Origin of the sequence: Paraburkholderia rhizosphaerae (assembly GCF_004366595.1) — a bacterium.
Lineage (GTDB): Bacteria > Pseudomonadota > Gammaproteobacteria > Burkholderiales > Burkholderiaceae > Paraburkholderia > Paraburkholderia rhizosphaerae.
Map to the genome: position 1 here is coordinate 1 of NZ_SORE01000039.1, position 47224 is coordinate 47224.

The 47224-nt window shown below is 62.1% G+C and carries 46 protein-coding genes, 1 tRNA gene and 1 pseudogene; 12 read left to right on the forward strand and 36 right to left on the reverse strand.

Features of this window, described 5'->3' with window-relative positions; translation table 11 throughout:
• Nucleotides 1-306 precede the first annotated feature (306 nt).
• Complete coding sequence (locus BX592_RS31235) at nt 307-1449, reverse strand: AI-2E family transporter (protein WP_134197156.1); 1143 nt, start codon at nt 1447-1449, stop codon at nt 307-309.
• Between the two features lie 232 nt (nt 1450-1681).
• On the opposite strand from BX592_RS31235, the gene BX592_RS31240 reads away from it, so the two are divergent.
• From BX592_RS31240 to BX592_RS31255, 4 genes are all read left to right on the forward strand, one after another.
• Nucleotides 1682-2896: a DUF2863 family protein gene (locus BX592_RS31240; protein WP_134197196.1), complete on the forward strand. Its 1215-nt coding sequence runs from the start codon at nt 1682-1684 to the stop codon at nt 2894-2896.
• 225 nt (nt 2897-3121) lie between these two features.
• A complete protein-coding gene (locus BX592_RS31245; protein ID WP_134197157.1) occupies nt 3122-4228 on the forward strand; it encodes a response regulator transcription factor in 1107 nt (368 codons plus the stop codon).
• A gap of 10 nt (nt 4229-4238) precedes the next feature.
• Nucleotides 4239-4913, forward strand: a complete 675-nt coding sequence (locus BX592_RS31250; protein WP_134197197.1) for an energy-coupling factor ABC transporter permease — start codon at nt 4239-4241, stop codon at nt 4911-4913.
• A 184-nt stretch (nt 4914-5097) separates the two neighbouring features.
• Nucleotides 5098-5802, forward strand: coding sequence for a BspC domain-containing protein (locus BX592_RS31255; protein WP_134197158.1), 705 nt, complete (start codon nt 5098-5100; stop codon nt 5800-5802).
• A gap of 65 nt (nt 5803-5867) precedes the next feature.
• Here the strand turns inward: BX592_RS31255 and BX592_RS31260 are convergent, their stop codons facing one another.
• Together BX592_RS31260 and yaaA are read right to left on the reverse strand one after the other, a co-directional pair.
• Nucleotides 5868-7049 carry a M14 family metallopeptidase gene (locus tag BX592_RS31260; protein ID WP_134197159.1) on the reverse strand — a complete coding sequence of 394 codons (1182 nt, stop codon included), beginning with the start codon at nt 7047-7049 and terminating at the stop codon, nt 5868-5870.
• Nucleotides 7050-7094: 45 nt separating this feature from the next.
• Nucleotides 7095-7877, reverse strand: coding sequence for a peroxide stress protein YaaA (yaaA, locus tag BX592_RS31265; protein WP_134197160.1), 783 nt, complete (start codon nt 7875-7877; stop codon nt 7095-7097).
• Nucleotides 7878-7944: 67 nt separating this feature from the next.
• Between yaaA and BX592_RS31270 the strand changes: the two genes are divergently transcribed.
• Both BX592_RS31270 and BX592_RS31275 read left to right on the forward strand, forming a co-directional pair.
• Nucleotides 7945-8508: a putative toxin-antitoxin system toxin component, PIN family gene (locus BX592_RS31270; protein ID WP_134197161.1), complete on the forward strand. Its 564-nt coding sequence runs from the start codon at nt 7945-7947 to the stop codon at nt 8506-8508.
• A 68-nt stretch (nt 8509-8576) separates the two neighbouring features.
• Nucleotides 8577-9749: a pyridoxal phosphate-dependent aminotransferase gene (locus BX592_RS31275; protein WP_134197162.1), complete on the forward strand. Its 1173-nt coding sequence runs from the start codon at nt 8577-8579 to the stop codon at nt 9747-9749.
• Between the two features lie 115 nt (nt 9750-9864).
• On the opposite strand, the gene BX592_RS31280 is transcribed toward BX592_RS31275, so the two are convergent.
• A complete protein-coding gene (locus tag BX592_RS31280; RefSeq protein ID WP_134197163.1) occupies nt 9865-10512 on the reverse strand; it encodes a glutathione S-transferase family protein in 648 nt (215 codons plus the stop codon).
• A gap of 113 nt (nt 10513-10625) precedes the next feature.
• On the opposite strand from BX592_RS31280, the gene BX592_RS31285 reads away from it, so the two are divergent.
• From BX592_RS31285 to BX592_RS31305, 5 genes are all read left to right on the forward strand, one after another.
• On the forward strand, nt 10626-12230 hold the full coding sequence (locus BX592_RS31285; protein ID WP_134197164.1) for a 3-hydroxyacyl-CoA dehydrogenase: 1605 nt from the start codon (nt 10626-10628) through the stop codon (nt 12228-12230).
• Nucleotides 12227-13015: an oxepin-CoA hydrolase, alternative type gene (locus BX592_RS31290; protein ID WP_134197165.1), complete on the forward strand. Its 789-nt coding sequence runs from the start codon at nt 12227-12229 to the stop codon at nt 13013-13015. The genes BX592_RS31285 and BX592_RS31290 overlap by 4 nt, the downstream gene beginning before the upstream one ends.
• Before the next feature lie 11 nt (nt 13016-13026).
• Nucleotides 13027-13743, forward strand: coding sequence for a histidine phosphatase family protein (locus BX592_RS31295; RefSeq protein WP_134197166.1), 717 nt, complete (start codon nt 13027-13029; stop codon nt 13741-13743).
• 32 nt (nt 13744-13775) lie between these two features.
• Nucleotides 13776-14903, forward strand: a complete 1128-nt coding sequence (locus tag BX592_RS31300; RefSeq protein ID WP_134197167.1) for a phosphotransferase — start codon at nt 13776-13778, stop codon at nt 14901-14903.
• Between the two features lie 82 nt (nt 14904-14985).
• A complete protein-coding gene (locus tag BX592_RS31305; protein WP_134197168.1) occupies nt 14986-16254 on the forward strand; it encodes an acyl-CoA dehydrogenase family protein in 1269 nt (422 codons plus the stop codon).
• Here BX592_RS31305 and BX592_RS31310 read toward each other — a convergent pair.
• From BX592_RS31310 to BX592_RS31445, 28 genes are all read right to left on the reverse strand, one after another.
• A complete protein-coding gene (locus BX592_RS31310) occupies nt 16251-16724 on the reverse strand; it encodes a MaoC family dehydratase (RefSeq protein WP_134197169.1) in 474 nt (157 codons plus the stop codon). The two genes, BX592_RS31305 and BX592_RS31310, sit on opposite strands and share 4 nt — an antisense overlap.
• Nucleotides 16721-17203 (reverse strand): MaoC family dehydratase, encoded by a 483-nt coding sequence (locus BX592_RS31315; RefSeq protein ID WP_134197170.1) that lies wholly within the window; start codon nt 17201-17203, stop codon nt 16721-16723. The genes BX592_RS31310 and BX592_RS31315 overlap by 4 nt, the downstream gene beginning before the upstream one ends.
• A 37-nt stretch (nt 17204-17240) precedes the next feature.
• Nucleotides 17241-18374: an acyl-CoA dehydrogenase family protein gene (locus BX592_RS31320; protein WP_134197171.1), complete on the reverse strand. Its 1134-nt coding sequence runs from the start codon at nt 18372-18374 to the stop codon at nt 17241-17243.
• Between the two features lie 10 nt (nt 18375-18384).
• Nucleotides 18385-19581 (reverse strand): acyl-CoA dehydrogenase family protein, encoded by a 1197-nt coding sequence (locus tag BX592_RS31325; protein ID WP_134197172.1) that lies wholly within the window; start codon nt 19579-19581, stop codon nt 18385-18387.
• A gap of 57 nt (nt 19582-19638) precedes the next feature.
• A complete protein-coding gene (locus BX592_RS31330) occupies nt 19639-20079 on the reverse strand; it encodes a DUF1178 family protein (protein WP_134197173.1) in 441 nt (146 codons plus the stop codon).
• Nucleotides 20080-20339: 260 nt separating this feature from the next.
• On the reverse strand, nt 20340-20942 hold the full coding sequence (locus BX592_RS31335) for an NUDIX domain-containing protein (RefSeq protein WP_134197174.1): 603 nt from the start codon (nt 20940-20942) through the stop codon (nt 20340-20342).
• A 42-nt stretch (nt 20943-20984) separates the two neighbouring features.
• Nucleotides 20985-21281 carry a DUF2818 family protein gene (locus BX592_RS31340; protein ID WP_134197175.1) on the reverse strand — a complete coding sequence of 99 codons (297 nt, stop codon included), beginning with the start codon at nt 21279-21281 and terminating at the stop codon, nt 20985-20987.
• 3 nt (nt 21282-21284) lie between these two features.
• Nucleotides 21285-22757, reverse strand: a complete 1473-nt coding sequence (gene nuoN, locus BX592_RS31345; protein ID WP_134197176.1) for an NADH-quinone oxidoreductase subunit NuoN — start codon at nt 22755-22757, stop codon at nt 21285-21287.
• Nucleotides 22758-22782: 25 nt separating this feature from the next.
• Nucleotides 22783-24273 (reverse strand): NADH-quinone oxidoreductase subunit M, encoded by a 1491-nt coding sequence (locus BX592_RS31350; protein WP_134197177.1) that lies wholly within the window; start codon nt 24271-24273, stop codon nt 22783-22785.
• A gap of 18 nt (nt 24274-24291) precedes the next feature.
• The gene (nuoL, locus tag BX592_RS31355) at nt 24292-26355 is read right to left on the reverse strand and encodes an NADH-quinone oxidoreductase subunit L (RefSeq protein WP_134197178.1); all 2064 of its coding nucleotides are present in this window, start codon (nt 26353-26355) and stop codon (nt 24292-24294) included.
• A 31-nt stretch (nt 26356-26386) separates the two neighbouring features.
• Nucleotides 26387-26692: an NADH-quinone oxidoreductase subunit NuoK gene (gene nuoK, locus BX592_RS31360; RefSeq protein WP_134197179.1), complete on the reverse strand. Its 306-nt coding sequence runs from the start codon at nt 26690-26692 to the stop codon at nt 26387-26389.
• A 20-nt stretch (nt 26693-26712) separates the two neighbouring features.
• Complete coding sequence (locus tag BX592_RS31365; protein ID WP_134197180.1) at nt 26713-27423, reverse strand: NADH-quinone oxidoreductase subunit J; 711 nt, start codon at nt 27421-27423, stop codon at nt 26713-26715.
• A 175-nt stretch (nt 27424-27598) separates the two neighbouring features.
• Nucleotides 27599-28087: an NADH-quinone oxidoreductase subunit NuoI gene (gene nuoI / locus BX592_RS31370; RefSeq protein ID WP_012401389.1), complete on the reverse strand. Its 489-nt coding sequence runs from the start codon at nt 28085-28087 to the stop codon at nt 27599-27601.
• Nucleotides 28088-28101: 14 nt separating this feature from the next.
• Nucleotides 28102-29166, reverse strand: a complete 1065-nt coding sequence (gene nuoH / locus BX592_RS31375) for an NADH-quinone oxidoreductase subunit NuoH (RefSeq protein WP_134197181.1) — start codon at nt 29164-29166, stop codon at nt 28102-28104.
• Nucleotides 29167-31506 (reverse strand): NADH-quinone oxidoreductase subunit NuoG, encoded by a 2340-nt coding sequence (nuoG, locus tag BX592_RS31380; RefSeq protein ID WP_134197182.1) that lies wholly within the window; start codon nt 31504-31506, stop codon nt 29167-29169. It abuts the gene before it with no gap.
• 105 nt (nt 31507-31611) lie between these two features.
• A complete protein-coding gene (gene nuoF, locus BX592_RS31385) occupies nt 31612-32940 on the reverse strand; it encodes an NADH-quinone oxidoreductase subunit NuoF (RefSeq protein WP_134197183.1) in 1329 nt (442 codons plus the stop codon).
• On the reverse strand, nt 32937-33422 hold the full coding sequence (gene nuoE, locus BX592_RS31390; protein ID WP_134197184.1) for an NADH-quinone oxidoreductase subunit NuoE: 486 nt from the start codon (nt 33420-33422) through the stop codon (nt 32937-32939). Before nuoE ends, nuoF begins: the two co-directional genes overlap by 4 nt.
• Before the next feature lie 142 nt (nt 33423-33564).
• Complete coding sequence (locus BX592_RS31395) at nt 33565-34818, reverse strand: NADH-quinone oxidoreductase subunit D (RefSeq protein ID WP_134197185.1); 1254 nt, start codon at nt 34816-34818, stop codon at nt 33565-33567.
• A 9-nt stretch (nt 34819-34827) separates the two neighbouring features.
• Complete coding sequence (locus BX592_RS31400; RefSeq protein ID WP_134197186.1) at nt 34828-35430, reverse strand: NADH-quinone oxidoreductase subunit C; 603 nt, start codon at nt 35428-35430, stop codon at nt 34828-34830.
• Nucleotides 35431-35451: 21 nt separating this feature from the next.
• The gene (locus tag BX592_RS31405; protein ID WP_006052903.1) at nt 35452-35931 is read right to left on the reverse strand and encodes a NuoB/complex I 20 kDa subunit family protein; all 480 of its coding nucleotides are present in this window, start codon (nt 35929-35931) and stop codon (nt 35452-35454) included.
• Between the two features lie 62 nt (nt 35932-35993).
• Nucleotides 35994-36353: an NADH-quinone oxidoreductase subunit A gene (locus tag BX592_RS31410; protein ID WP_134197187.1), complete on the reverse strand. Its 360-nt coding sequence runs from the start codon at nt 36351-36353 to the stop codon at nt 35994-35996.
• Between the two features lie 177 nt (nt 36354-36530).
• Nucleotides 36531-36615: transfer RNA gene (locus tag BX592_RS31415), tRNA-Leu, on the reverse strand.
• A 111-nt stretch (nt 36616-36726) separates the two neighbouring features.
• Entirely contained in the window at nt 36727-37146 is a 420-nt protein-coding gene (gene secG / locus BX592_RS31420; protein ID WP_134197188.1) for a preprotein translocase subunit SecG, read from the reverse strand.
• A 147-nt stretch (nt 37147-37293) separates the two neighbouring features.
• Complete coding sequence (tpiA, locus tag BX592_RS31425; protein ID WP_134197189.1) at nt 37294-38076, reverse strand: triose-phosphate isomerase; 783 nt, start codon at nt 38074-38076, stop codon at nt 37294-37296.
• 196 nt (nt 38077-38272) lie between these two features.
• Complete coding sequence (locus tag BX592_RS31430) at nt 38273-39289, reverse strand: NAD(P)H-quinone oxidoreductase (RefSeq protein WP_134197190.1); 1017 nt, start codon at nt 39287-39289, stop codon at nt 38273-38275.
• Between the two features lie 118 nt (nt 39290-39407).
• Entirely contained in the window at nt 39408-41552 is a 2145-nt protein-coding gene (gene pnp / locus BX592_RS31435) for a polyribonucleotide nucleotidyltransferase (protein WP_134197191.1), read from the reverse strand.
• A gap of 553 nt (nt 41553-42105) precedes the next feature.
• The gene (gene rpsO / locus BX592_RS31440; protein WP_075157608.1) at nt 42106-42375 is read right to left on the reverse strand and encodes a 30S ribosomal protein S15; all 270 of its coding nucleotides are present in this window, start codon (nt 42373-42375) and stop codon (nt 42106-42108) included.
• 52 nt (nt 42376-42427) lie between these two features.
• Nucleotides 42428-42652 (reverse strand): hypothetical protein, encoded by a 225-nt coding sequence (locus BX592_RS31445; protein ID WP_134197192.1) that lies wholly within the window; start codon nt 42650-42652, stop codon nt 42428-42430.
• Between BX592_RS31445 and BX592_RS31450 the strand changes: the two genes are divergently transcribed.
• Nucleotides 42651-43196: a hypothetical protein gene (locus tag BX592_RS31450; RefSeq protein WP_208328008.1), complete on the forward strand. Its 546-nt coding sequence runs from the start codon at nt 42651-42653 to the stop codon at nt 43194-43196. The two genes, BX592_RS31445 and BX592_RS31450, sit on opposite strands and share 2 nt — an antisense overlap.
• Nucleotides 43197-43278: 82 nt before the next feature.
• On the opposite strand, the gene BX592_RS31455 is transcribed toward BX592_RS31450, so the two are convergent.
• From BX592_RS31455 to BX592_RS31470, 4 genes and pseudogenes are all read right to left on the reverse strand, one after another.
• Nucleotides 43279-44823: a 2-isopropylmalate synthase gene (locus tag BX592_RS31455; protein WP_134197193.1), complete on the reverse strand. Its 1545-nt coding sequence runs from the start codon at nt 44821-44823 to the stop codon at nt 43279-43281.
• A gap of 494 nt (nt 44824-45317) precedes the next feature.
• Entirely contained in the window at nt 45318-46202 is an 885-nt protein-coding gene (gene pssA / locus BX592_RS31460; protein WP_134197194.1) for a CDP-diacylglycerol--serine O-phosphatidyltransferase, read from the reverse strand.
• Between the two features lie 20 nt (nt 46203-46222).
• A complete protein-coding gene (locus tag BX592_RS31465; RefSeq protein ID WP_134197195.1) occupies nt 46223-46861 on the reverse strand; it encodes a phosphatidylserine decarboxylase in 639 nt (212 codons plus the stop codon).
• A 179-nt stretch (nt 46862-47040) separates the two neighbouring features.
• A pseudogene (locus tag BX592_RS31470) lies at nt 47041-47224 on the reverse strand (ketol-acid reductoisomerase); the annotation flags it as partial.

Genomic DNA, 47224 nt, shown 5'->3' on the forward strand with positions numbered 1-47224 from the left:
AAGCGCCCACACTTATCGGCTGTGTATTGTTAAAGATCACTTCACGACCGAAAGACCCTGACCACCGTCTTCCTGCGTGTCCGCTGCGCGTTGCAGCAGAGAAGCGAGATTATGCAGACTTCCACTCACATCGTCAACAGGTTTTTAACTTCTTCCAACCTGCTGCGTGTCGCGCAAACCCGCGCCATTGCTGGCACTCCCGCCTTCCGCACTTCACTCCATCACCCCTCACATCCGGGCCGCTTGAAGCGCGAAAGACCGAGATTCTAGTCACTCGCCGAAGCCGGCGCAAGTGAAATCCGAGATTTATTTTCCAGGTGACTTTTCGACTTCACGGGACGCCGGGGAAGGTCCTTGCATCGCCGCGGCGGAAGACTCGCTCGCGACCGCTTCGCCTGAAGACGCTCGCGTGCCTACCGTCCAGTCGTGCAGCACCGTGTACGCAACGGCGAGCAGCGTCGGCCCGATAAATACGCCGAGGAAACCGAACGCAAACGCGCCGCCGAGAATCCCGAGCATCACGAGTATCAGCGGCATATCGCTGCTCTTGCCGATCAGGATCGGCTTGACGACGTTGTCGGACATGCCGACCACCACGACACCCCACACAATGAGGAAAATCGCCCACCCGGTCTCGCCGCCGTGATAAAGCCAGATTGCGGCCGGCAGCCAGACCACGACCGGGCCGCCTGGTATGACCGATAGAAAGAACGTCGCGAGCCCGAGCAGCGCAGGCGCGGGGACGCCGGAGATCCAGCAGCCGAACCCGGCCAGCACTCCTTGCACGAGCGCCGTGCCGAGAATGCCGTAGACCACGCCCTTTATCGTGCTACCCGCCAGCGCGAGCAGATAATCGGCGCGCTCGCCCGCGACGCGCCGCATGCCCGCATTGAGCCATGCGGCAGCCCCTTCGCCGCCGGTATAAAAGAAGAACGCGAGAATGATGCTGAGCGCAAGCAACCCCAGTCCGTGCGTCACCGCGAGCGCAGCCGAGAGAATCCACTTGCCGGCCGGCGCGGCCAACGTGCGCAACTGCGCGGCCATTTCGGAGCTGCTGCTCGTCACGCGCTCCCAGAACGATTCAATACTCGTCCCGACGAGCGGTATATGCCCGACCCATGACGGCAGATCAGGCAACCCTCCATCGAAGAGACGCTGCACGAACGCCGTGATATCGCGCGCATGCGCGCCGAATGCAAACCCTGCATAGACGAAGGGTCCGAGCACGACGACCAGAATGGTCAGCACCATCAGCGTCGCGGCCCATCTGCGGCGCCCGCCTAGCGCCGCAGTCAGCCTGCAATACAAGCCCCATGAACTGAAGCTGAGAATCGCGCCCCAAAGAAGCGCAGTCGTGAAAGGCGCGAGCACCAGCAGCGAACCGCCGACCAGAATGATCAGCGCAAACACGGCCGCGAGCCGCTCGATGAGTTGGTCCGATTTCACCATGAGGCTCTCCCTATGCCAAACCACGGCGACAGACGGCGATGCACGACAAAGCCCGCCCAGTCAGTATAGGAGAACGCGTTACAGCGCAATCCCGGACGCTGTTCAGTCCCCGCAGGAGACCGCGCGGCAGTCCTTCGCAAATGCAGACCTCTGATAGCCGCTGCGCGCCTGAACATACCGCGCGGGAGAAAGGACTAGAATGTATGGTTCTCTGCACACAACCTCCGGATTTATGCGCTCGCGAATAGCCAAACGCCTCCCCCCCGAAGCCGACAAGCTGGTCGGTCTGTCGCTTGCCCTATTCGCATCGGGCAGCCGCACTGAAGACCGTTTCTGGGAAGCGAAACTCGACGCCATGCTCGCGAAGATCGTTCGCAACGGCAATCAGACAACTCTGGACGCCGCGCTCGATCATCTGCAGCAGAACCACCCGGACGCCTACGGTGCGCTCGCCGATATGGCCGAAACGCATAGCGAGTCGCTCGTCGTCGAGCACGAAGGCGAGACCTACGAGGCGTTGCTGATCGCCGCGCCGGTGCTCGCATGGACGCGCTATGCCATTCCATCGGGCGCGCTGAAGGGCGAAGCATCCGATGCACTGCGCGCGCACCTGCAGGCGCACGTGCTGGCCGCCGGCACGCGCGTCGCGATGGCGCCGTTCATGTACAGCATCGACCAGTTGCCACGTCATCACGTCGAAACCTGGCGCCTCGCACAACAGTTGACTCAGGCTGCGATGAGCGGCGGCAACGCGAAGATCAACTTCGGCGAGTTGCCGGAAACTTCACCGATCCTCGCGGACCCGCGTTTTCTGCTAGCTGTCGTCGCGGCGCCGGTCGGCGCACCGGTGTTCCGCTGGCAGGAAGAGGAACATGGCACCCGCATCGAGCGCGGTCAGTGCCTCGAGCAATGGGCGGCGCAAGGCGGCGCGAACCTGTCGGTCGTGCTGCCGGGCTGCGAATTCGAATGCCTGCTGCCCGACGCGTACTACTCGGCGTGCCGCGACGCGGACGAACGGGTGCGCCCGCACACGGTTCGCACGGCAGTGCGTTATCTGTTCGACACAATCGGCGCGGCGCCGCAGGAGTTGCGCGCAGTCGTCGCCGGCTTCGGCGAGCGGCGTATCGACGAATATCGGATCGGGTTCACGCGGCGCGGCAGCAACGACGTGATCTATGGCGTTGTATGGCCGCTCTACGGCCGCGAGAACGGCGATCCAAGCATCGACGAGGAACCGCAGGAGCCGGGCACCGAAGACGGCCCGCTCGAAGACATCGTCGCGCTGCTCAAGGAAACCGGCATTACCGATATCCGGCGTCATGCGGGCCGCTTTGAACCGGAATACTGCGACGACTGCGGCGTGCCACTTTACGCGGATCCGCTCGGCGAGATCGTGCATGCAGAAATGCCTGAAGATGCGGAGCCCGCACAGCCGCATTTCCACTAAACATGTGCTGCTGTTCTTAAGAACAGCGTCGAACAACTCGATCAAGCCCCGCCCAACGCGGGGCTTTTTTCATTTTTGTGCACTGATCCTATGCCTATCGGACAGGCGGTCATCCGTTAAGGAATTTGTCATTATCGGATTGGTGGGTGACGCATCGCCGTGCAACAGTCTCTAACGTTTCGCGCGCATCGCGGCACCTCGATCGTCATATCAGGAGGCATGGCAATGCGTTTTTCGCTTCTCAATTCAGACGCCGAACGGCGCGAAGGGCTCAAGGCACTGCTGCGGCAGATCGACCGGAAAGCCCGCTTTAACGAAGCACAAGACTGGCGTCAGGCCGACCGCATCCTGCGGCGGCATCAGCCGGATCTGCTTGTAATCGACTGGCAGGACTGGATGACCGTCACAGACGCGCGCGCGCTCTTTACGGATCACCCGCATGTACCGGTCGCGGTGCTGGTCGACGATACCTCGCCGGACTGCGTGCGCGGGCTCGTCGAAACCGGCGCGCTCGGCGTGATTCCGCGCTCGACGGACCCACGTCTGATCGTGCGTGCGCTCGAGCTCGTGCTGCTGGGCGGGCACTACATCCCGGCCGGCGCGCTGGCCCTCGACGCGCCCGCCGCACCTGCGGCAGCGGCCGCCGCACCTGCGGCCGTCCCTACCGCCGCGCCGGAAACGCGCGCCGAGACAGCCGGCCCGGGCGCCGTCACGGCGACACCCTCCCCCGCCGAAGGCACGCCGCGGCGACTCGAGCTGGTCGTGCCGACGCCTGCGCGGCGCACGCGCTTCGCCGGCGGCCTGTCGCCGCGCCAGGAGCAGATCATGCGCTGCGTCCACATGGGCAGCACGAACAAGATGATCGCCCGCGCGCTCGGCATCAGCGAGGGCACCGTGAAGATCCATCTGGCCAGCATCTTCCAGCAGCTCGGCGCGCCGAATCGGGCAGCCGCGGTCGCGATCTACAACGGCTGGCTCAACGCGCAGCTCGAAGTGCTTCGCACGAGCCAGGAAAGTGCCGAGCGCCCGGTGCGGGGTCAGCCCGGCATCGTGCCACTGCGGCGGCGCACACGCCGCAAGTTCAAGTATCCGTTGCCAGCGAACGACACTGCGACGCCGCTGCCGATGGCGGCCGAACCCGAAGTGCCATTCGGCGACGCGGCGCCTGCCCCCACGCCACCCACGCCGGAAACCTGCAACGACGCGGCCACGGACGCGCACAGCAGCACGACCGGCCCGCAGCAGGAAAGCGCGCCGAACGACGAAGCCCCGGATGCCCCGTGCGACGACTGGCACGGAATCCGCTCACACGTTTCGCCGCCCAACGAGTAATATGAGACACATGGGTTTCTTCTATACTCCGCTTCCGCTATGGGTCGCTGCCGGTGGCTGGATTGCCGCTGCGGTGCTGCTCGCGCTCGCGTTATGGAAGAACCCTTTCAAACGTCTTCAAGACTCGGTGCTGCAGCACGTATGGCTCGCGATCATCGTCGCAGTGTCGGTGCTGTGGGCAAGCAACGCGTGGCTCGAAGACGGCACCGTGATTCATCTGCTCGGCGCAACCCTGGTCGTCACGCTGTTCGACTGGGCGCTCGCGCTGCTGGCAATGGGTGCGGTCGTCGGCCTTGCCGCGGTCGTCTTCGATGCACCGTGGCAAGGCATCGCGCTCACGTTCCTTATTTTCGGCGCGTTGCCGGTCGGCGTGTCGGCGCTGCTGCAGCGTATCGGCAAGGCATGGTTGCCGCGCAGCCTGTTCATGTTCATCTTCGGCCAGGGTTTCGTGTCACCCGCCATCGCGGTGACGGTCGCGTCCGTCGCCGCGTTGGCCACCCATGTCGGCCTCTCGGACGGCTCGCCAAAGGTGATTCCGGTCGGCTATGCGTTCAGCGTATTTCTGCTCGCGTCAGGCGAAGCGTGGTTCACCGGCATGGCCACCGCGCTGATCGCGGTCTATCGGCCGGCGTGGGTCACGACCTATGACGTGCGCCGTTACCGTCTGGGCGGTCCGCGCACCTGAAACGCACCGGGCGATGTTCTCCGCAGACCCATCACAAAGACGCAAAATAAATATGTCACGATTGAACTTCGTTCGGCGTCAGCGCATCTTATTGAGCTGATGTCTCAGTCTCGCTTCAGATTTGTGCTTCTACTGCGCCCAGATCGCGTTTCATCCGCGTGAAGAGCGCGTCACCAATTACAAGATGGATCGCACCAACGTACCGCGCCGGTTGCTGCGGTTGGTCGGCCGGATCGCGGTATGGGCGGCGAGCGTAGCGCTTGCATGTCCCATCGTTGCGTCGGCGGATCAGCTCGAGCAACACAATCAGCTCGTCAATCACTTCGTCAACGACATGCATGCGGATCCGCTCGTTGCGGATTGCGCCGCACATGGTAACTTCGTCGCGAGCACGTCCACTGCATTCGATCACGTCGAGTTCCCGCCCAGCGCGTTTGACAACGTGCATTCGTCAGTCACACCGTGGAACGACTCGTTCGACGAACGCAAACAGCGCGTCAAGGTCGACAGCATCGTGACGGTCGATGGCGAAGGCATTCGCACCGACGGTGGCAACCCGGATGAACTGCACTTCCGCTGCGGTTATGTCGGCACGCAGATGCTGGCATTCTCGTGGAACGACCCGGTGCCGCCGTTGCGGCCGGCGCCAGGTCATACGACAGCGAGCGCACATGCGCGGCACATGACGCACGGCAAGGCTTCGTCGACTAAAAAGGCGTCCGGCAACGGAGCGAAGAAAAGCAGCGCGAAGACCGCGAAATCGAGCGCGAAGACTACGGTCAAACCGGCTGGCAAGCAGACGACCGCCAAGGCAGCGACAGGCAAGACATCGGCAACAAAAACGACGACGCACAAAACAACGTCGTCGACACCGAAGAAGAAACACTGAAGTGAGCCACGCGCAGGCGGCACCCTCACGTTGCCGCGTGCGCGCATCCGCAACGGCACTACACGCTATGCGAACGCTTCGACGTGCCGCAAGATCGCGTGCAGCATCGCCGCGCCGAGCGCCGCACTGCGCTCGCCGTTCCAGCCGACGCGCTCGTCCGGAATGTTGGCGTTGTCCTTGAACGGCATCTCGAGCGTCAGCGACAGACAGCCGAACTCATTGCCGATAAATTTTGACGCGAGCCGCAGTGCATCCTGCCGGTATTTGCTCGCTTCGTAGCCGTATTTGTCCTGGAAATCCGGGCTTGCCTGCTTGAACGCTTCGATAAATGCGTTCTGCTCGCGCGCCTGGCGCTCCGTGAAACCCGGTAGCATTTCCGAGCCTGCGACGAACACATAGGGCAGCACTTCGTCGCCGTGAATATCGAAGAACAGATCGCAACCGGTCGCGCGAATCGCGTCGCGCACAACCAGCACTTCCGGGCTGCGCGCAGCATCGGGCTCCATCCACTCGCGGTTCAGATTCGCGCCGGCCGCGTTGGTTCGCAGATTGCCGCGCACGCTGCCGTCCGGATTCATATTCGGCACGATATGGAACACCGCGTGATCGTAGAGCTTGCGCGCGACCGGATCGCCCGCCCAATCGCCCCAACCCGCAAGTCGCTTGACGAGCCCTTCGACAAACCATTCCGCCATCGTCTCGCCCGGATGCTGGCGAGCGATGATCCAGATACGCTTCTTTTTCACGCCGCCTGAAGCAACCGCAGCCCCCGCAGCGAAGGCTTCCGGCATACCCAGCGTCAGCATCGAAACCGGCCGGCCTTCGACCGTCTTGCCGAGTTCGGTCAACGTCGCATGCGGCATCTGCTGCAACGCGCCGAGAAATTCCGCATGGCGCTCCTCGCTATACGGCTCGAAGTACGCGTAGTAAATGCGATCGAAGTCCGGCGTGTGATCGATCGTCAGCACGCGGCCATCGTATGTGGTCGGCACGCGGAACCAGTTCACGCGATCGTAGCTCGCCATCGCGTGATAGTTGCGCCAGCCTTCGGCGAACGCGCACTCACTGGCGTTCTCGAACTTCATCACGCAGCGCTCGCCACGCGCGCCCGACAGGCGGAAATAGAACCATTGCGCGAACTCCGCGTGACTGTCGCGGCGCACACGCAGACGAATATCGTCGGCCTGCTCGCATGACAGCACGTCGATTGCGCCAGCGTCGAAGTTGCTCGTGATCGAAAGCGTCATCGTGTGTTCCTGCCCGTATCCGTTGCTGCTGGTTACGGCGCGCCGTCAGCTCGCGACGCGCCGGCGAAAGACATAAGTGTCGTCGTTCGATGCATCGGCGTCGAATGCATAGCCCTCCGCATCGAACTGCTTGAGTTCCTCAGGCTTAGCGATCCGATGTTCGACCGCGAAGCGCGCCATCAAACCGCGCGCACGCTTTGCGTGAAAGCTGATGACCTTGTAGCGGCCGCCCTTCCAGTCTTCGAAAACAGGCGTAACGACCGGCGCATCGAGCAATTTCGGTTTCACCGACTTGAAGTACTCGCCCGACGCACAATTGATCAGCACGCGCGCCGCGCCCTTGTTGTGCTTCAACTGCGCGTTCAACGCCCGCGTGATGCGCTCGCCCCAGAACGCGTACAGGTCTTTACCGCGCGCGTTCGGAAAGCGCGTGCCCATTTCGAGCCGGTAAGGCTGTAGCAGATCGAGCGGCCGCAGCAGCCCGTAGAGGCCGGACAGCACGCGCACATGCTGCTGCGCATAGTCGAGATCGGTGGCCGACAGCGTGCGCGCATCGAGCCCTTCATAGACGTCGCCATTGAACGCAAGCACCGCCTGCTTCGCGTTGCCGGTATGAAAGCGTGGAGACCAGTCCGCATAGCGCTGGAAATTCAGTTGCGCGAGCGGATCGGAGATGCTCATCAGCGTGGCGATCTGCTGCGGTGACAAACGACGCAAGCCGCCGATCAGTTCGGCCGCATCGTCGACGAAATCGGGAATCGTATGCTTGCTGACGTGCGGCGGAGTTTCGTAGTCGAGCGATTTCGCCGGCGACAGAACGATTATCATAGGGGTTTTCAGGCACGCCGTGCCTGGCGGTCAAAAGACGAAAGCCCGATTGTAGCGAATGTAACGCATGCCCGGTTCCCTTGCCCCGCACCCCGCGCCCGTTGCGCCGACGCCTGTGTCGGCTGCTGTGCCGCCCGCTGCGTCAGCGAATGCGACACCCGATATCCCGCGCATCGTGCTCGATTCGAACGTATGGATCGACATCCTCGTGTTCGACGATTCACACACGCGCCCGATCCGCGCCGCGCTCGAACGCGGTGCGCTATGCGCGTTGATCGACACGCGGTGCCTTGCCGAGCTGACCTATGTGCTCGACTATCCGCAGTTCGCGAAGCGCGCGATCGACAAAGAGGCCGCGCTCGCCACCGTCGCGCGTTTAGCCCGGTTGATCGAACCCGCGGCGCGCGATGACGCGGGCGTTGCGCCGCCGCTGCCGCAATGCAAGGATCGCGACGACCAGAAATTCATCGAGCTCGCGCACGCGGGTCACGCGCACTGGCTCATATCGAAAGATCGCGCGGTGCTGAAGCTCGCGCGTCGCATCGCGCGGGATTTCGGCTTCCGGATCGGCCAGCCCACGCAGTTCGTCGACGCCTGTCTGTCGCCGCATCAGGCGTGCGCGCCTGCATAGCAGAACAAAGTCACGCAGCGTATCCATCCGATCACCCCTACTCTTTGCCCTCATTCCCGGACAGCGCCATGAATGCACCGAACGACACGCCCGTCACGCCCACGTTTCCGTCCCGCCTGCCGAACGTCGGCACGACGATCTTCACCGTGATGAGCGCGCTCGCGGTCGAAAAGAACGCGGTCAACCTGGGCCAGGGCTTTCCGGATTTCGAATGCGACCCGCGCATCATCGACGCGGTGACGGAAGCGATGCGCTCGGGCCATAACCAGTACCCGCCGATGGCCGGTATCGCGCCGCTGCGCGAAGCAATCGCGGAGAAAATCGCAAACCTGTACGGCCGCCGCTACGATGCGGCGAGCGAGATCACCGTGACCGCGGGCGCGACGCAGGCGCTGCTGACCGCGATCCTGTGCGCGGTGCATCCAGGCGACGAAGTGATCGTGATCGAGCCGACTTACGACAGCTATCTGCCGTCGATCGAACTCGCCGGCGGCAAGCCGGTATTCGTCACGCTCGATGCGCCTGACTATGCGATTCCGTTCGACAAGCTCGCGGCAGCAATTACGCCGAAGACACGGCTGATCGTGATCAACACGCCGCACAATCCCACCGGCACCGTGTGGCGCGCGGACGATATGCGCAAGCTCGAGGCGATCGTGCGCGGCACGAATGTGTTGATCCTGTCCGACGAGGTGTACGAGCACATGGTGTACGACGGCGCGCCGCACGAGAGCGTCGCGCGCTATCCGGACCTTGCGCAGCGCAGCTTCGTCGTGTCGAGTTTCGGCAAGACGTATCACGTGACGGGCTGGAAAGTCGGCTATGTCGCGGCCCCTGCGGCGTTGACCGCCGAGTTCCGCAAGGTGCATCAGTTCAACGTGTTCACCGTGAACACACCGATGCAACTGGGTCTTGCGCACTACATGCAGGACCCCGCGCCGTACCTGAAGCTGGCCGCGTTCTATCAGAAAAAGCGCGATTTTTTCCGCGCGGGCCTTGCGAACTCGCGCTTCCGGCTGCTGCCGTGTACCGGCACGTACTTCCAGTGCGTCGACTACTCGGCAATCAGCGATCTGCCGGAAGCCGAATTTGCGATGTGGCTCACGCGCGAGATCGGCGTCGCGGCCATTCCCGTGTCCGCGTTCTATCACGAGCCGCATGAATCGGGCGTCGTGCGCTTCTGCTTCGCGAAGAAAGAAGAGACACTCGCGACCGCGCTCGAGCGCCTCGCACGTCTCTGATCCGCGCCACCCTGCACGCAAGGCGTGCTGCGTGCTTGCCACGGAACTGGACTGCATCGGGACTGCGCCTGAACGGTTCCGTGCCGCAGCGAGCTGCGCGTAGCCCGCGGTCGAGTCACGTATTGCGCGTCGCGTCCATGTACGCTTTGCGGTCCGCCGTCACACGCTGTGCGGCGGGACGCGCATTGATCGTCTTCCAGTAGCTTTTCCAGTCGACGCCCGCATCGAGCAGAAAGTCGCGCCCGTACACCTGTTGCGTCGCGAGACCGACCAGCGGCAGATGCACGAAGCCGCTGAAATCGGCAACGCTAAACGTGTCTCCACGCAAATATGGGCCGAACTGCGCAAGCCGCTTGAAACCGCGTATATGGCGCGTCAGCAGCTTTTCGACCCGACCTTTCGTCGCATCGGTCACCGCGTTGCCGAAAAACGCCTGCTTATAAAGATTGCGCGCGGTCAACTCGAGTTGCACGTCGATAAACAGGATCAACTCCCGCTCCTTCGCCGCCTCCCACGGATCGCGCGAAAAAATCGCCTTCTCCGGATAGCACGCAGCGACGTACTCGAGTATGGCCTGCGACTCGCACAGGCTGCCGTGCTCCGTCTCCAGAAACGGCACCTTGCCGAGTGGTGAATGCACGAGTACCGCTTCATCCTGGCTCGCGAGTACCGTCTCTTCTTCAAATGGGATCGCGTGTTCGAGTAGCGCAAACTTGACTTTGTTGTAATAGTTCGAGAGCGCAAAGCCGCATAGCTTGATCATTCGGTGTCTCCCTCTACGTCAGGCATTGAATCTGCCTGCATTTGAAACCGACGCCCGCCGAATGGCACGGCACGGTCGTGCTATTTTAAGATAACCATGAGACAACCGACACCATGACACCTATCTCTCGCTCATCTCGCATCGAGACCATCGGCGTCGTCGGCACGGGCGCGATGGGCCGCGGCATCGCGCAGATCGCGGCGCTCGCCGGCCTCAAAGTGCGCCTGTTCGACACCAATCCGGCCGCCGCCGGCGCCGCGCGCGACTATCTCGCGGATACCTTTGCGAAACTGACCGCGAAAGGCAAGCTCGACGATATCGCCGCGCGCACCGCGCTCGCCGCGGTGTCCGGCGCGCAGACACTCGCGGAGTTCGCGGATTGCGATCTCGTTGTCGAGGCGATCGTCGAAAAGCTCGATGCAAAGCGTGCGCTGTTCCGCGAACTCGAGACCATCGTCAGCGGCCGCTGCGTGCTCGCGTCGAATACGTCGTCGCTATCGATTACCGCGATCGCCGCGGGCTGCACCGATCCGTCGCGCGTGGCCGGCTACCACTTTTTCAACCCGGTGCCGCTGATGAAAGTCGTCGAGGTGATCGACGGATTGCGCAGCGACCCGGCCGCCGGCGACGCGCTGATCGATCTCGCGCGTCGCATGGGCCACACACCGGTGCGCGCGAAAGATATGCCGGGCTTTATCGTCAACCACGCCGGACGCGGGATGAACACCGAGGGCCTGCGGATCGCGGATGAAGGCGTCGCGAGCTTCGTCGACATCGATCGGGTCATGCGCGAGCAGGCTGGCTTCCGGCTCGGACCGTTCGAACTGCTCGACCTCACCGCGCTCGACGTATCGCATCCGGTGATGGAGTCGATCTACCACCAGTTCTACGAAGAGCCGCGCTTCACGCCGTCGCCGATCACCGCGACGCGGCTCGCGGGCGGACTGATCGGACGCAAGGCAGGCGAAGGGTTTTATCGATATGTCGATGGCAAGCAGCAGGTGCCGCCGGAAGCGCCGGCGCCGACTGCGCTGCCGCCGCGCGTCTGGATCAGCAAACGGCATCCGCAAGCGCATGACGCGGTGCAAACGCTGGTTACGCAGGCCGGCGTGCCGCTCGACACCGGCGCGACGCCCGCTGCTGACGCGCTGATTGTCGTCACGCCGTTCGGTCTCGATGCAACTACCGCGGCGCTCGATGAACGACTCGATGCAACGCGCGTCGTCGCGCTCGACGCACTGTTTCCGGTGGTCGGCGCGCAACGCCGCACGCTGATGACGACACCCGCGACTACGCGCACCGCCCGCGACACCGCGCACGCACTATTCGCCACCGACGGCGTGCCGGTCACCGTGATTCGCGACTCGACCGGCTTCGTTACGCAACGCGTGGTTGCGACGATCGTGAATATCGGCTGCGATATCGCGCAGCGGCAGATCGCGACGCCGCAAGACATCGATCTCGCGGTCACGCTGGGTCTCGGCTATCCGCGCGGCCCGCTCGCACTCGGCGACGCGCTCGGCGCGCAGACCATCCTGACGATTCTGCGCAACCTGTACGCGGTGCTCGGCGATCCGCGCTACCGCCCGTCGCCATGGCTCGCACGCCGCGCGCAACTTGGGCTGTCGCTCACGCAATGCGATGCGGCCGATACCGACAGCGCCGACGATGCCCACCACCACCCGCACACGTCTCACCCCGAGGAGCCCTCGTTATGACCGCCGAACTGCTCGCCGCACGCCCTGCCGAAAGCGAAGCGACGCTCGTGCTCACGCTGTCCAACCCCGGCGCGCGCAACGCGCTGCATCCGGACATGTACGCAGCTGGCATCGAAGCACTCGAAACCGCCGAACGCGACCCATCCGTCCGCGCCATCGTGCTGACCGGCGCCGATCAGTTCTTCTGCGCAGGCGGCAACCTGAACCGGCTGCTGGAGAATCGCGCGAAAGATCCATCGGCGCAGGCGCAAAGCATCGATCTGCTCGGCGAATGGATTGCCGCGCTGCAGGCATCGACAAAACCGATGATCGCGGCAGTCGAAGGCGCCGCGGCCGGCGCCGGTTTTTCGCTCGCGCTCGCGTGCGACCTGATTGTCGCCGCCGACGACGCGAAGTTCGTGATGTCGTATGCGCGTGTCGGCCTGACGCCTGACGGCGGCGGCTCGTGGTTTCTGTCGCGCGCGCTGCCGCGCCAGCTTGCCACCGAAGTGCTGCTCGAAGGCAAGCCAATCAGCGCAACGCGGCTTTATGAACTGGGCGTCGTGAACCGGCTCGCGAAACCGGGCGCGGTGCGCGATGCGGCGCTCACATGGGCCGATGAACTCGGCAAGCTGTCGCCGCACGCGACCGCGCGCATCAAAACGCTAATCGGCGCGGCCGGCACACAGTCGCTCGACGCGCATCTCGCAGCGGAACGCGACAGTTTCGTCGCCGCGCTGCATCACCGCGATGCGCTCGAAGGCATTAGCGCGTTCCTCGAAAAGCGCCCGCCCGTCTACAAGTGAGGTCGCCCGCGATGCCGCAATATCAATTGCCGAAGCGCCGCCGGATCTACCTGATGCGCCATGGCGACGTCACCTACTTCGACGACTCCGGACGCATGATCGATCCGGATACGGTGCCGCTCAATCCCGACGGCCGCGAGCAGGCACGCGCCGCGGGCCGCGCGTTTGCAGAACAGCAGATCCGCTTCGATCGCGTGATCGCAAGCGGCCTGCCGCGCACCGTCGAAACCGCGCAATGCGTGCTCGACGAAACCGGCCAGCAGATCGGCATCGAGATCGAACCGGCATGGCTCGAAATTCGCGGCGGCAAGCTCGGCGGCATTCCGGACACCGATATCGAGGCCGCCTTTCTGGGCATCTTCGATGGAATCGTGCCGGAGCACATGAAGTTTCTCGGCGGCGAAACGATCGGTCAGCTGTTCGACCGCACGCTGCCCGCGCTGGCCGCGTTGCGCGACGACCGCGCATGGGACTGCGTGCTGCTGGTGCTGCACGGCGGTGTGAATCGCGCCATTCTTTCGCACGCGCTGTCCGCCGGTGGCCGCACGTTCTACGGCCATCTCGCACAGGCCACCGGCTGCATCAATGCGCTCGATGTCGGCGACGCACCGCGCGACTGGGTGCTGCGCCTGATCAATCACTCGCCACCGTCGCCGCTGCACCGCGATATCCGCAATACGACGATGGAAATGCTGTACGCGCAATTCACTCAATACAAGCGCAGCTAACCTTCAATGCGACACAAGGCAAGGAGGAGACAATGCCGCAACCGACGACTCCGTCACACGCAGCGGCCGGCCGCACCGACTATTCGGCGTTTATCGGCACCCGGCCGCTCACGGACCAGCAACGCGTCGATCCGGTCGCGCTTGCGACCTGGCTTGCCGCGCACGTCGACGGCTTTGCCGGTCCGCTGACACTCGAACAGTTCGCGGGCGGCCAGTCGAATCCGACGTTCAAGCTGATCACGCCGTCACGCGCGTATGTGATGCGCGCGAAACCCGGCCCCGCGGCGAAGCTGCTGCCCTCCGCGCATGCGATCGAGCGTGAGTACCGGGTGATGCACGCGCTGCGCGACACCGATGTGCCCGTCGCGCGGATGCTCGCGTTATGCGAAGACGAAAGCGTGATCGGCCGCGCGTTCTACGTGATGGAGTTTGTCGACGGTCGCGTGCTGTGGGATCAGTCGCTGCCGGGCATGACGCGCGATGAACGCGCGGCGATCTACGACGAGATGAACCGCGTGATCGCCGCGTTGCATACCGTCGACGCGACCGCGATCGGACTGTCCGGCTACGGTAAATCCGGCAACTACTTCGTGCGACAGATCAACCGCTGGAGCCGCCAATACCAGGCCTCCGAAACCGAACCGATCGACGCGATGCAACGGCTGATCGAATGGCTGCCCGAACACATTCCGCACGACACGAACGACACCAGCGACAACGCTGCGCGCGCGTCGATCGTGCATGGCGACTATCGGCTCGACAATCTGATTTTTGATCCGCGGGAACCGCGCGTGCTGGCCGTCCTTGATTGGGAACTGTCGACGTTAGGCGACCCGCTCGCCGATTTCGCGTATCACTGCATGGCCTGGCATGTCGATCCGGCACAGTTTCGCGGCATCGCGGGCCTCGACTGGCACGCGCTCGGGATCCCCGACGAAGCGCATTATGTCGAACGCTATTGCGCACGCACCGGCTTCGAGATTCGCGGCGACTGGAACTTCTACCTCGCGTACAACATGTTCCGGATCGCCGCGATTCTGCAAGGCATCATGAAACGTGTCGTCGACGGCACCGCGGCCAGCGCGCAGGCGCTCGATGCCGGCCGCCGCGCGCGGCCGATGGCCGAGCTTGCATGGCGCTACGCACAGAAGGTGCGCTGAAGTTGACGCCCATCGAAGGAAATTGAACGCACGTTGAAAGCACGCCGGCTGCAATGATTTCGAGCCATCCACGAGGGCAAAGATGAACTTCGATTACACACCGAAAGTACAGGCACTGCGCGAAAAGCTGCTCGCATTCTTCGACGAACACATCTATCCGAACGAGCGCGCATTCGCCGCCGAGATTGCACTGAACCGGCAAAACGGCAATGCATGGTTGCCGACCGAACTGGTCGAAACACTCAAACAGCGCGCGCGCGACGCCGGGTTATGGAATCTGTTTCTGCCCGATTCGCAGCGCGGCGCGGGTCTGACGAATCTCGAATACGCACCGTTGTGCGAGATTATGGGCCGCGTGCCATGGGCACCCGAAGTGTTCAATTGCAACGCGCCGGACACCGGCAATATGGAAACGCTCGAGCGCTACGCAAGCGCGGAGAACAAACGCGAATGGCTCGAGCCGCTGCTGGAAGGCCAGATCCGCTCGGCGTTCCTGATGACGGAGCCCGAAGTCGCGTCGTCGGATGCCACGAATATTCAAACGCGTATCGTGCGCGACGGCGACAGCTATGTAATCAACGGCCACAAGTGGTGGTCGACCGGAGCGGGCGATCCGCGCTGCAAGCTGTATATCGTGATGGGCAAGACCGATCCGGATGCGCCGCGCCATCAGCAGCAGTCGATGATTCTCGTGCCCGCGGACGCGACCGGCATTACCGTGAATCGGCCGCTGACGGTATTCGGTTACGACGATGCACCGCATGGCCATATGGAAATCACGCTCGACAACGTACGCGTGCCGGCGTCGAATCTGCTGCTCGGCGAAGGACGCGGTTTTGAAATCGCACAGGGGCGCCTCGGTCCTGGCCGCATTCACCACTGCATGCGGCTGATCGGTCTCGCGGAACGCGCGCTCGAACTGATGTCGAAGCGCGTGTTGCAGCGTGTCGCGTTCGGCAAGCCGATCGCCGCGCAGACAGTCACACAGGAGCGCATCGCCGAAGCGCGCTGCATGATCGAACAGGCAAGACTCCTGACGCTGAAAACCGCGTACATGATGGACACGGTTGGCAATAAAGGCGCGCGCGGCGAAATTGCGATGATCAAGGTGGTCGCGCCGAATATCGCATGTCAGGTGATCGACTGGGCGATCCAGGCGCATGGTGCGGCCGGGATGAGCGACGATTTTCCGCTTGCGTATGCGTATACGTCGGCGCGCACGCTGCGCTTCGCGGACGGACCGGACGAAGTGCACCGCAATGCGATCGCGAAGCTCGAACTGGCGAAGTATGCGCCGCGTGAGGCCGGCGCTGCGTCAAGCGGAAGTGCCGCCGGCGATAAAGCGCGCTAGAAATAGTGCCGCGTGATGAACTCAGCGATGCATACCGGCCGTTCGCTGCCCTGGCGCTCGAGGCTCACACGCCAGACCACTTGCACGCCGCCGTCGTCGACATCGGTCGCGCTCGCCACCACGAAGCTTGCCCGCACCTGCGAGCCGACCGGTAGCGGCGCGACGAAGCGCACGCGATTGAGCCCGTAGTTGACGCCAAGCCGCTGTGCAAACTGCATTGTGCGATCGAGCAACGCCGGGATCAGCGACAACGTCAAAAAGCCATGCGCGATCGGACCGCCGAACGGCGATTCGCGCTGCGCGCGTTGCGGATCGACATGAATCCACTGGTGGTCGCCGGTCGCTTCGGCAAAGCGATCGACGCTCGCCTGATCGATCTCGACCCACGCGCTCACGCGCGGCAACGCGCCAATCAGCGCGCGCACCGCGTCGGCGCTGTCGATGCGGGTCGTATCCACGTCGGGCGTCATGCGGCCGCCCCCTGCGCCTTCGCGGGCGTCTTTGCGGGATTGCGCAAACCGAAAATGCCTTTCGACCGCACGGTGATCACCGTGTCGCCGTGCTGATTGATGCCGTCCCATTGCGTCGACACGATCCCGCGATCCGGCTTGCTTGCCGATACGCGCTTGTCCAGCACCGTGTTCGTCATCCGGATCGTATCGCCGACGCGCACCGGCTTTAGCCAGCGGATATCGTCGATGCCCGGCGAGCCCATCGACGTCGACCCGGCAAATGTGTTGCGCACCAGCAGGCCCATCATCACCGAACAGGTATGCCAGCCACTCGCGATCAAGCCGCCGAATGGCGACGCGGCCGCCAGCGCATCATCGACATGGAACGGCTGCGGATCGAACTGCGTGGCGAACGCGACGATTTCGTCATGGGTAAACGTGTGCTCGCCGATTTCATATGTTTTGCCGACCTCGAAGTCTTCGTAGCTCAATCCCATGTTTGTCCTCATGTGTGGTGCAGTAGCACGCAGGTGGTCACGCGTCGACGGTCGCGAAACCGGGCAACGACGCAAAGCGCGCGAGATGATGATCGACGTCACCCAGTGTCGTTTCGATGATTGAAAGACGCTTGAACAGATGGGCCGCCGCCACTTCGTTCGTCATTCCCATGCCACCGTGCAGCTGGATGGCCTGCTGGCCGACGAAGCGAGCCGCCTGGCCGATGCGCGCCTTCGCCGCGGACACCGCACGGCGTCGTTCATCCGCAGCATCGGCGCTTGCGTAACGAACCGCCGCCAGATACGTCAGCGAGCGCGCCTGCTCGGTGTGAATCATCATGTCGACCATCCGATGCTGCAGTGCCTGAAAACGCGCGATCGGCGCGCCGAACTGCTCGCGCGTTTTCGTGTATTCGAGCGTCGCGTGATTGAGCGCGTCGAGTGCGCCGAGCGCCTGCGCGCACAGCAATACGGTTGCGTAGTCCGCGATATGCTCGAGGGTCGCCGCGCCCGCATGCCGGCCGCTCAATCGACGCGCGGGCGTTTGCGTGAACTTCAATGTCGCCGCGCGCTGGCCATCGATGGTTCGGTAGTCGGTGATGTTCGCGCCCGCCGCGTCGCGAGCCACGACAAATAGCGCGATTTCGCCATTCACACGCGCAGGCACGATCCAATGGTCTGCCTGCGCGCCGTGCTGCACGACCGATTTCGTACCATCGAGCCGATAGAGATCGCCCTGACTCTTGACGGCGATCGTGTCGACTGCGAAGAGGTCGTAGCGCGCACCGGGCTCATGAAACGCAACCGCGAGTTTGAGTTCGCCTTGGGCGACGCGTTCGAGCAAGGCAGCGTCGTCACTCTGCCCACTTCCGGCGAGCCTCAGCGCCTCGACACCGACCACGGTCGCCCAATACGGCTCGACGACCAGCGCGCGTCCGCATTGCTGCATCACGACCAGCATGTCGATCGCACTGCCGCCAAATCCGCCGTGCGCTTCGGGCACCGGCAACGCGGTCAAGCCAAGCTCGGCAAACGCGGACCACTGCGCGTCCGACACGCCCGCATCCGAGCGAATGATCGCGCCGCGCGCGTCGAACCCGTATTGCTTGTCCAGATAGCGGCGCAGCGCATCGGCGAGTTGCTGCTGTTCATCGTTAAACGTGAAGTCCATGCGTCGCTCCTCAGAGTCCGAGCATCATCTGCGCGATGATGTTCTTCTGGATTTCGTTCGAGCCGCCGTAAATCGACGTCTTGCGATAGTTGAAGTAATACGCGGCGAGCGGCGCCGCGTCATCGTCGCCCGCGACGCTATGCGCGCGCGCGCTTTCGAGGAATGACACGTCGAACGGTGCGGCGAGCGGACCGATCGCTTCGAACATCAATTCGGTCAGCCCCTGCTGGATTTCCGTGCCTTTGATTTTCAGCAACGACGCCTCCGGACCCGGCCCGCGCCCTTGCGCTTCATTCGCGACGACACGCAGCACGGTCACTTCGAGCGCGATCAGATCGATCTCGAGGCTCGCGACCTTCGCGGCAAATAACGGGTCATCCAGCAGCGGCTTGCCGTTCTTTTTCTGCGCGAGCGCGAGCCGCTTCAGAAACACCATCTCGCGCTTCGAATTCGCGACGCGCGCAATGCCGGTCCGCTCATGGCCAAGCAGATATTTCGCGTAGGTCCACCCGCGATTTTCTTCGCCGACGAGATTGTCGAGCGGTACTTTCACGTCGTCGAAAAACACTTCGTTGACTTCGTGGTCTTCGTCGAGCGTGATGATCGGCCGCACCGTGATGCCGGGCGTCTTCATGTCGATCAGCAGAAATGAAATGCCTTCCTGCTTCTTCGCGTCGCCGTCGGTGCGCACGAGGCAGAACATCATGTCCGCGTACTGACCGAGCGTGGTCCAGGTTTTCTGGCCGTTCACGACATAGTGGTCACCATCGCGCTCGGCGCGCGTGCGCAGCGATGCGAGGTCCGAGCCCGCGCCCGGTTCGGAGTAGCCCTGACACCACCAGTCGGTGCCATCGAGAATACGCGGCAGATAGCGGCGCTTCTGCGCGTCGCTGCCGTACTTCATCAGCACCGGCGCGACCATCGACACGCCGAACGGCAGCACGATCGGTGCACCGGCGCGCGCGCATTCGTCGTCCCAGATATGACGCTGCGTCGCGTTCCAACCCGGGCCGCCATACTCCGGCGGCCACGCAGCCGCGGACCAGCCGCGCTGGCCAAGCAGCCGGTGCCAGCTCGCGTAGTCGTCGCGGTTCAGACGTTTGTGATGGAGGACCTTGTCGCGCAGCGCGTGCGGAAGGTTCGATTCGAGCCACGCGCGAATGTCGGCGCGAAAGGCGTCTTCGGCGGGCGTGGTGTTCAGATCCATGTGCGGACTCTCCCTGCCGCGGCCGTTTCACTGTCAGCCGCCGGGACACCGCACACGTTATTGCAGCGGCTCTTTCAGCGCGGCAGGAATCGGCAGCGGCATCACGTCGATGCCTTCTTCGACCAGGGCTTTCGCATCTTCGGGTGTGGTCACACCGCGAATATTGCGTGCGGGCGCTTCGTTGTAGTGAATGCGCCGCGCTTCCTCGGCGAAGCGGTCGCCCACGTTCTCAGTCTTTTCCAGCACCTCGCGCAGCGCGTGCATCGCGCGCGCCTGCCATTCACGCGCCTGCGATGCGCCGGCGTCCGAAGACGACTGCGCGTCGTTCGCGCCGGACAGATTCAGCCGCGGCGCGGAGGGCAAACGGCTCACTTCCTTCGCACCGCAAATCGGGCATTCGACAAGCTGCCTCTTTGCCTGCGATTCGAAATCGTCGGCAGAAGCAAACCAGCCTTCGAACCGATGGCCGTGAGGACACTGTAAATCGAGGACCTTCATCTGGGATCAGGGCTTGCGTACGAGTTTAGCGCAAAAAAATGGTTTATGAACGATCGTTCGTAAAAGGGCATTTCACCGGTATCGGTCCGGCCGCGAGGCACAATGATGACTGGATACGTTGAGCCTGGCGAAGCGCCGCGCGAACCAACACCCGTTGATTTATATGGGGATCTTATCGCGTAGCGCAATGGTACTCCCGACCCGACACCGGGGTTGCGCTTTTCTTTTTGTGGTTTTCGACGCGCTGTGGCGCCGTGCGATCAACCTTCGACCGGTGCCGGAACCGGCCATGCGCCCGACAGGAATTTCTCCAGCCAGAACGTGCCAATGATCGTCTTCACGTCGCTGAGTTCGCCGGTGCGCACCCATTCGGACACTTCGGGCACCGTCGCGATGAACGTTTCGATAAATTCGCCTTCGTCGAGATTCTGCTTGCCGGCGGTCAGCCCCCGCGCAAGGTAGATGTCGATGAATTCGGTCGAATACGAAATGATCGGATGGATACGCGTCAGGTAGATATATTCGCGCGCCGTGTAACCAGTTTCCTCTTCGAGCTCGCGCTTTGCGCAGGTCAGTTCATCTTCGTTCGGATCGAGCTTGCCGGCCGGATATTCGATCATCACCTTGCCCGTCGCGTAGCGATACTGGCGTTCCATCAGCACGCGGCCGTCATCGAACAACGGAATCACCATCACTGCGCCGGAATGGACGACGTATTCGCGCGTCGCTTCCTTGCCGTCCGGCAAGCGCACGGTGTCGCAGTTGACCGTCATGAACGGCCCCTGGTACACCCGCTTGCTGGACAAACGGGTCTCGGTCAATGCTGCGTGATGATGTTCCGGATGTTCGGTAGATTCAGCCATATGCGACCTCTGGACGGCCAGTTGGCGCCGCGGCCGAAACCGTCAGCGCCGCTTGACGAGATATTGAAACGTGAAGCCAGGAAACGAGAATACGACGAACAGGCTGAAAGTAATTGCGTAAAATTGCCAGCCCTGCTCGAAACGGTTCCCGGCGCGCGCTTCGAGCATGAAGCCGAACGCGCCGACCACAAAATAAAGGACGATCATTTCGCCAATCCGGATCCACGCACTTTTCTTCGCGGCCCTTAACGGCACGACGGCGAACAAACGCTGATTCACGAACGGCAGGTTGGCGCCCACCAGCGCCAACAGCACGATAAACCACCCTGCAGCAGACATTGATCAGAGCGGCAACGTATGAGAGATGGCCTGCAGGCAGACCGACATCAGCGGGCCCGGCACGATGCCGAGCACCACCACCGCGATACCGTTCAGCGCGAGCAGCATGCGCTTGCTTGAATCGGCGGCGATGACCGACGTGTCTTGCGGCTCGTCGAAGTACATCAGCTTGACGATGCGCAGGTAGTAGAACGCGCCGAACAGCGACGTGATCACCGCCAGCACCGCGAGCCACGTCAGGCCGGCGTTCATCGTCGCTTCGAGCACCGCGAGCTTCGAGTAGAAGCCGACCGTCGGCGGAATGCCTGCGAGCGAGAACATCATCACCATCATCACGAATGCGAACACCGGGCTGCGCTGGTTCAAGCCCTTGAAGTCGTCGAGCGTTTCGGCTTCGAAATCGCGGCGGCCGAGCAGCATTACAACGCCGAACGAACCGAGCGTCGTCACGAGGTAGACGATGCTGTAGAACATCGCCGAACCGTACGCGTTCGCGGCGGCCGCGGTCTTGCCGTCGACCACGCCGGCCAGCAGGCCGAGCAGCACGAAGCCCATGTTCGAGATCGCCGAGTACGCGAGCATCCGCTTCACATTGCGCTGGACGATACCGGTGATGTTGCCGACAATCAGCGACAGCGCGGCCAGAATGATCAGCATCTCCTGCCAGTCGACGGCAAGCGGCAGCAGCCCCATCACGAGGAAGCGCAGCCCCCACGCGAATGCGGCTACCTTCGGGCCGCCGCCGACGATCAGCGTCATTGCCGTCGGCGCGCCCTGGTAGACGTCGGGCACCCACATATGGAACGGCACCGCACCCATCTTGAACGCGACACCGGCGACGATAAAGATCACGCCGAACAGCAGCACCACGTCGTTGATACGGCCCGACGCGACCGCCTTCAGCACTTCACCCAGTTCGAGCGAACCGGTCGCACCGTAGATCATCGAGATGCCGTACAGCAGGAAACCGGACGCGAGCGCACCGAGCACGTAGTACTTCATCGCCGCTTCGTTCGACTGCGCTGCATCGCGACGCAGCGCGATCACCGCATACAGCGACAGCGACATCAGCTCGAGACCGAGATACAGCGTCAGGAAGTTATTGCCGGAAATCATGATCAGCTGACCGAGCAGCGAGAACATCGCGAGCAGGTAGTAGTCGCCGCGGTACAGATCGCGATCTTCCAGATACTTGCGCGAGTAGATCAGCGCGACCGTCAGGCCCAGCGACACCACCGCTTTCATCACGCTTGCGAACGGGTCGACTATGTACATCCGCGTGAAGAAGTAGTGCGGCGTCGGGTCGAGTGCCAGCACGCCGAACCAGATACCGGCAATCAGCGTCGAGAACACCGAGATCAGGTACGTGGTGCGGCGGCCCGCCTGGCCGACAAACGTATCGTTGAGCCAGGCGACGACGACCGCAGCCATCAACAGCGCGTCAGGTAGCAGAGCACTCATAGGGGCGTTTTGCATGATTTTCTGATTCCTCCGCTCTGCTCTACTGAGACAGCGGCAGCTTCGACTGCGATACGTGGGTAAGGAGGTTTTCCACGGACGCATGCATCACTGAAGAGAAAGGCTTCGGATACAAGCCCATGAACAGCGTCAACGCGGCGAGCACGATCAGCATGAAGAACTCGCGGCCGTTCACGTCGATCAGCTTCCTCACGTGGTCGTTGCCGACCGCGCCGAAGTACACGCGCTTGTACATCCACAGCGTGTACCCGGCGCCGAGAATCAGCGTGAACGCGGCGCCGAACGCAATCCAGAAGTTGTACTGGACCGCGGCCAGGATCACCATGAACTCGCCGACGAAACCGGAGGTACCCGGCAGTCCGCAGTTCGCCATCGAGAACAGCATCACCAGCGCGGCGAACTTCGGCATCGTGTTGACCACGCCACCGTAGTCCGCGATCTGACGCGTATGCATCCGGTCGTACAGCACGCCGATGCAAAGGAACATCGCGCCCGACACGAAGCCGTGCGAGATCATCTGCACGATCGCGCCTTCGACGCCCAGCTGATTGAAGATGAAAAAGCCGAGCGTAACGAAGCCCATGTGCGCGATCGACGAGTACGCGACCAGCTTCTTCATGTCGGCCTGCACCATCGCGACGAGGCCGATGTAAATCACCGCGATCAGCGACAGCGTGATCACGACCGGCGCGAGGAAGTGGCTTGCGTCGGGTGCGATCGGCAGCGAGAAGCGCAGGAAGCCGTACGCGCCGAGCTTCAGCATGATCGCCGCCAGCACCACCGAGCCGCCGGTCGGCGCTTCGACGTGCGCGTCAGGCAACCACGTATGCACCGGCCACATCGGCACCTTCACCGCGAACGCAAGGAAGAACGCGATAAACAGGAGCACCTGCGGTTCCATCGGCAACTGCACCGCGTGCCACGCCGCGAGATCGAACGTGCCGGTCTTCGTGTACAGATAGATCAGGCCGACCAGCATCAGCAGCGAGCCCATCAGCGTATACAGGAAGAACTTGAACGCCGCATACACGCGGTTCGCGCCGCCCCAGACACCGATGATGATGTACATCGGGATCAGCGTTGCTTCGAAGAACACGTAGAACAGCAGACCATCGGCGGACGAGAACACGCCGACCATGATGCCCGACAGAATCAGGAACGCGGCCAGATATTGCCCGACGTTCTTCGTGATCACTTCCCACGCAGCGACCACGACGATGATCGTGATCAGCGCGGTGAGGATCACGAACCACATCGAAATGCCGTCAACACCGAGGTGATACGTGATGTTGAACCGGTCGATCCAGTGCGCCTGCTCGACGAACTGCAGCTTGGCCGTGTCCGGATCGAAATCGGTGATCAGCGGGATCGTCACGATAAAGCTCAGGATCGAGCCGATCAGCGCAATCCAGCGCGCCGGCGCCGGATTGCGGTCGTTACCGACCGCGAGCACGACCAGGCCGAAAATGATCGGCATCCAGATCGCGATGCTGAGAATCGGATAGTTATACATGGTGTCTCCTCGCGTTATTTATTTGCCGCCGAGCGTGACGAACAGCGTCAGGAGGCCCAACATGCCGATGATCATTGCAAACGCGTAGTGATAGATATAACCGGACTGCAGGAAGCGGATCACGCTCGCGAACCAGCCGATAAAGCGCGCGCTGCCGTTGACGATACCGTCGATCACCACGACGTCGCCTTCCTTCCACAGACCGCGGCCAATCGCCACCGCGCCGCGTGCGAACACGACTTCGTTGATCTTGTCCATGTAGTACTTGTTGTCGAGCAGCGTGTAGATCGGCGAGAACGTCTGGCGGATCTTCGCCGGCAGTTCCGGACGCTTGATGTACAGGAACCACGCGACGACCACACCTGCGAGCGACAGCCACACCGGCAGACCGGAGAACGAGTGAATCGCCATCTGGAACCAGCCGTGGAACTCTTCGGCCATTTCGCGCAGCGCCGGATGGTTGTCGGCGATGTAAATCACCTTGTCGAACGCGACGCCGTGGTCGAAGAAGCCACCGTACAGCAGCGGCTGGATCGCGATCGCGCCGATGATCACCGACGGAATGGCCAGCGCCACGAGCGGCAGCCACACCACCCACGGCGATTCGTGCGGCACGTGCGCATGATCATGGCCGTGATCGTCGTGGCCATGACCATGATCGTCGTGCGCGTGCGCCGCGGCTTCTTTCGCCATCGGCGAGTCGGGGTGCTTCGGGCCACGGAAGCGCTCTTCGCCGTGGAACACCATGAAGTACATGCGGAACGAGTACAACGCCGTGACGAACACGCTTGCCGTCGCCGCGAAGTACGCGAAGCCCGAACCTGGCAGATGCGACAGATGCGCCGCGTCGATGATCGAATCCTTCGAGTAAAAGCCAGCGAAGAACGGCGTACCGATCAGTGCGAGCGAACCGATCAGCGACGTGATCCATGTGATCGGCATGTACTTCCACAGGCCGCCCATGTTGCGCATGTCCTGGTCATGATGCATACCGATAATCACCGAACCGGCGCCAAGGAACAGCAGCGCCTTGAAAAACGCGTGCGTCATCAGGTGAAACATCGCGACCGGGTACGCCGATGCGCCGAGCGCGATCGTCATGTAGCCGAGTTGCGACAGCGTCGAATACGCGACCACGCGTTTGATGTCGTTCTGCACGACGCCGAGAAAGCCCATGAACAGCGCGGTAATCGAGCCAATCACGATGACGAACGAAAGCGCTGCATCGGACAGCTCGAACAGCGGCGACATCCGCGCGACCATGAAAATACCGGCGGTCACCATCGTGGCCGCGTGGATCAGTGCGGAGATCGGCGTCGGGCCTTCCATCGAGTCCGGCAGCCACACGTGCAGCGGGAACTGCGCGGACTTACCCATCGCGCCGATGAACAGGCAAATGCACGCGACCGTCAACAGGCCCCAGTCGGTGCCAGGGAACGTCAGCGACGCGAGTTCGTGGCTCCTGGCGAACACTTCGCCGTAGTTCATCGAACCGGAGTACGCGAGCAGCAGGCCGATGCCCAGCAGAAAGCCGAAGTCGCCGACCCGGTTCACGATAAACGCTTTCATGTTCGCGTAGATCGCGCTCTCTCGCGTGTAGTAGAAGCCGATCAGCAGGTACGACACGAGACCCACCGCTTCCCAGCCGAAGAACAGCTGCAGGAAGTTGTTGGCCATCACAAGCATCAGCATCGAGAACGTGAACAGCGAGATGTACGAGAAGAAGCGCTGGTACCCGTCCTCCCCCGCCATGTAGCCGATCGTGTAGATGTGCACCATCAGCGACACGAAGGTCACGACGACCATCATCATCGCGGTCATCGTATCGACGAGGAAGCCGACCTCGAATTTCAGCTTGCCGACCGTCATCCATTCGTAGATCGTCGCATTGAAGCTCGCGCCGTTCTGCACGTCGAGGAACACGATCGCCGACAGGACGAACGAGATCGCGACCCCGAGGATCGTGACCGAATGGGCGCCTGCACGCCCGATCGTCTTGCCGAAGAGGCCCGCGATCAGCGAACCCGCGAGCGACGCGAGTGGGATGGCCAGCAGCAGGTTTTCGTTGAGTGTCGTTGACATAACCGCTTACCTGAAATGAACTTCGCTGAAATTAACCTTTGAGCTGATCGAGATCCTCGACGTTGATCGTGTCGAGGCTACGGAACAGGGTCACCAGAATCGCGAGGCCGATCGCCGCCTCGGCGGCTGCCACCGTCAGTACGAAGAAGACGAAGACCTGGCCGTGTATGTCGCCGAGATAGTGCGAGAACGCGACGAAATTGGTGTTCACCGCCAGCAGCATCAGTTCGATCGCCATCAGGATGATGATCACGTTGCGACGGTTCAGAAAAATGCCGACGACGGCGATCGCAAAGAGGATCGCGCCGAGCACGAGGTAATGAGCAAGGGTCAACATGTTTTTCTCCTCCAGGGCGCTCAGGCTTTGGCTGCCGGCGCAGCACCTGCTGCTGCCGTTGCGGATGCCGTCGCGGCCGTGGCCGGTTCGGTGGCTTCGGGCGCCGGCGCGACTTCCGCCGGCATCTTCACGACGCGCACGCGGTCCTGACGGCGCACCGATACCTGATCGGAAATGCGCTGGCGTTTGCTGTCTTTCTGATGACGCGTGGTCAATGCGATGGCCGCGATAATCGCGACGAGCAGGATCAGGCCGGCCACTTCGAACGCGAAGATGTAATCGGTGTAGATCACCTTGCCGATCAGGCGCGTGTTCGACCAGTCCGCGGTGCTGCCTGCTCCGGCAACTGCGGCCGCGGTGGTGTCGCGCACCGGCTGCACAGTTGCGCCGTAACCGTGCCACAGGATCAGCGCGGTCTCGACCACGATGATCGCACCGACGATGGTCGCCATCGGCACGAAGCGCTTGAAGTCTTTGCGCAGCACGTCGAGATTGATGTCCAGCATCATCACGACAAACAGGAACAGCACCATCACCGCGCCGACGTACACGAGCACCAGCAGAATGCCGAGGAATTCGGCCTGCAGCAGCATCCAGATCGCGGCCGCGTTGAAAAACGCGAGCACGAGGAACAGCGCGGAAGCCACCGGGTTGCGCGAGGTGATCACCTTCAGCCCCGACACCGTCAGGAGCAGCGCGAAGATGTAGAACAGTACGGTCGTGAATTCCATGATTACCGGTTCATCGTTAGGCCATCGTCAGGCTGGGTCCCAGGACTTGCCGCACGCGCGCGCATTCTACGCGACACCATCTTGCGCGATTCACGCGAGCGCGACAGTCAAGGGGCTGCGCACCGAAACGCCCCAACCGGGCGGCCAATGCGACTTCGTGATGCAATTTCCTACTTCAACGATACGGCGCGTCCGCTGCCTTGTTTGCTGCGATTTCCGCTTCATAGCGGTCGCCCACGGCCAGCAGCATGTCCTTCGTGAAATACAGATCACCGCGCTTTTCGCCGTGATATTCGAGAATATGCGTTTCGACGATCGAATCGACGGGGCAGCTTTCTTCGCAGAATCCGCAGAAAATGCATTTGGTCAGATCGATGTCGTAGCGCGTCGTGCGACGCGTATTGTCCGCGCGCGTTTCCGATTCGATCGTGATGGCAAGCGCCGGACACACCGCTTCGCACAGCTTGCACGCGATGCAGCGCTCTTCGCCGTTTTCATAGCGGCGCAGCGCGTGCAGACCGCGAAAGCGCGGCGAGATCGGCGTCTTTTCTTCCGGGAACTGCACGGTGATCTTGCGCTGGAACGTATAGCGTCCGGTCAACGCGAGACCCTTCAGCAGTTCGGTCAGGAAGAAGGTCTTGAAGAAGTTTTGAATTGCGGTCATTGCAAATCCGCCCTTTATTTCCAGATATTCAACGGCGACATGATCCAGAAGCCGACGATCACCAGCCACACCACGGTCACCGGAATAAACACCTTCCAGCCCAGACGCATGATCTGGTCATAGCGATAACGCGGGAAGGTCGCACGCACCCAGATGAATACCGACAACAGGCAAAATATCTTGAGAACGAGCCACACGACGCCCGGGATAAACGACAGGAAGCCGAACGGTGCGTCCCAACCGCCGAGGAACAGGATCGTCGCGAGCGCCGAGATCACGATCATGTTGATGTACTCGGCGAGGAAGAACAGCGCGAACGCCATCCCCGAGTAATCGATCATGTGACCCGCGACGATTTCCGACTCCCCTTCCACCACGTCGAACGGATGCCGGTTCGTTTCGGCGATGCCCGACACGAAGTACACAACGAACATCGGCAACAGCGGCAGCCAGTTCCACGACAGGAAGTTGATGCCGATGCTCGCGAACATCCCGCGCATCTGCGAGCCGACGATCTCCGACAGATTCAGGCTGCCGGCCGTCATCAGCACGACGACCAGCGCGAAGCCCATCGAGATCTCGTAGGACACCATCTGCGCGGCCGCGCGCATGGCGCCGAGGAACGCGTATTTCGAGTTCGACGCCCAGCCGGCCAGAATCACACCGTACACGCCGATCGACGAGATCGCGATCGCGTACAGCAGGCCCGCGTTGATGTCGCCGAGCACCGCGCCCGCCTGGAATGGAATCACCGCCCAGATCGCGAAGGCCGGCACCACCACCATGATCGGCGCGATCAGGTAGATCCAGCGGCTCGCCTGAGTCGGCTGGATCACTTCCTTCAGCAACAGCTTCAGCACGTCGGCGATCGGCTGCAGCGAGCCGCCGGGGCCGACGCGGTTCGGGCCGAGACGCACGTGCATCCAGCCGATCAGCTTGCGCTCCCAGAGGATCAGGTACGCGACGCACAACAGGATCACGACGGCCACCACGATGATGCGCACCAGCGCCCACACCGTCGGCCAGGCTACGCCGAGAAGCTGACTGCCGCCCGAGTTGATCGTATCGAACAAGCTCATTTACGCCTTCTCCACCAGCAGTTCACCGAACAGGCTGCCGAGCGCCGCACCGGCAGGCGTGGCCGCCGACACGCGGACCACCGTCTCCGCAAGATTCGCATCGCGCACGGCCGGCACCTGCACCGAACGCTCCCCCTGGCGCACGCGCACCGCGTCGCCGTCCTTCAGACCCAACTTGTCGAACAGCCCAGCCGGCAGGCCGATGGTGTTCGCGGCGCGCGCCGCTGCCGTCAGATGCAGCGATTCGGCACGACGCACCAATGCGTCCGCGTGGTAGATCGGCACATCGGCGATCCGTTCGAACGAGCCGTTTGCCGCTTTTGTGCCGCCATTGCCGCGCGCGACCGTCGCAGCCGTCCGGTTCGACAGGCGCGGCGTCAGGTCCGCATCGCCGAGCGCTGCCGCGCGCACTTCTTCGGCGGTGTCGAATTCGAAGCCCGGCACGCCGAGCAGGCTGCCCAGCACACGCAATACCTTCCATGCGGGACGCGCATCGCCGAGCGGCCGCACGACACCGTTAAAGCTCTGCACCGTGCCTTCCGCGTTGACGAACGTGCCGGCCGTTTCAGTGAACGGCGCGATCGGCAGCAGCACATCGGCGTAGTCCGCGCCGGTCCTGAACGCCGACATCACGACGACCATTTCCGCCTGGTTCAACGCGGCCAGCGCCTGCGCCGGATTTGCGGTGTCGAATTCCGGTTCGACGTTCAGCAGCAGGTAGCCTTTGCGCGGCTGCTCGAACGCTTCGCGTGCGTTCAGACCGCCGTTGCCCGGCAGCGCCCCGACCAGATGCGCACCGACCGTGTTCGCGGCTTCGGTCAGAAAGCCGAGCGTCGCGCCGGTCGCGTCCGCAATCCATTGGGCCGCTGCGTGAATCCGCGCGAATTCCGGATGACGGACGGCAGCGTTGCCGATCAGCACAACGCGCTTTTCGCCGGTGGTAAGCGTTGCCGCGACCTTCTTCGCGGCGTCCGTGGCTTGCGTGCCTGCGAACGCTTCCGGCAACGCGACGCCACGCGCTTCGGACACAGCCGCGGCAATGGCCGCCAGTTCGTCCAACCATGCGGAAGGCGCCGCGGCGATAACCTGCGCTTGCGGGATCAGCGAGTTGTCGCTCGACGCCTGCAGCAGCGTGAGCTTCGCGCCGCCCTTCGCCGCCTGACGCAGACGCGCGGCAAACAGCGGATGATCGCGCCGCAGCGACGACGTGCCGACCACGAACGCGGCGTCGATCAGCGACAGATCGGCGATCTTCACGCCGAGCCACGGCGTGCCGTTCATCGGCGCGGAGAAATCGGTCTGACGCAAACGGAAGTCGACGTTCGGTGTGCCGATTGCCTGAGCCAGTTGCTTGAGCAGGAACAGTTCTTCGACCGTGCTATGCGCGCTGCCGAGTGCGGCGATCGCGTTCGCACCGTGGTCGCCCTTGATGCCGTTCAAGCCGTTGAACACATATTCGAGCGCTGTTTGCCAATCGGTTTCGACCCACTGGCCACCCTGCTTGAGCATCGGCCTCGTCAGGCGCTCTTCGCTATTGAGGCCTTCGTACGAGAAGCGGTCTTTATCCGAGATCCAGCATTCGTTGATCGACTCGTTCTCGAACGGCAGCACGCGCATCACGCGGTTGTTTTTCACCTGGACGACCAGATTCGCGCCGACTGAATCGTGCGGGCTCACCGACTTGCGGCGCGACAGTTCCCACGTGCGGGCGCTGTAGCGGAACGGCTTGCTGGTCAGCGCGCCGACCGGGCACAGGTCGATCATGTTGCCCGACAGTTCCGAGTCGACCGTCTTGCCGACGAACGTCGTGATCTCCGAATGCTCGCCGCGGTTCAGCATGCCGAGTTCCATCACGCCGGCCACTTCCTGGCCAAAGCGGACGCAACGCGTGCAGTGAATGCAGCGCGTCATCTCTTCCATCGAGATCAGCGGGCCCACATTCTTGTGGAACACGACGCGCTTTTCTTCGTTGTAGCGCGACGACGACTTGCCGTAGCCGACCGCCAGATCCTGCAGCTGACATTCGCCGCCCTGGTCGCAGATCGGGCAATCGAGCGGATGGTTGATCAGCAGGAATTCCATCACCGCCTGCTGGCCCTTGACCGCCTTCTCCGATTTCGTCCGCACGACCATGCCTTGCGACACCGGCGTTGCGCAGGCGGGCACCGCCTTCGGCATTTTCTCGACGTCAACGAGACACATCCGGCAATTCGCCGCGATCGACAGCTTCTTGTGATAGCAGAAATGCGGCACGTATGTGTCGACCTTATGCGCAGCCTGGATCACCATGCTGCCTTCAGGTACCTCGACCTTTTTGCCGTCTATTTCGAGTTCAACCATGATGGTCAATCTTCCTTAACCTGATACCGCTCAATCGTTCGCCCCGTTCATCGTGACGCGCACCGTGCGGCACACGATGAATCTGCATTCGACGTTCTGCTTCTTTTATGCAGCGACGGTTTCCGACACCGCCGCCGCGCCGGCGTGGCCGCCGACAAGGCAGCGCTTGTTCGCGACGTGGTACTCGAACTCGTCCCAGTAGTGCTTCAGCATGCCGCGCACCGGCATCGCCGCCGCATCGCCGAGCGCACAGATCGTGCGGCCCATGATGTTTTCGGCAACCGAGTTCAACAGATCCAGGTCTTCCTTGCGGCCCAGACCGTGTTCGATGCGATGCACGACGCGATACAGCCAGCCGGTGCCTTCACGGCACGGCGTGCACTGGCCGCACGACTCTTCATAGTAGAAGTACGACAGGCGCAGCAGCGAGCGCACCATGCAGCGCGTCTCGTCCATCACGATCACCGCGCCCGAACCGAGCATCGATCCGGCCTTCGCGATCGAATCGTAATCCATGTCGGTCTGCATCATGATGTCGCCCGGAATCACCGGCGCCGACGAACCGCCCGGAATCACCGCCTTCAGCTTCTTGCCGCCGCGCATGCCGCCGGCGAGCTCCATCAGCGTCGAAAACGGTGTGCCGAGCGGCACTTCGTAGTTGCCCGGACGCTCGACGTCGCCGGACACCGAGAAGATTTTCGTGCCGCCGTTGTTCGGCTTGCCGAGTTCCAGATACGTCTGCGGACCGACGGTGAGCAGGAACGGCACCGCGGCGAACGTTTCGGTGTTGTTGATCGTGGTCGGCTTGCCGTACACGCCGAAGCTCGCCGGGAACGGCGGCTTGAAGCGCGGCTGGCCCTTCTTGCCTTCCAGCGATTCGAGCAGAGCGGTTTCCTCGCCGCAGATATACGCGCCGTAACCGTGGTGCGCATGCAGCTGGAACGAGAAGCCCGAGCCCATGATGTTGTCGCCGAGGAAGCCCGCGCGGCGCGCTTCTTCCAGCGCCTCTTCAAAGCGCAGGTACTCGGCGAAAATCTCGCCATGAATATAGTTGTAGCCGACCGTGATACCCATCGCATACGCGCCGATCGCCATGCCTTCGATCAATGCGTGCGGATTCCAGCGCAGGATGTCGCGGTCCTTGAACGTACCCGGTTCGCCTTCGTCAGAATTGCAGACGAGGTACTTCTGCCCCGGGAACTGACGCGGCATGAAGCTCCACTTCAGGCCGGTCGGAAAGCCCGCACCGCCGCGACCACGCAGGCCCGATGCCTTCACATCCGCGATCACCTGCTCCGGCGGGATTTTTTCTTCCAGGATGCGGCGCAGCTGCTTGTAGCCGCCACGCGCGACGTAATCTTCGAGATGCCAGTTCTCACCGTTCAGGCCGGCGAGAATCAGCGGCTTGATGTGACGATCGTGTAGAGACGTCATTTCGAAAGTTCCTCGAGCAACTGGTCGATCTTCTCGCGGCTCATGAAGCTGCACATACGGTGGTTGTTCACGAGCATCACTGGCGCATCGCCGCACGCGCCCATGCACTCGCCCTCTTTGAGCGTGAACTTGCCGTCCGCGGTGGTTTCGCCGAAGTCGATACCGAGCTTCTGCTTAAGATATTCAGCGGCGCTTTCGGAGCCGCCATCCGGGCCGAGTTGACACGGCAGGTTCGTGCAGAGCGTGATCTTGTGCTTGCCGACCGGCGACGTCTCGAACATCGTGTAGAACGTTGCGACTTCCTGCACGGCCACCGACGGCATGCCGAGATAGCTCGCGACGTACTCCATCAGATCGGGCGACAGCCAGCCATGTTCGTCCTGCGCAACGGCCAGCGCCGCCATCACGGCGGATTGTTTCTGATCGGCGGGATACTTCGTCAGCGCACGATCGATTTCTTTCAGGCCTTCAGCTGAGATCATTTTCAGACACGACTCTTTCAATTCCTACCGAACGAAAACCTGTCGCTCGCCACATGTTGCGACAGACCCGGCGTTCTTGCCTCGCCCCTTGTCTCACGCGCGCTGACACTACTTTCGCGCGCGAGCCTCGATGAAAAATGCGTTAGCGATCCACTTCGCCGAACACGATGTCCTGCGTGCCGATGATCGTCACTGCGTCGGCGATCATGTGGCCGCGCGCCATTTCGTCGAGCGCGGACAAGTGCGCGTAGCCCGGCGCGCGAATCTTCAGGCGATACGGCTTGTTCGCGCCATCCGAAATCAGATAGATGCCGAACTCGCCCTTCGGATGCTCGACCGCCGCATACGACTCGCCTTCAGGCACATGGAAGCCTTCGGTAAAGAGCTTGAAATGGTGGATCAGCTCTTCCATGTTCGACTTCATCCCGACGCGCGACGGCGGCGCCACCTTATGATTGTCGATCATCACGGGGCCAGGATTCTTGCGAAGCCAATCAATACATTGTTTGACGATACGCGTCGACTGGCGCATTTCTTCAACGCGCACCAGGTAGCGGTCGTAACAATCTCCGTTCACGCCGACCGGAATATCGAAATCCATCTGGTCGTAAATTTCGTAAGGCTGCTTCTTGCGCAGGTCCCACTCGACGCCCGAACCGCGCAGCATGGCGCCGGTCAGGCCCATTTGCAGCGCGCGCTCGGGGCTCACGACGCCAATTCCGACCAGACGCTGCTTCCAGATCCGGTTGTCGGTGAGCAGCGTCTCGTATTCGTCGACGCACTTCGGGAAGCGGTTGAAGAAGTCTTCGATAAAGTCGAGCAGCGAACCCTGGCGGCTCTCGTTCATCTTCGACAGCGCCTTCGCATTGCGGATTTTCGACGCCTTGTATTGCGGCATTGCGTCCGGCAAGTCGCGATAGACACCGCCCGGGCGATAATATGCGGCGTGCATCCGCGCGCCCGACACCGCCTCGTAGACGTCCATCAGGTCTTCGCGCTCGCGGAACGCGTACAGGAACACCGCCATCGCGCCGACGTCGAGCGCATGCGCGCCGATCCACATCAGGTGGTTCAGCACGCGGGTCACTTCATCGAACATCACGCGGATGTACTTCGCGCGAATCGGCACATCGATGCCGAGCAGCTTTTCGATCGCAAGCACGTAACCGTGTTCGTTCACCATCATCGACACGTAGTCGAGACGGTCCATATACGGCACCGACTGAATAAACGTCTTGTTTTCCGCGAGCTTTTCAGTCGCACGGTGCAATAGACCAATGTGCGGATCGGCGCGCTGGATCACTTCGCCGTCGAGCTCCAGCACGAGGCGCAGCACGCCGTGCGCTGCCGGGTGCTGCGGGCCGAAGTTAAGCGTGTAGTTTTTGATCTCTGCCATGGCGTTCTCTTAATGTTTCAGACCGCCATAGCGATCTTCGCGGATCACGCGCGGCGTGATTTCACGCGGCTCGATCGTCACCGGCTGATAGACGACGCGCTTTTCTTCCGGGTCGTAACGCATTTCGACGTAACCGGAGATCGGGAAATCCTTGCGGAACGGGTGGCCGATAAAGCCATAGTCGGTCAGGATGCGGCGCAGGTCCGGATGACCCTCGAACACGATGCCGTACAGGTCGAACGCTTCGCGCTCGTACCAGTTCGCCGAGTTCCACACGTCGACCACCGACGGCACGATCGGCAGACCGTCGTCCGGTGCGAACACGCGCACGCGCACGCGCCAGTTCTTCGAAACGGACAGTAGATGCAGCACCGCCGCGAAGCGCGGACCTTCATACGCGCCGTCGCCGTAGGTCTGATAGTCGACGCCGCACAGATCGATCAGCTGTTCGAACTTAAGTGACGCATCGTCGCGCAGCTGTTTCGCCACGTCGAGGTATTCGCTTGCCTTCACGACGATCGTCAGTTCACCGACCGATTCCGTGATGCTCGACAGACGGCCGCCAAAGGCCGCCTCGAGATTCGCTTTGAGGGTCTCGAGTTTGGTTGCCATATTGTGGGGAGGGCGTGGGCGTTATTGACGGGCGATAGTGTTGGTGCGACGGATCTTCGCTTGCAGCTGGATCACGCCGTAGACGAGCGCTTCGGCCGTCGGCGGGCAGCCCGGCACGTAGACGTCGACCGGCACGATACGATCGCAGCCGCGCACGACCGAGTACGAGTAGTGGTAATAGCCACCACCGTTCGCGCACGAGCCCATCGAAATCACCCAGCGCGGCTCGGCCATCTGGTCGTACACCTTGCGCAGCGCGGGCGCCATCTTGTTGCACAGCGTGCCGGCGACGATCATCACGTCCGACTGACGCGGACTCGGACGAAACACCACGCCGAAACGGTCAAGGTCATAGCGGGCCGCGCCCGCATGCATCATCTCGACCGCGCAACAGGCGAGACCGAACGTCATCGGCCACAGCGAGCCGGTGCGCGTCCAGTTGATCAGTTTGTCAGCCGTCGTGGTGACAAACCCTTCCTTCAAGACCCCTTCAATACTCATTTGCTTTCCACTCCAGACGGGCAGCTAGCGTAGGCCGCCCTGCAAACCGGCAATTGGACCCGTCATTCCCAGTCGAGGCCGCCTTTCTTCCAGATATAGGCGAAGCCCAGCAGGAATTCGAGCAGAAAAATCATCATCGAAAGGAAGCCCGTCCAGCCGATGTCGCGCAGCGCAACACCCCACGGAAACAGGAACGCGGTTTCGAGATCGAAAATGATGAACAGGATGGCGACCAGGTAGTAGCGCACGTCGAACTTCATGCGCGCATCTTCGAACGCTTCGAAGCCGCATTCGTACGGCGCGTTCTTTTCGCTATCTGGCCGGTTGGGACCGAGGATCTTGCCGATGCTGACCAGTGCTACGCCTAAACCGGTGCCCACGAGGAGGAACAGCAATACGGGGAAATAGGCTGCGAGGTTCAAGACTATCCTCAATCGGTTGGTTCTGATGCCACCAGATGCCGGGAGCAGACCCCTCCCCCGACGCGAACACTTCGGCATGCTTGCTGTTGTAAGCGTATGGCAAGCAGCTCACTAGAAGTGAAAATGCCAGCCGAAGCGAAGCAAGCGGCTGGCATTAGGATAACGTCTAGATAACATTGGTGCCGACGGCGAGACTCGAACTCGCACAGCTTGCGCCACTACCCCCTCAAGATAGCGTGTCTACCAATTTCACCACGTCGGCACTGTCTGCAATCCGGGAAATCAACTTATAAAAGCCGCGAATCGCTTCAAGACTTGAATTGTAACTGGTTTAAACAGTTTGTTCAACGCACAAAGTCGGACGGTTCGAAAATTATTTCGGAACATCCTGACCAGGTGCCGAAGCAGCCGCAGGCGATGCAGGCGCGGCCTTCGCGGGACCCGACGCTGCTACAGCAGGCGCCGTCGCGGCAGTGGCCGGAGACGCAGCGGATGGAACAGCGGGTGCGCTGGTCGTTGCCGCAGTACCAAGGACACCTGCCGAAGGCTTCGCGTGGTACGCGCTCATGTATGTCAGCGCAAGCGTCGTGACAAAGAAGACGGCGGCCAGCACCGCAGTCGTACGCGACAGGAAGTTCGCCGAACCCGTCGCGCCGAACAGACTGCCCGACGCGCCGCTGCCGAACGCCGCGCCCATGTCCGCGCCCTTGCCGTGCTGAAGCAGCACGAGGCCGATAATGCCAAGCGCCGACAGCAGCTGCACGACGATGATCAATGTTTTCAAATACAGCATTACACTCACCCGAGTCTTTATTTAAAGACGCAACGTAGAACTACGCAGCGCGCAACAATCGAATTATCGATCGAACCAGGGATTGATCAACGATCAACCTCGATCCGGTCATACGCTACCCGCGATGCACTTCATGCATCGCACGGGTTACCGCACCGCATTCGCCGCGACGGCCGCCTGGCAGATCGCAAGAAAATCGAGGTGCTTCAGCGACGCGCCGCCGATCAGGCCGCCGTCGATGTCCTGCTGGCGAAACAGGTGTTCCGCGTTATCCGGTTTCACACTACCGCCATACAACAACGCTACGCGTTCCGCCGCCGCTTCGCTTTTCGCAGCCAGACGCGCACGCAAAAAAGCGTGAACAGCTTGAGCCTGTTCTGCGCTCGCCGTCTTGCCGGTGCCGATCGCCCAGACTGGTTCGTACGCAACCACGATGCGCGCGGTGTCATCGGGCGACAGCGCCGCGAGCACTTCGTCGATCTGCATGCCCACCACGCGTTCGGTATCACCCGCTTCACGCTGCACAAGCGTTTCGCCGACACAGACGATAGGCGTCAACCCTGCCTCGAGCGCGCGCTGAGTTTTCGTCGCGACGAGTTCAGCGCTTTCGAGATGATAGGCGCGTCGCTCGGAGTGACCGACGATCGCATACGACGCGCCGAACTCCGCCGCCATCGCCGCCGCCACTTCACCGGTGAACGCACCTTGCGCGTGCGCGGACACATCCTGCACGCCCCACGCGACGCGGCCGCCGTTCAACAGCGCCTGCGCCTGAGGAAGATACGGACACGGCACGCAAACACCGACCCCCACATACTCCGGCAATGCGTCAGCGCCTTGCGACACCGCCTGCAACAACACCTTGTTGTCCGCAAGCCGCCCATGCATTTTCCAGTTGCCCACTACCAGCTTTGCTCGTTGCTTCGCCATCGTTTGCCCGTTGCCCTGATGTCATGAATGGTGGACGAATTCCGCTTCGTCGTTCGTCCCGGTTCCGTGAACCTATCTGACTGCAAGCTTCCGCAGCACGCGCAAAACACGCGATTTTACTTTGAGCGGCGCAGACGGGTCAAACGTAAGCCAAATTGCGTTCGGCTGACGTGACCGCATGCGTCAATCCGTTCGATCAGGCGTCCGCGCCCCAATTCAGCACGATCTTGCCAACATGCGTGCTGCTCTCCATCAACTCGTGCGCCTGCGCGGCCTCTTCAGCCCGGAACACGCGGTGCACGACGGGTTTGATGGTTCCGTCTTCGAGATGCGGCCAGACAAGCTCTTTCAGTTGCGCAGCGATCTTCGCCTTGAACTCGACCGGCCGCGGACGCAGTGTCGAACCGGTAATCGTGAGCCGGCGTCGCAACACGTCGTTCAGATTCACTTCCGCCTTTGCGCCGCCAAGCAGCGCAATCAGCACCAGACGGCCGCCGTCCGCGAGCGCCTTGAGCTCACGCGGCACATAGCTGCCGGCCACCATATCGAGAATCACGTCGACGCCACGATCGTTCGTCAGCGACTTCACCACTTCGACGAAATCCTCCGTCTTGTAGTTGATCGCCCGCTCGGCGCCCAGCGCTTCGCATGCGCGGCATTTGTCGTCCGAACCGGCTGTCGCGAACACGCGGAAACCGAGCGCATGCGCGATCTGGATCGCCGTCACGCCGATACCGCTCGAGCCGCCCTGCACGAGAAATGTTTCGTCGGCACCGCCTTCGCCCTTACCCAGTTGCGCACGGTCGAACACGTTGCTCCAGACCGTGAAAAACGTTTCGGGCAGCGATGCCGCTTCGATATCGGTCAAGCCCTTCGGCGCGGGCAGACATTGCGCGAGCGGCACCGCGGCGAACTCCGCGTAACCGCCGCCCGCCATCAGCGCGCACACACGATCGCCGACCTTCAAACTGAACGGGTTATGTTTGGCGTCGATCGTTCCGCCAACGATTTCGCCCGCGACTTCGAGCCCCGGCAAATCCGACGCGCCGGGCGGCGGCGCATACGCGCCCTTGCGCTGAAACACGTCCGGCCGGTTCACGCCGGATGCCGACACCTTGATCAGTACTTCACCCGCTTTCGGCTCCGGCATCGGACGTTCCGCAAGCTTCAACACTTCCGGTGCGCCGAACTCGGTAATTTCGATCGCTTTCATCGCTGTCGTCTCCAAAGGTGAGGATTGCGCTGAAAACCGCGGGTTCGCAATGCAATCCACCCTACATGAAAAACGGCCGGCGCGCATTCACGCTGCCGGCCGTTTGATCGACGCGCTGTTACTGCTGCGGCGTCGGTTCGGGTTGCGTAGCGGCCCCGTCGTTCAACAGCGCCTTCGCCGACAACCGCACCCGGCCCTTCTCGTCCGTCTGGATGACCTTGACCTTCACCTGCTGGCCTTCCTTCAGATAGTCGTTGATGTCCTTGATGCGCTCGTTTGCGATCTCGGAGATATGCAACAGACCATCCTTACCCGGCAGGATGTTCACGATCGCGCCAAAGTCGAGCAGTTTCAGCACGGTGCCTTCATACACCTGGCCCACTTCGACTTCCATCGTGATGTTCTCGATGCGCTTCTTCGCTTCGGCCATCCCTTCGGCGCTCGTGCTCGCGATCGTCACGACGCCGTCGTCGGAGATGTCGATGGTCGTGCCGGTTTCCTCGGTCAGCGCGCGGATCACCGAGCCGCCCTTGCCGATCACGTCGCGGATCTTTTCCGGATTGATCTTGATCGTGATCATGCGCGGCGCGAACTCGGAGAGCTGCGTATTCGCGCCCGCCACGGCCGAGGTCATCTTGCCGAGGATATGCATGCGACCTTCCTTCGCCTGCGCGAGCGCGACCTGCATGATCTCCTTCGTGATGCCCTGGATCTTGATGTCCATCTGCAGCGCGGTGACGCCGTCTGCGGTGCCGGCCACCTTGAAGTCCATGTCGCCCAGGTGGTCCTCGTCGCCGAGGATGTCAGTCAACACCGCGAACTTGTTGCCTTCGAGAATCAGACCCATCGCAATACCCGCGACGTGCGCCTTCATCGGCACGCCGGCGTCCATCAGCGCGAGGCAGCCGCCGCACACCGACGCCATCGACGACGAACCGTTCGATTCGGTGATTTCCGACACCACGCGAATCGAATAGCCGAACTCGTCGGCGCTCGGCAGACAGGCGACGAGTGCGCGCTTCGCAAGACGTCCGTGACCGATTTCGCGGCGCTTGGGCGACCCAACGCGACCGGTTTCGCCGGTCGCGAACGGCGGCATGTTGTAGTGAAGCATGAAGCGGTCGCGATACTCGCCTTCGAGCGCGTCGATGATCTGCTCATCGCCCTTCGTGCCGAGCGTCGCGACGACCAGCGCCTGCGTCTCGCCGCGCGTGAACAGCGCGGAACCGTGCGTGCGCGGCAGCACGCCCGTACGGATCTCGATCGGACGCACCGTGCGCGTGTCGCGGCCGTCGATGCGCGGCTCGCCGTTCAGGATTTGCGAACGGACGATCTTCGCTTCGATGTCGAACAGCACATTGCCGACGGTCGCCTTGTCGGCGGCTGTACCGCCCGAGGCGGCCGCTTCTTCTTCGAGCTTCGCCGACGTCGCTGCGTAGACTTCCTTCAGCTTCGCCGAACGGGCCTGCTTGTCACGCGTTTGATAAGCGGAAAGCAGTTCGTTGTACGCGATCTCGTTGACGCGCGCGATCAGCGTTTCGTTCTTCGGCGCCGGCTGCCAGTCCCACTCGGGCTTACCGCCATCGCGCACCAGTTGGTGTATCGCGTCGATCGCGGTTTGCATCTGTTCGTGGCCGAACACGACCGCGCCGAGCATTACGTCTTCCGGCAGCTGGTCGGCTTCCGATTCGACCATCAGCACCGCACGCTCGGTGCCGGCGACCACCAGATCCAGACGCGACTCCTTGATCTGCGTGCGCGTCGGGTTCAGCACATATTCGTTGTTGATGTACGCGACGCGCGCGGCGCCGACCGGGCCGTTGAACGGCAGACCGGAGACCGCGAGTGCGGCCGATGCGCCGATCAGCGCCGGGATATCGGCCGGCACTTCGGGGTTGATCGACATCACGTGCACGACAACCTGCACTTCGTTGTAGAAGCCTTCCGGGAACAGCGGACGCAGCGGACGGTCGATCAGGCGCGAGATCAGCGTTTCGCCTTCGGACGGACGGCCTTCGCGGCGGAAGAAACCGCCCGGAATCTTGCCGGCCGAATAGGTTTTCTCGATGTAGTCGACGGTCAGCGGAAAGAAGTCCTGACCCGGCTTCGCGTTCTTCGCGCCGACAACCGTCGCGAGCACGACCGTGTCTTCGACGTCGACGAGCACCGCGCCTCCCGCCTGACGGGCGATTTCACCCGTTTCGAGGCGAACCGTATGCTGCCCCCACTTAAATTCTTTGACGATCTTGTTAAACATAGACATTTGTCCTCCATTGATCTTTTCGTCATGCCGCGAGCGCCAATGCGCCACGACCACACCCGAACCGGCGCCGCAGGGGAAGAGGAGTGTTATGCCATTCCAGAGAGTCGCGCACCGGATGCGCGAACCGCTGGAATGACACAGCGCTCTGCCCTGAAGCCCGGTAGTTTTTTGCTGCTGCCTGCTAATGCGAACGACACCGGCGTGTGCCGCTGTGCCCGCTGATTTTGCCGCTCTTTGTTTGCTGGTTGTTATCGCCCGCTGTTGCCGGTTGCTGTGGCCAACCGCTTTTATCAACCGCTCTTAACAATCGCTTTTTGCCAGCGCCCGCAGCCACATTCGAGCCGACCCGACGGTGCTACGTTTCCCGACGTTATCGGCAGTTAGCCGACGTTTCGGGCGCGATAACAGGCGGCTACCCGTTGCATTCGTGCGAAGTGCACTACTGCTTCGAGCTCACTTCCATTCGCGCAACTCGCACGCTGCGCACCGTTCAAAAACAAAATGCCTGCATCAGTGGAACTGACACAGGCACTTTGCTGAAAGAACGACCCGCTTACTTACGCAGACCCAGCTTCTCGATCAGCGAACGATAACGGTCGGCGTCCTTGCCCTTCAGGTAGTCGAGCAGCTTGCGACGGCGGCTCACCATGCGCAGCAAACCGCGGCGGCTGTGATGGTCTTTCGTGTGGGCCTTGAAGTGTGCGGTCAGCTCGTTGATGCGCGACGTGAGCAATGCGACCTGCACTTCGGGGGAGCCGGTGTCGTTAGCGCCACGAGCGAATTGCGCGACGACGTCGGATTTCTTGATTTCAGCAACAGTCATTTAATTTCCTTTGATTCAACAGGCGGTCACGGAAGAAGGGCCGTGCCGTGGGTTACAGCGAAACCGCTGGATTGCAACGAAGCGCGTATTGTAGCACAGCCGGAAAGCCCGGAGAATCCCGGCCGGTCGGACAGGACAGCACAAAGCGTCGCCCGTTGTGGAACCCCGCACGCAATTGAATCGCTACGCGGTTTGAAAATCTTTCGCCGCACGGCATGTCAAAATAACGCATCTCCACGATAGAAATAACCGTGAAAACGCCTTTGGAGAAGTTCATGTTCAATCGCCTTTCAACCGCGTGCGCTGCCGTTACGCGGCGCGCGCGCATGCGCCGCGCGCTCGTGGCCTGCGCCGGCGCGCTAGCGCTCGCCGGCTGCGCACAGCCGTGGCAGGGCTATCAGGCGGGCGCCGACCAGTCGACGGTGATCGCCCGCCTCGGGCCGCCGCGCGAAGTCTACGATCTGCCGAACGGCGGCAAGCGGCTGATGTGGCCGACGCAGCCGATGGGCGAATACACGACCGCCGCCGATATCGACGCGCAGGGAAGGATTGTCAGCGTGCGCCAGGTGCTGCAGCCCAGCGAGTTCTACCACGCGGAAATCGGCAAATGGACGCGTAGCGACGTGCTCGTCAACTTCGGCCGCCCGGAGGAAACGTCCTATTTCCCGCTGATGAAGCGCGAGGTCTGGACCTATCGGTATTACGAAGACAACGTCTGGTACATGCTGTATAGCTTCTACTTCGACGAGCAGGGCATCCTGCGGCTCACCCAGAAGACGCCGGACCCGCTACACGACCCGGATCGCCGCAGCTTCTTCTAAGCCGGTCGCCATTATCAAAAAACCCCGTGCGGCCCACCGGCCGCACGGGGCTTTGTTTCTTGTTGTACCAGTGTGCTCGCGCTTACGAGCGCTGCGGATTCAGCTTGTCCACTCCGGTATACAAGCGGTTCAGCGCAGCAATATACGCTTTCGCCGACGCCGCGACGATATCCGGATCGGTGCCGACACCGTTCACCACACGGCCTGCCTTCGACAAGCGCACCGTCACCTCGCCTTGCGCTTGCGTGCCGGTCGTAATCGCGTTCACCGAATACAGCAAAAACTCCGCGCCGCTGCCGACTTCGCTTTCGATCGCATTGAGTGTCGCGTCGACCGGCCCGTTGCCGCGCGCTTCAGCGGTAACTTCCTTGCCCTCGACCGAAAACACGATCCGCGCTTCCGGTTGCTCGCCCGTTTCCGAGTGCTGGGCGAGCGACACGAACTTGTAATGCTCCTTATCCTGCGCTTCAGCCGATTCCTCGGTGACGATCGCGATGATGTCCTCGTCGAAGATCTCGGCCTTGCGGTCCGCGAGTTCCTTGAACCGCATAAACGCGGCATTCAATTCGGCTTCGCTGTCGAGTGCGATGCCCAGTTCCTGCAGACGCTGCTTGAATGCGTTGCGACCCGACAGCTTGCCGAGCACGATCTTGTTCGCGGTCCAGCCCACGTCTTCCGCGCGCATGATTTCATAAGTATCGCGCGCCTTCAGCACGCCGTCCTGGTGAATGCCGGACGCGTGCGCAAACGCATTCGCGCCAACCACCGCCTTGTTCGGCTGCACGACAAAACCCGTGATTTGCGACACGAGCTTCGAGGTCGGCACGATCTGCGTCGTATCGAGGCCGACGTCAAGGCCAAAGTAGTCTCTGCGCGTCTTCACCGCCATCACGATTTCTTCGAGCGACGTGTTGCCCGCGCGCTCGCCGAGCCCGTTGATCGTGCATTCGACCTGACGCGCGCCGCCGATCTGTACGCCGGCCAACGAGTTGGCCACCGCCATCCCGAGGTCGTTGTGACAGTGCACGGAGAACACCGCCTTGTCCGAGTTCGGAATGCGCTCGCGCAGGGTTTTCACGAGGTTGCCGTAGAGTTCCGGCACGCCGTAGCCGACCGTGTCCGCGATATTAATCGTGGTCGCGCCTTCGGCGATCACCGCTTCGAGCACGCGACACAGAAAATCCATGTCCGAACGGCTGCCGTCTTCTGGCGAGAATTCGACATCGTTCGTGAACTTGCGCGCAAAACGCACCGCGAGCTTCGCCTGCTCGAACACCTGGTCCGGCGTCATGCGCAGCTTCTTCTCCATATGCAACGGAGACGTCGCGATAAAGGTGTGAATCCGGAAATGATCGGCGGGCTTCAGCGCATCGGCGGCGCGCTGGATGTCTTTATCGTTCGCGCGCGCGAGCGAGCAGACGGTGCTGTCCTTGATTGTCGACGCGATCGTTTGGATCGCATCGAAATCGCCGTTCGAGCTGGCGGCGAAGCCGGCTTCGATCACGTCCACCTTCATCCGCTCGAGCTGCTTCGCGATACGGATTTTCTCTTCTTTCGTCATCGACGCACCGGGCGATTGCTCGCCGTCGCGCAACGTCGTGTCGAAAATGATCAGCTTGTCTGCCATCTCAGGTCTCCTGGGGATTCGGTCAATTCAAATCGAGAAGGAATACGGGTGTTTGCGCCACCGGCTGGCGACGCTAACAACGACGAGGCAGACGGAGGGCGAAAACGATCAGCGCGACAGGCGCGCCGAAGCTAGCGAGCGTAGTAGCGCGCCGGCTTGCAGAGTCAGGAAGGGGAACTTGGAAAGTGCCATGCCAGCGACTATAGCGATATTCAACGTTTCGCGCAATTCACGATAACCGATACCTAAAGGGTTTCAACGCGCCCGGATGCGCGTCAACGCGTGAGAAGCCGCTTCAGGACGGGCTTTGTCCGCCAGGCGCGATAGTCTGAAACGAAAGCGGCGATTAAAAACGAAATGCGACGGTCAGCGGCAAGCGATCGGAACTGGCAGACGGCCGTTCCGGTTGAACGGCGTGTCACACATCGCGTTCGATGTAACGGCGCCCGATGCAGCGGCTAACCTTGAAAACCGCTTTTCGCGGCAACGCCCGGTCACGGCTGCCGCTGCGACGAGCGCGCCGGATTGCTCCGGCCGCGCAGCGCCTGATACCCCCAGAACACATAACCGGACAGCCCGTACAGCACGAACAGACCGAACAGCATCAGCGGCGGATCGGACGACACCAGCACGAACAGCATCACGACCAGCAACGTCGCCGCGAACGGCACACGGTGCCGGATATCGAGCGCCTTGCCGCTATAGAACGGCGCGTTCGACACCATCGTCACGCCCGCGTAGATCGTCAGCGCGAATGCGACCCACGGCAGCCAGCCGAGCTTCAGCGGCACGCGGTTGTCGGTGGCAAGCCACACGAAACCTGCAATCAGCGCCGCGGCGGCCGGGCTCGGCATACCCTGGAAAAAGCGCTTGTCGACCACGCCGATATTCGTGTTGAAGCGAGCCAGACGCAGCGCCGCCCCCGAGCAGTAGACAAACGCCGCGAGCCAGCCCCAGCGGCCGAGGTCCTTCAGCACCCATTCGTACATCACGAGCGCCGGCGCGACGCCGAACGACACCATATCCGACAGGCTGTCGAACTGCTCGCCGAATGCGCTTTGCGTATGCGTGATGCGCGCGACGCGCCCATCCATACCGTCGAGCACCATCGCAACGAAAATCGCAATGGCCGCGACTTCGAAGCGCACGTTCATCGCCTGGACGACCGCGAAAAAGCCGCAAAAGAGCGCCGCGGTAGTGAACGCGTTCGGCAGTAAATAGATGCCGCGCTTGCGCAGAAATTGCTGACGCGCGGCGCGCCGGCTGTCGATCACGGCCGGCAGCACCGGGTCGGCCGCCGGCTTGTTGCGGCGAAACGGTCTGATTGGCCGCACTTGCGGTGCGGCGCTGCTGCGGGGTCGACGCGGTTTAAGGGCCATCGCAGTCTCCGTGCGCCGCTTTATAGTTCGGCCAGAATGGTCGACGAGGCGGCCACCTTCTCCCCGATCGACACACGCGGGCGGCTACCCATCGGCAGATATACATCGACGCGCGAACCGAACCGGATGAAACCATAGCGCTGGCCGCGCGTCAGCGGCTCGCCGGCACGCACATAGCAAAGAATGCGCCGCGCGATCAGGCCGGCAATCTGCACCGACGTGACGGTCGCGCCGCTCGCCGTTTCGATCACGATTGCATTGCGCTCGTTTTCGAGCGACGCCTTGTCGACCGCGGCGTTCAGATACGAACCCGGAAAGTATTCGACCTTAGAGATTGCGCCGTCGACTGGCGAGCGTTGCGAGTGCACATTGAACACGTTCATGAACACGCTGATTTTCAGCGCCTCGCGTTTCGCGTACGGGTCATGCGCGGTTTCGACGGCGACGATGCGTCCGTCGGCGGGACACAGCACCGCGTTGGCCTGCGTCGGAATGGGTCTTGCCGGATCGCGGAAGAATTGAACGATGAAAATGACGAGCAGCCAGAACAGCCACGCAATGCCAAACCCCAGAATGGCATGGACCAACAGCGCCACGACAACGGCAATTCCGATAAATGGCCAGCCTTCGCGCGCGATGATCGGATGAGGGTAATTCATGGATGGATGGCTTCTGTGTTTTTGTAAAACCGTAGGATAGCAAAAGCCGTCCAGGGTTCAGCACGCCTGGACGGCTTTCGTCAGCTTCGGTCGAGCCGCCCGGCGCAGCAACGCGCCGGGCCGTCGGCATGCGGGCCGAAGCCCGCCGCTGGGAAGAACCTCGAGAACTGCGGCAGACTTTAGTTCTTCGACTGGTCGACCAGCTTGTTCTTCGCGATCCACGGCATCATCGCGCGCAGCTTCCCACCGACCTGTTCGATCTGGTGCTCGGCCGTCAGGCGACGGCGCGACTGCAGCGTCGGCGCACCCGCGCGGTTTTCGATGATGAAGCTCTTCGCGTACTCGCCGGTCTGGATGTCCTTC

Bases quoted from the DNA above. Each gene is read 5' to 3' on its own strand.
- BX592_RS31235 (WP_134197156.1), bottom strand. From the start codon at position 1,449: ATGGTGAAATCGGACCAACTCATCGAGCGGCTCGCGGCCGTGTTTGCG.
- BX592_RS31240 (WP_134197196.1), top strand. From the start codon at position 1,682: ATGCGCTCGCGAATAGCCAAACGCCTCCCCCCCGAAGCCGACAAGCTG.
- BX592_RS31245 (WP_134197157.1), top strand. From the start codon at position 3,122: ATGCGTTTTTCGCTTCTCAATTCAGACGCCGAACGGCGCGAAGGGCTC.
- BX592_RS31250 (WP_134197197.1), top strand. From the start codon at position 4,239: ATGGGTTTCTTCTATACTCCGCTTCCGCTATGGGTCGCTGCCGGTGGC.
- BX592_RS31255 (WP_134197158.1), top strand. From the start codon at position 5,098: ATGGATCGCACCAACGTACCGCGCCGGTTGCTGCGGTTGGTCGGCCGG.
- BX592_RS31260 (WP_134197159.1), bottom strand. From the start codon at position 7,049: ATGACGCTTTCGATCACGAGCAACTTCGACGCTGGCGCAATCGACGTG.
- yaaA (WP_134197160.1), bottom strand. From the start codon at position 7,877: ATGATAATCGTTCTGTCGCCGGCGAAATCGCTCGACTACGAAACTCCG.
- BX592_RS31270 (WP_134197161.1), top strand. From the start codon at position 7,945: ATGCCCGGTTCCCTTGCCCCGCACCCCGCGCCCGTTGCGCCGACGCCT.
- BX592_RS31275 (WP_134197162.1), top strand. From the start codon at position 8,577: ATGAATGCACCGAACGACACGCCCGTCACGCCCACGTTTCCGTCCCGC.
- BX592_RS31280 (WP_134197163.1), bottom strand. From the start codon at position 10,512: ATGATCAAGCTATGCGGCTTTGCGCTCTCGAACTATTACAACAAAGTC.
- BX592_RS31285 (WP_134197164.1), top strand. From the start codon at position 10,626: ATGACACCTATCTCTCGCTCATCTCGCATCGAGACCATCGGCGTCGTC.
- BX592_RS31290 (WP_134197165.1), top strand. From the start codon at position 12,227: ATGACCGCCGAACTGCTCGCCGCACGCCCTGCCGAAAGCGAAGCGACG.
- BX592_RS31295 (WP_134197166.1), top strand. From the start codon at position 13,027: ATGCCGCAATATCAATTGCCGAAGCGCCGCCGGATCTACCTGATGCGC.
- BX592_RS31300 (WP_134197167.1), top strand. From the start codon at position 13,776: ATGCCGCAACCGACGACTCCGTCACACGCAGCGGCCGGCCGCACCGAC.
- BX592_RS31305 (WP_134197168.1), top strand. From the start codon at position 14,986: ATGAACTTCGATTACACACCGAAAGTACAGGCACTGCGCGAAAAGCTG.
- BX592_RS31310 (WP_134197169.1), bottom strand. From the start codon at position 16,724: ATGACGCCCGACGTGGATACGACCCGCATCGACAGCGCCGACGCGGTG.
- BX592_RS31315 (WP_134197170.1), bottom strand. From the start codon at position 17,203: ATGGGATTGAGCTACGAAGACTTCGAGGTCGGCAAAACATATGAAATC.
- BX592_RS31320 (WP_134197171.1), bottom strand. From the start codon at position 18,374: ATGGACTTCACGTTTAACGATGAACAGCAGCAACTCGCCGATGCGCTG.
- BX592_RS31325 (WP_134197172.1), bottom strand. From the start codon at position 19,581: ATGGATCTGAACACCACGCCCGCCGAAGACGCCTTTCGCGCCGACATT.
- BX592_RS31330 (WP_134197173.1), bottom strand. From the start codon at position 20,079: ATGAAGGTCCTCGATTTACAGTGTCCTCACGGCCATCGGTTCGAAGGC.
- BX592_RS31335 (WP_134197174.1), bottom strand. From the start codon at position 20,942: ATGGCTGAATCTACCGAACATCCGGAACATCATCACGCAGCATTGACC.
- BX592_RS31340 (WP_134197175.1), bottom strand. From the start codon at position 21,281: ATGTCTGCTGCAGGGTGGTTTATCGTGCTGTTGGCGCTGGTGGGCGCC.
- nuoN (WP_134197176.1), bottom strand. From the start codon at position 22,757: ATGCAAAACGCCCCTATGAGTGCTCTGCTACCTGACGCGCTGTTGATG.
- BX592_RS31350 (WP_134197177.1), bottom strand. From the start codon at position 24,273: ATGTATAACTATCCGATTCTCAGCATCGCGATCTGGATGCCGATCATT.
- nuoL (WP_134197178.1), bottom strand. From the start codon at position 26,355: ATGTCAACGACACTCAACGAAAACCTGCTGCTGGCCATCCCACTCGCG.
- nuoK (WP_134197179.1), bottom strand. From the start codon at position 26,692: ATGTTGACCCTTGCTCATTACCTCGTGCTCGGCGCGATCCTCTTTGCG.
- BX592_RS31365 (WP_134197180.1), bottom strand. From the start codon at position 27,423: ATGGAATTCACGACCGTACTGTTCTACATCTTCGCGCTGCTCCTGACG.
- nuoI (WP_012401389.1), bottom strand. From the start codon at position 28,087: ATGACCGCAATTCAAAACTTCTTCAAGACCTTCTTCCTGACCGAACTG.
- nuoH (WP_134197181.1), bottom strand. From the start codon at position 29,166: ATGAGCTTGTTCGATACGATCAACTCGGGCGGCAGTCAGCTTCTCGGC.
- nuoG (WP_134197182.1), bottom strand. From the start codon at position 31,506: ATGGTTGAACTCGAAATAGACGGCAAAAAGGTCGAGGTACCTGAAGGC.
- nuoF (WP_134197183.1), bottom strand. From the start codon at position 32,940: ATGACGTCTCTACACGATCGTCACATCAAGCCGCTGATTCTCGCCGGC.
- nuoE (WP_134197184.1), bottom strand. From the start codon at position 33,422: ATGATCTCAGCTGAAGGCCTGAAAGAAATCGATCGTGCGCTGACGAAG.
- BX592_RS31395 (WP_134197185.1), bottom strand. From the start codon at position 34,818: ATGGCAGAGATCAAAAACTACACGCTTAACTTCGGCCCGCAGCACCCG.
- BX592_RS31400 (WP_134197186.1), bottom strand. From the start codon at position 35,430: ATGGCAACCAAACTCGAGACCCTCAAAGCGAATCTCGAGGCGGCCTTT.
- BX592_RS31405 (WP_006052903.1), bottom strand. From the start codon at position 35,931: ATGAGTATTGAAGGGGTCTTGAAGGAAGGGTTTGTCACCACGACGGCT.
- secG (WP_134197188.1), bottom strand. From the start codon at position 37,146: ATGCTGTATTTGAAAACATTGATCATCGTCGTGCAGCTGCTGTCGGCG.
- tpiA (WP_134197189.1), bottom strand. From the start codon at position 38,076: ATGGCGAAGCAACGAGCAAAGCTGGTAGTGGGCAACTGGAAAATGCAT.
- BX592_RS31430 (WP_134197190.1), bottom strand. From the start codon at position 39,289: ATGAAAGCGATCGAAATTACCGAGTTCGGCGCACCGGAAGTGTTGAAG.
- pnp (WP_134197191.1), bottom strand. From the start codon at position 41,552: ATGTCTATGTTTAACAAGATCGTCAAAGAATTTAAGTGGGGGCAGCAT.
- rpsO (WP_075157608.1), bottom strand. From the start codon at position 42,375: ATGACTGTTGCTGAAATCAAGAAATCCGACGTCGTCGCGCAATTCGCT.
- BX592_RS31450 (WP_208328008.1), top strand. From the start codon at position 42,651: ATGTTCAATCGCCTTTCAACCGCGTGCGCTGCCGTTACGCGGCGCGCG.
- BX592_RS31445 (WP_134197192.1), bottom strand. From the start codon at position 42,652: ATGAACTTCTCCAAAGGCGTTTTCACGGTTATTTCTATCGTGGAGATG.
- BX592_RS31455 (WP_134197193.1), bottom strand. From the start codon at position 44,823: ATGGCAGACAAGCTGATCATTTTCGACACGACGTTGCGCGACGGCGAG.
- pssA (WP_134197194.1), bottom strand. From the start codon at position 46,202: ATGGCCCTTAAACCGCGTCGACCCCGCAGCAGCGCCGCACCGCAAGTG.
- BX592_RS31465 (WP_134197195.1), bottom strand. From the start codon at position 46,861: ATGAATTACCCTCATCCGATCATCGCGCGCGAAGGCTGGCCATTTATC.